Annotated in this window: 63 protein-coding genes (2 of these 63 running past the window's edge); 23 read left to right on the top strand and 40 right to left on the bottom strand. The window is 53.2% G+C overall.

Going from position 1 to position 56,084, the window contains the following annotated elements:
- Positions 1-1,042: the 5' portion of a tetratricopeptide repeat protein gene (locus GALF_RS02400; RefSeq protein WP_050752427.1), read on the bottom strand. The gene continues 686 nt to the left of window position 1, outside the view; only the first 1,042 of its 1,728 coding nucleotides appear in the window; it begins with the start codon at positions 1,040-1,042; the stop codon falls past the left edge of the window.
- Between GALF_RS02400 and GALF_RS02395 the strand changes: the two genes are divergently transcribed.
- The 7 genes from GALF_RS02395 to GALF_RS02365 all read left to right on the top strand — a co-directional run bounded on the left by GALF_RS02395 (position 1,041) and on the right by GALF_RS02365 (position 7,789).
- Entirely contained in the window at positions 1,041-2,111 is a 1,071-nt protein-coding gene (locus GALF_RS02395) for an ABC transporter ATP-binding protein (protein ID WP_223293721.1), read from the top strand. The genes GALF_RS02400 and GALF_RS02395 overlap by 2 nt on opposite strands.
- The gene (locus GALF_RS02390; RefSeq protein WP_013292459.1) at positions 2,108-2,851 is read left to right on the top strand and encodes an ABC transporter permease subunit; all 744 of its coding nucleotides are present in this window, start codon (positions 2,108-2,110) and stop codon (positions 2,849-2,851) included. Before GALF_RS02395 ends, GALF_RS02390 begins: the two co-directional genes overlap by 4 nt.
- Before the next feature lie 3 nt (positions 2,852-2,854).
- Positions 2,855-4,210 carry a GldG family protein gene (locus GALF_RS02385; RefSeq protein WP_013292458.1) on the top strand — a complete coding sequence of 452 codons (1,356 nt, stop codon included), beginning with the start codon at positions 2,855-2,857 and terminating at the stop codon, positions 4,208-4,210.
- Positions 4,203-5,033 carry a bifunctional DNA-formamidopyrimidine glycosylase/DNA-(apurinic or apyrimidinic site) lyase gene (gene mutM, locus GALF_RS02380; protein WP_013292457.1) on the top strand — a complete coding sequence of 277 codons (831 nt, stop codon included), beginning with the start codon at positions 4,203-4,205 and terminating at the stop codon, positions 5,031-5,033. Before GALF_RS02385 ends, mutM begins: the two co-directional genes overlap by 8 nt.
- A 70-nt stretch (positions 5,034-5,103) precedes the next feature.
- A complete protein-coding gene (locus GALF_RS14760; RefSeq protein ID WP_013292456.1) occupies positions 5,104-6,651 on the top strand; it encodes a bacteriohemerythrin in 1,548 nt (515 codons plus the stop codon).
- Entirely contained in the window at positions 6,648-7,475 is an 828-nt protein-coding gene (locus GALF_RS02370; protein WP_013292455.1) for an alkaline phosphatase family protein, read from the top strand. The genes GALF_RS14760 and GALF_RS02370 overlap by 4 nt, the downstream gene beginning before the upstream one ends.
- The gene (locus GALF_RS02365) at positions 7,475-7,789 is read left to right on the top strand and encodes a DUF167 domain-containing protein (protein ID WP_013292454.1); all 315 of its coding nucleotides are present in this window, start codon (positions 7,475-7,477) and stop codon (positions 7,787-7,789) included. Before GALF_RS02370 ends, GALF_RS02365 begins: the two co-directional genes overlap by 1 nt.
- Before the next feature lie 46 nt (positions 7,790-7,835).
- Here GALF_RS02365 and GALF_RS02360 read toward each other — a convergent pair whose 3' ends face one another.
- Genes GALF_RS02360 through GALF_RS02340 form a run of 5 tightly spaced genes read right to left on the bottom strand, consistent with a single transcriptional unit; the run spans position 7,836 to position 11,814 of the window.
- On the bottom strand, positions 7,836-8,090 hold the full coding sequence (locus GALF_RS02360; protein ID WP_013292453.1) for a YfhL family 4Fe-4S dicluster ferredoxin: 255 nt from the start codon (positions 8,088-8,090) through the stop codon (positions 7,836-7,838).
- Positions 8,091-8,135: 45 nt separating this feature from the next.
- On the bottom strand, positions 8,136-8,618 hold the full coding sequence (coaD, locus tag GALF_RS02355) for a pantetheine-phosphate adenylyltransferase (protein WP_013292452.1): 483 nt from the start codon (positions 8,616-8,618) through the stop codon (positions 8,136-8,138).
- Positions 8,615-9,178, bottom strand: a complete 564-nt coding sequence (gene rsmD / locus GALF_RS02350) for a 16S rRNA (guanine(966)-N(2))-methyltransferase RsmD (protein WP_013292451.1) — start codon at positions 9,176-9,178, stop codon at positions 8,615-8,617. The genes coaD and rsmD overlap by 4 nt, the downstream gene beginning before the upstream one ends.
- Entirely contained in the window at positions 9,144-10,466 is a 1,323-nt protein-coding gene (locus GALF_RS02345) for a M16 family metallopeptidase (protein WP_013292450.1), read from the bottom strand. Before GALF_RS02345 ends, rsmD begins: the two co-directional genes overlap by 35 nt.
- Positions 10,456-11,814 (bottom strand): M16 family metallopeptidase, encoded by a 1,359-nt coding sequence (locus GALF_RS02340; RefSeq protein ID WP_013292449.1) that lies wholly within the window; start codon positions 11,812-11,814, stop codon positions 10,456-10,458. Before GALF_RS02340 ends, GALF_RS02345 begins: the two co-directional genes overlap by 11 nt.
- 105 nt (positions 11,815-11,919) lie before the next feature.
- Between GALF_RS02340 and ftsY the strand changes: the two genes are divergently transcribed.
- The 5 genes from ftsY to rpoH all read left to right on the top strand — a co-directional run bounded on the left by ftsY (position 11,920) and on the right by rpoH (position 15,782).
- Positions 11,920-12,885: a signal recognition particle-docking protein FtsY gene (gene ftsY / locus GALF_RS02335; protein WP_013292448.1), complete on the top strand. Its 966-nt coding sequence runs from the start codon at positions 11,920-11,922 to the stop codon at positions 12,883-12,885.
- Complete coding sequence (ftsE, locus tag GALF_RS02330) at positions 12,882-13,583, top strand: cell division ATP-binding protein FtsE (protein WP_013292447.1); 702 nt, start codon at positions 12,882-12,884, stop codon at positions 13,581-13,583. Before ftsY ends, ftsE begins: the two co-directional genes overlap by 4 nt.
- Positions 13,580-14,485: a permease-like cell division protein FtsX gene (ftsX, locus tag GALF_RS02325; RefSeq protein ID WP_013292446.1), complete on the top strand. Its 906-nt coding sequence runs from the start codon at positions 13,580-13,582 to the stop codon at positions 14,483-14,485. Before ftsE ends, ftsX begins: the two co-directional genes overlap by 4 nt.
- A gap of 107 nt (positions 14,486-14,592) precedes the next feature.
- Positions 14,593-14,778: a hypothetical protein gene (locus tag GALF_RS02320; RefSeq protein ID WP_013292445.1), complete on the top strand. Its 186-nt coding sequence runs from the start codon at positions 14,593-14,595 to the stop codon at positions 14,776-14,778.
- Between the two features lie 149 nt (positions 14,779-14,927).
- The gene (rpoH, locus tag GALF_RS02315; RefSeq protein WP_013292444.1) at positions 14,928-15,782 is read left to right on the top strand and encodes an RNA polymerase sigma factor RpoH; all 855 of its coding nucleotides are present in this window, start codon (positions 14,928-14,930) and stop codon (positions 15,780-15,782) included.
- A 50-nt stretch (positions 15,783-15,832) separates the two neighbouring features.
- Here the strand turns inward: rpoH and GALF_RS02310 are convergent, their stop codons facing one another.
- Genes GALF_RS02310 through GALF_RS02270 form a run of 9 tightly spaced genes read right to left on the bottom strand, consistent with a single transcriptional unit; the run spans position 15,833 to position 24,143 of the window.
- Positions 15,833-16,219, bottom strand: coding sequence for a ClpXP protease specificity-enhancing factor (locus GALF_RS02310; protein ID WP_013292443.1), 387 nt, complete (start codon positions 16,217-16,219; stop codon positions 15,833-15,835).
- Positions 16,216-16,812, bottom strand: coding sequence for a glutathione S-transferase N-terminal domain-containing protein (locus tag GALF_RS02305; protein ID WP_041937936.1), 597 nt, complete (start codon positions 16,810-16,812; stop codon positions 16,216-16,218). Before GALF_RS02305 ends, GALF_RS02310 begins: the two co-directional genes overlap by 4 nt.
- Before the next feature lie 7 nt (positions 16,813-16,819).
- Complete coding sequence (locus tag GALF_RS02300) at positions 16,820-17,833, bottom strand: hypothetical protein (RefSeq protein WP_013292441.1); 1,014 nt, start codon at positions 17,831-17,833, stop codon at positions 16,820-16,822.
- Between the two features lie 11 nt (positions 17,834-17,844).
- The gene (locus GALF_RS02295; protein ID WP_013292440.1) at positions 17,845-18,399 is read right to left on the bottom strand and encodes a c-type cytochrome; all 555 of its coding nucleotides are present in this window, start codon (positions 18,397-18,399) and stop codon (positions 17,845-17,847) included.
- The gene (locus tag GALF_RS02290) at positions 18,396-18,926 is read right to left on the bottom strand and encodes a DUF3341 domain-containing protein (RefSeq protein ID WP_013292439.1); all 531 of its coding nucleotides are present in this window, start codon (positions 18,924-18,926) and stop codon (positions 18,396-18,398) included. Before GALF_RS02290 ends, GALF_RS02295 begins: the two co-directional genes overlap by 4 nt.
- A gap of 2 nt (positions 18,927-18,928) precedes the next feature.
- Positions 18,929-20,293, bottom strand: coding sequence for an NrfD/PsrC family molybdoenzyme membrane anchor subunit (gene nrfD, locus GALF_RS02285; RefSeq protein ID WP_013292438.1), 1,365 nt, complete (start codon positions 20,291-20,293; stop codon positions 18,929-18,931).
- A 37-nt stretch (positions 20,294-20,330) separates the two neighbouring features.
- Positions 20,331-21,185, bottom strand: a complete 855-nt coding sequence (locus GALF_RS02280; protein WP_013292437.1) for a 4Fe-4S dicluster domain-containing protein — start codon at positions 21,183-21,185, stop codon at positions 20,331-20,333.
- Between the two features lie 3 nt (positions 21,186-21,188).
- On the bottom strand, positions 21,189-23,447 hold the full coding sequence (locus GALF_RS02275) for a molybdopterin-containing oxidoreductase family protein (RefSeq protein ID WP_223293720.1): 2,259 nt from the start codon (positions 23,445-23,447) through the stop codon (positions 21,189-21,191).
- A gap of 6 nt (positions 23,448-23,453) precedes the next feature.
- Positions 23,454-24,143 carry a cytochrome c3 family protein gene (locus GALF_RS02270; RefSeq protein WP_013292435.1) on the bottom strand — a complete coding sequence of 230 codons (690 nt, stop codon included), beginning with the start codon at positions 24,141-24,143 and terminating at the stop codon, positions 23,454-23,456.
- Positions 24,144-24,441: 298 nt separating this feature from the next.
- Between GALF_RS02270 and GALF_RS02265 the strand changes: the two genes are divergently transcribed.
- Complete coding sequence (locus GALF_RS02265) at positions 24,442-25,068, top strand: hypothetical protein (protein ID WP_013292434.1); 627 nt, start codon at positions 24,442-24,444, stop codon at positions 25,066-25,068.
- Here the strand turns inward: GALF_RS02265 and GALF_RS02260 are convergent.
- Entirely contained in the window at positions 25,065-25,811 is a 747-nt protein-coding gene (locus GALF_RS02260) for a Nif3-like dinuclear metal center hexameric protein (RefSeq protein WP_013292433.1), read from the bottom strand. The two genes, GALF_RS02265 and GALF_RS02260, sit on opposite strands and share 4 nt — an antisense overlap.
- A 43-nt stretch (positions 25,812-25,854) precedes the next feature.
- On the opposite strand from GALF_RS02260, the gene GALF_RS02255 reads away from it, so the two are divergent.
- Complete coding sequence (locus GALF_RS02255) at positions 25,855-27,006, top strand: trypsin-like peptidase domain-containing protein (RefSeq protein ID WP_013292432.1); 1,152 nt, start codon at positions 25,855-25,857, stop codon at positions 27,004-27,006.
- Between the two features lie 2 nt (positions 27,007-27,008).
- Here the strand turns inward: GALF_RS02255 and GALF_RS02250 are convergent, their stop codons facing one another.
- The 17 genes from GALF_RS02250 to trpC form a co-directional block, all read right to left on the bottom strand.
- Positions 27,009-28,265, bottom strand: coding sequence for a mechanosensitive ion channel family protein (locus GALF_RS02250; protein WP_013292431.1), 1,257 nt, complete (start codon positions 28,263-28,265; stop codon positions 27,009-27,011).
- Positions 28,266-28,269: 4 nt separating this feature from the next.
- Entirely contained in the window at positions 28,270-29,013 is a 744-nt protein-coding gene (tatC, locus tag GALF_RS02245) for a twin-arginine translocase subunit TatC (RefSeq protein ID WP_013292430.1), read from the bottom strand.
- Positions 29,013-29,345 (bottom strand): Sec-independent protein translocase protein TatB, encoded by a 333-nt coding sequence (tatB, locus tag GALF_RS02240; RefSeq protein WP_013292429.1) that lies wholly within the window; start codon positions 29,343-29,345, stop codon positions 29,013-29,015. The genes tatC and tatB overlap by 1 nt, the downstream gene beginning before the upstream one ends.
- 6 nt (positions 29,346-29,351) lie before the next feature.
- Positions 29,352-29,573, bottom strand: coding sequence for a Sec-independent protein translocase subunit TatA (tatA, locus tag GALF_RS02235; protein WP_013292428.1), 222 nt, complete (start codon positions 29,571-29,573; stop codon positions 29,352-29,354).
- 18 nt (positions 29,574-29,591) lie between these two features.
- Positions 29,592-29,939 (bottom strand): histidine triad nucleotide-binding protein, encoded by a 348-nt coding sequence (locus GALF_RS02230; RefSeq protein WP_013292427.1) that lies wholly within the window; start codon positions 29,937-29,939, stop codon positions 29,592-29,594.
- On the bottom strand, positions 29,936-30,253 hold the full coding sequence (locus GALF_RS02225) for a phosphoribosyl-ATP diphosphatase (RefSeq protein WP_013292426.1): 318 nt from the start codon (positions 30,251-30,253) through the stop codon (positions 29,936-29,938). The genes GALF_RS02230 and GALF_RS02225 overlap by 4 nt, the downstream gene beginning before the upstream one ends.
- On the bottom strand, positions 30,250-30,669 hold the full coding sequence (hisI, locus tag GALF_RS02220; protein ID WP_013292425.1) for a phosphoribosyl-AMP cyclohydrolase: 420 nt from the start codon (positions 30,667-30,669) through the stop codon (positions 30,250-30,252). The genes GALF_RS02225 and hisI overlap by 4 nt, the downstream gene beginning before the upstream one ends.
- Entirely contained in the window at positions 30,666-31,424 is a 759-nt protein-coding gene (gene hisF / locus GALF_RS02215) for an imidazole glycerol phosphate synthase subunit HisF (RefSeq protein ID WP_013292424.1), read from the bottom strand. Before hisF ends, hisI begins: the two co-directional genes overlap by 4 nt.
- A complete protein-coding gene (hisA, locus tag GALF_RS02210) occupies positions 31,424-32,170 on the bottom strand; it encodes a 1-(5-phosphoribosyl)-5-[(5-phosphoribosylamino)methylideneamino]imidazole-4-carboxamide isomerase (protein WP_013292423.1) in 747 nt (248 codons plus the stop codon). The genes hisF and hisA overlap by 1 nt, the downstream gene beginning before the upstream one ends.
- A gap of 18 nt (positions 32,171-32,188) precedes the next feature.
- Positions 32,189-32,824, bottom strand: a complete 636-nt coding sequence (hisH, locus tag GALF_RS02205) for an imidazole glycerol phosphate synthase subunit HisH (protein WP_013292422.1) — start codon at positions 32,822-32,824, stop codon at positions 32,189-32,191.
- A gap of 2 nt (positions 32,825-32,826) precedes the next feature.
- Positions 32,827-33,414: an imidazoleglycerol-phosphate dehydratase HisB gene (gene hisB / locus GALF_RS02200; RefSeq protein ID WP_013292421.1), complete on the bottom strand. Its 588-nt coding sequence runs from the start codon at positions 33,412-33,414 to the stop codon at positions 32,827-32,829.
- A gap of 71 nt (positions 33,415-33,485) precedes the next feature.
- Complete coding sequence (gene hisC, locus GALF_RS02195) at positions 33,486-34,577, bottom strand: histidinol-phosphate transaminase (RefSeq protein ID WP_013292420.1); 1,092 nt, start codon at positions 34,575-34,577, stop codon at positions 33,486-33,488.
- Between the two features lie 468 nt (positions 34,578-35,045).
- Positions 35,046-36,311, bottom strand: a complete 1,266-nt coding sequence (locus GALF_RS02190) for a hypothetical protein (protein ID WP_013292418.1) — start codon at positions 36,309-36,311, stop codon at positions 35,046-35,048.
- Between the two features lie 203 nt (positions 36,312-36,514).
- Entirely contained in the window at positions 36,515-36,874 is a 360-nt protein-coding gene (locus GALF_RS02185; protein WP_013292417.1) for a four helix bundle protein, read from the bottom strand.
- Positions 36,875-36,953: 79 nt separating this feature from the next.
- Positions 36,954-37,580 (bottom strand): 2-polyprenyl-3-methyl-6-methoxy-1,4-benzoquinone monooxygenase, encoded by a 627-nt coding sequence (coq7, locus tag GALF_RS02180; protein ID WP_013292416.1) that lies wholly within the window; start codon positions 37,578-37,580, stop codon positions 36,954-36,956.
- 125 nt (positions 37,581-37,705) lie between these two features.
- Positions 37,706-38,773, bottom strand: coding sequence for a porin (locus GALF_RS02175; RefSeq protein WP_013292415.1), 1,068 nt, complete (start codon positions 38,771-38,773; stop codon positions 37,706-37,708).
- A gap of 183 nt (positions 38,774-38,956) precedes the next feature.
- Complete coding sequence (gene trpC / locus GALF_RS02170; RefSeq protein ID WP_013292413.1) at positions 38,957-39,745, bottom strand: indole-3-glycerol phosphate synthase TrpC; 789 nt, start codon at positions 39,743-39,745, stop codon at positions 38,957-38,959.
- 82 nt (positions 39,746-39,827) lie between these two features.
- On the opposite strand from trpC, the gene GALF_RS02165 reads away from it, so the two are divergent.
- The 5 genes from GALF_RS02165 to GALF_RS02145 all read left to right on the top strand — a co-directional run bounded on the left by GALF_RS02165 (position 39,828) and on the right by GALF_RS02145 (position 45,768).
- On the top strand, positions 39,828-41,087 hold the full coding sequence (locus tag GALF_RS02165; RefSeq protein WP_150102645.1) for a glutamate-5-semialdehyde dehydrogenase: 1,260 nt from the start codon (positions 39,828-39,830) through the stop codon (positions 41,085-41,087).
- Between the two features lie 17 nt (positions 41,088-41,104).
- Positions 41,105-42,865, top strand: coding sequence for a dihydrolipoyl dehydrogenase (gene lpdA, locus GALF_RS02160; protein ID WP_013292411.1), 1,761 nt, complete (start codon positions 41,105-41,107; stop codon positions 42,863-42,865).
- A 2-nt stretch (positions 42,866-42,867) separates the two neighbouring features.
- Positions 42,868-43,632, top strand: coding sequence for a DUF4197 domain-containing protein (locus tag GALF_RS02155; protein ID WP_013292410.1), 765 nt, complete (start codon positions 42,868-42,870; stop codon positions 43,630-43,632).
- 75 nt (positions 43,633-43,707) lie between these two features.
- Positions 43,708-45,369 carry a sulfotransferase family protein gene (locus GALF_RS02150; RefSeq protein ID WP_013292409.1) on the top strand — a complete coding sequence of 554 codons (1,662 nt, stop codon included), beginning with the start codon at positions 43,708-43,710 and terminating at the stop codon, positions 45,367-45,369.
- A 9-nt stretch (positions 45,370-45,378) separates the two neighbouring features.
- On the top strand, positions 45,379-45,768 hold the full coding sequence (locus GALF_RS02145; protein WP_013292408.1) for a YqaA family protein: 390 nt from the start codon (positions 45,379-45,381) through the stop codon (positions 45,766-45,768).
- 23 nt (positions 45,769-45,791) lie between these two features.
- On the opposite strand, the gene GALF_RS02140 is transcribed toward GALF_RS02145, so the two are convergent.
- The gene (locus GALF_RS02140) at positions 45,792-47,225 is read right to left on the bottom strand and encodes a M17 family metallopeptidase (protein WP_013292407.1); all 1,434 of its coding nucleotides are present in this window, start codon (positions 47,223-47,225) and stop codon (positions 45,792-45,794) included.
- Between the two features lie 167 nt (positions 47,226-47,392).
- On the opposite strand from GALF_RS02140, the gene GALF_RS02135 reads away from it, so the two are divergent.
- The 4 genes from GALF_RS02135 to GALF_RS02120 are packed head-to-tail and all read left to right on the top strand — an operon-like array spanning position 47,393 to position 50,827.
- On the top strand, positions 47,393-48,187 hold the full coding sequence (locus tag GALF_RS02135) for a thymidylate synthase (RefSeq protein WP_013292406.1): 795 nt from the start codon (positions 47,393-47,395) through the stop codon (positions 48,185-48,187).
- On the top strand, positions 48,184-48,669 hold the full coding sequence (locus GALF_RS02130; RefSeq protein WP_013292405.1) for a dihydrofolate reductase: 486 nt from the start codon (positions 48,184-48,186) through the stop codon (positions 48,667-48,669). The genes GALF_RS02135 and GALF_RS02130 overlap by 4 nt, the downstream gene beginning before the upstream one ends.
- On the top strand, positions 48,666-50,588 hold the full coding sequence (locus GALF_RS02125) for a peptidase U32 family protein (RefSeq protein WP_013292404.1): 1,923 nt from the start codon (positions 48,666-48,668) through the stop codon (positions 50,586-50,588). The genes GALF_RS02130 and GALF_RS02125 overlap by 4 nt, the downstream gene beginning before the upstream one ends.
- Positions 50,588-50,827, top strand: coding sequence for a hypothetical protein (locus GALF_RS02120; RefSeq protein WP_013292403.1), 240 nt, complete (start codon positions 50,588-50,590; stop codon positions 50,825-50,827). Before GALF_RS02125 ends, GALF_RS02120 begins: the two co-directional genes overlap by 1 nt.
- 42 nt (positions 50,828-50,869) lie before the next feature.
- Here GALF_RS02120 and GALF_RS02115 read toward each other — a convergent pair whose 3' ends face one another.
- The 6 genes from GALF_RS02115 to apbC form a co-directional block, all read right to left on the bottom strand.
- A complete protein-coding gene (locus GALF_RS02115; protein WP_013292402.1) occupies positions 50,870-51,364 on the bottom strand; it encodes a YkgJ family cysteine cluster protein in 495 nt (164 codons plus the stop codon).
- A 69-nt stretch (positions 51,365-51,433) separates the two neighbouring features.
- Complete coding sequence (locus GALF_RS02110; RefSeq protein WP_013292401.1) at positions 51,434-51,637, bottom strand: cold-shock protein; 204 nt, start codon at positions 51,635-51,637, stop codon at positions 51,434-51,436.
- A gap of 177 nt (positions 51,638-51,814) precedes the next feature.
- A complete protein-coding gene (locus GALF_RS02105; RefSeq protein ID WP_013292400.1) occupies positions 51,815-54,061 on the bottom strand; it encodes an arginine/lysine/ornithine decarboxylase in 2,247 nt (748 codons plus the stop codon).
- 357 nt (positions 54,062-54,418) lie between these two features.
- Positions 54,419-54,646, bottom strand: a complete 228-nt coding sequence (locus GALF_RS02100; RefSeq protein ID WP_013292398.1) for a hypothetical protein — start codon at positions 54,644-54,646, stop codon at positions 54,419-54,421.
- Positions 54,646-55,212, bottom strand: coding sequence for a dCTP deaminase (dcd, locus tag GALF_RS02095; RefSeq protein WP_013292397.1), 567 nt, complete (start codon positions 55,210-55,212; stop codon positions 54,646-54,648). The genes GALF_RS02100 and dcd overlap by 1 nt, the downstream gene beginning before the upstream one ends.
- Positions 55,213-55,324: 112 nt before the next feature.
- A protein-coding gene (gene apbC, locus GALF_RS02090) for an iron-sulfur cluster carrier protein ApbC (RefSeq protein ID WP_013292396.1) crosses the window boundary here: on the bottom strand, positions 55,325-56,084 show its 3' portion. It continues 335 nt past the right edge of the window; the window shows 760 of its 1,095 coding nt (coding positions 336-1,095); the start codon falls outside the window, past its right edge — the gene reads right to left on this strand; it ends in the stop codon at positions 55,325-55,327.

The following is a 56,084-nucleotide window of genomic DNA, read 5'->3' as shown; positions in this document are numbered from 1 at the left end:
GCGTCAATGCTTCTGCCTCATCCTCCCGGGCTTCGCTCAACTGCCCCAGAAAATATTCGATGACGTCCTGAGTTTTGCCGCCCTTGAGCAGTGCAGCCTTAAACTGCAACTCGGCACCGGATAAATCGTTCAGTTGCAGGGAAATCAGCGCGATTGCAAAAGCCAGATCCACGTTGTCCGGGCTTGCCGTCGCCAGAAGCTGAAATTCTTCGCGTGCCGCCTGATACTGCTTTTGCGTAAGCAAAGCCCGTGCATATTGCAGGCGAATACCCCCTGCCGCCGGATGGACCGATAAATGACGTTGCAGCAGTGCCAGACTTTTCTGCGGTTCACTCTTGTTCAACAATTGTGCTTCAAGCGACACCGGCGCATCCCATTCAGGTTTTAATTCGCGCGCGCGCCGCACTTCACTGAGCGCCAACTTTTCCTCTAATGCGGCCGTCGCCAGTTGCGCCACCAGCCAATGCGCCTCGGCCACCTGCGGATAGGGCGCAGCCAGTTCGCGCATCAGTTGCAACACGGCCGCTTTATCGGGATAGCTCGCGGCCATCGTATAGAGTTGCATGAAAACGGCGCCCACCGCAGGCTCTTCTGATTTGAGCACCTTGACGAACTCGATACGCGCCTCGTCAAGACGGCCTCCGCGCAACAACAACGATGACAGAATACGCGTTGCCATCAAGGCCGACGGCTCGGTCTCCTGCCAGAATCGGAATGCTTCAACCGCCCGATTCATGTCGCCCGACTCCAAGGCCAGTTGCGCCGCGCGCTTAGCCAGACGCGGATCACGGGTAAGCCTAGCCAGCTCCTGACTGCCTTCGACGGCGAGTGCCTGATGACCGCGCTGACTGGCAAACTCCGCCAGCAAAAATTCATACAGCAACTCGCTGCTCAATTCTACATTAGGCAAAACCGGCTCAATGGCCGCCACCGCTTCAGGCGCTGCCGCGTCTGGCGCACTTGCCGCTACCGGCGCCACGGGGGTCTGCGCGCAGCCGGCCAGCACCAGACTTGCGAGAATTAAATGTTTGAATGGGCTCATGGCAAGACAGTTTTTGATACGGGTGCACATATTAGGTTATATTCAGGACTATTCACAACTACACATGCCACTTACTTTGCCCAACGCAATGCCACAAATTACGCTCCGCGCACGCAATCTGACCCGATGTTTCGGAAAACAGCAGATCATCCACGACCTGTCTTTGGAATTAAAGCGCGGCGAAGTACTGGGCCTGCTGGGTCACAACGGTGCCGGCAAGAGTACAACGCTGCAAATGCTGACCGGCTGCTTACTGCCCGGCAGCGGTGAAATCGACATCTGCGGATTCGATTTACGCAAAACGCCCGTACAAGCCAAAGCGCACATCGGCTATCTTCCGGAAACACCGCCGTTATATCGCGAGCTCTGCGTTGAAGATTTTCTGACCTTTGCGGCACGCCTGCGCGGCGTCAAAACGGCGGATCTGACACTTGCGCTGTCGCAGGCCTGCCTGCGCTGCGGTCTTGAATCGGTCAGAAAAAAAATCATCTCGACTTTATCAAAGGGATATCAGCAACGCGTTGGTATTGCACAAGCCATCATCCACAGCCCTGCTGTCATCGTACTGGACGAACCGACCGTAGGGCTAGACCCGTCGCAAATCCGCGATATCCGCAACCTGATCCGCGAACTGGGCAACACCAGCAGTGTCATTCTATCCACACACCTTCTCGGAGAAGTGGAAAGCGTCTGCGACCGCGTCGAAATCCTGCATCACGGCCGCCTGATCTACAGCGATTCCAGCCGTCAGATGCAGGAGTACGGACAGGCGACCGGTTTCATCATTACCCTGCGCCAGCCCCCTGTATTGAGCGAGTTGAGCGCAATCCCCGGCATCACCTCCGTTGAACCGCTCACGGATAACCAGTTCCGTATTTTGCATGCGCCGGAGGATAATCCGACCAGTCTGGTTCTGAGTCTGGCGGCCAGTCACGGCTGGCAACTCGAACAACTCACCCCACTACACGAGACACTGGAAGACGTTTTTGTCAAAATTACACGCAATGAAACTACCGATGCGACGCCTACTCCTTCGACAAGCACAGAAAGAACGGAGGCAATAATATGATCCGTCTGATCGCGATGCGCGAAATCCGCAGCCTGCTTTCTATGCCTTCGACCTGGTTCGTGCTGGCCGTCTTGCAATTCATCCTCGCGTGGTTTTTTCTGGCGCGTCTGGAGGCTTTTCTGGAAATTCAGCCGCAACTGGCTCAGCTTGCCAATCCACCGGGTGTGACACTGACCGTTGCCGCCCCCCTGTTCAACACCGCAGCACTGCTGCTGATGATGCTGGTGCCGATGCTCACGATGCGAATGATCGCCGAGGAGCGGCGCAACCAGACCCTGACCCTGCTGCTCTCCTCCCCGCTGTCCGGCCGCCACATCGTACTGGGAAAATTTCTCGGCCTGCTGACCTTTCTGCTAACGCTGCTCGCAACCCTGCCGCTAATGCTCTACACCTTAGCGCTCGGCACCCATCTCGATCACGGACTGCTATTGGCCAATTGCATGGGTCTTACGCTGCTGACCGCAAGCTTCATCGCACTGGGTTTATACCTGTCCGCGCTAACAGCCCAACCCATCATCGCAGCGGCCGGTGCGCTGATCATACTGATGGGTCTGTGGCTAGCAGACATTGGTTCGTCCGCTGCCGACTCGATCTGGCATCAGTTCTCGCCGATGTTCCACTTCCAGAATTTTAATGCCGGCCTGCTCGACAGCGCGGATGCCGCCTTCTTCGTGCTGTTTACCAGCGTCTTTTTGTTGCTCACGATGAAACGACTGCATAACAACCGGGTATATGGATAAGTCATGTTGAACAAAATTATGAACTCTATAGCCTTACGCAATCTGCTGTTTGTCCTTCTGCTGCTCGGTATCGCCGTCGGCCTAGGTTATGCCGCATCGCGTCATCCGCTGCAGCGCGACATCACCTTCAACGCCAGCAACAGCTTAGAGCCCGCCAGCATCAACGCGCTGAATCAACTTCAAGGCCCCGTCAACATCACCGTTTATGCAACTCTGCAGGATGCGCGCTTAGGCGACATCCGCAAAGTCATCAGAGATTTTTTATCGCTGTATCAGCGCTATAAGCCTGATATCAAACTGGTGTTCATCGATCCTGAAAAGGAGCCTGCAAGAACCCGCGCCGCACGCATCCAGCTTAACGGTGAAATGGTCATCGAATATGCAGGACGCAGCGAACACCTGACGCTGATCAACGAACAGACGCTGACCAGCACACTGATGCGGCTCGCCCACAGCCGCGATCAGACGGTGATGTATCTGGACGGGCACGGCGAGCGCAAACTGGACGGGCGTGCCAATCATGATCTGGGGTTGCTGTTTGGCGCTAAGTTAAAAGAAAATGGATTCAAGCTCAACAGCTTGAATCTCGCGATTGCGCAGGATGTCCCGTCCAACATTCGCGTACTGGTCATCACCCAGCCGCAAGTTGATTTGATGGCGGGCGAAATCGACAAACTGTTGCACTTTATCGACCGCGGCGGCAATCTGCTCTGGCTGGTAGATGCAGGCCCGTTGCATGGCCTCGAACGCCTGGCGGAAAAAATCGGCCTGCAACTGCCCGCCGGTATCGTGATCGATCCTGCCGCCGCTGACATGAATGCACCGGCCACCTGGTCGCTGGGCACAAGCTATGTACCCCACGCCATCACCAGCAACTTCAACCTGATCACAGCCTATCCGTCTGCCCGCCCCCTGACGTGGGCTGAAAACCCGGACTGGCAGCATCATATTCTGCTCGAAGTCGCCACGCGCGGCTGGATCAGTCAGCGCGACATCAATGCCCTGTCCGGCAGTCCGGCGTTTGACAAACAGCATGACAGCAAAGGGCCTGCCGTCATTGCGCTGGCGCTCAACCGCAATATCAACGATGTCGAACAGCGCATCGTGGCTGTTGGCAACGGCGCCTTCCTCTCCAACACCTTCGCCGGCAACGGGGGCAATGTCGATCTGGGCGTTAACATGATTAACTGGCTCGCCAATGATGACACCCTGATCAGCTTGCAGCCGCGCGCGGCCCGCGACAGCAGCATCATCCTGTCCCGAACTCAGCTCACCGCCATCAGCAGCGGACTGCTGCTGATTCTGCCCTTATTGCTAGCAGGCGTTGGTACCGCTATCTGGTGGCGTCGCCGTGCCTGAACTGCCAGAGGTTGAGACGACCCGGCGCGGATTAGCGCCTTACCTTGCAGATGCGACCGTCACAGGGGTCGTCACGCGCACCCCTAGCCTGCGCTGGCCGATACCGGAAAATCTTAACGAACTGCTAAACGGGCAGCCCGTCGTGTCATTATCGCGCCGCGCCAAATACCTGCTGCTCGAATTTCGCCACGGCACGCTGATTCTGCATCTGGGGATGTCAGGCAGTCTGCGCATCCTGCCGACCGGCACAGCACCTCAGCCGCACGACCATTTCGATCTGCTACTCGATAACGGATGCCTGATGCGATTGCGCGATCCGCGCCGCTTCGGTGCCGTGCTCTGGCATCAGGGGAATATCAATACGCACCCGCTGCTGGTAAAACTGGGCCCCGAACCGCTCGATGATCGCGATGGCAACTGCAGGTTTAATGCACACTATCTCTATCAGGCAACGCGCGGACGCCGCGTTGCAATCAAGCAATTCATCATGGACAGTGCCATCGTCGTCGGCGTAGGCAACATTTACGCCAGCGAAGCACTGTTTAGCGCCGGCATCAATCCGCTGAGCAAAGCGGGGGAATTAAGCTTTGCGCACTGCGAAAAACTGGCAGATGTCATACGCTCAACATTAAACGAAGCCATACTGGCCGGAGGCAGTACGCTGCGCGATTTCGTCAACGCTTCGGGCAATCCGGGTTATTTCCAGCAACAGCATTGGGTCTACAGCCGGGCAGGAGAACCTTGCCGCATCTGCAGCGCACCGATCATGCAGATTAAACAGGGACAGCGTTCAAGTTTTTATTGCACCCATTGCCAAAAATAAGTCACACTCATAATAAGGTCAATTTCCGTCAAAAATGCAACGAAAGCAACACAACGGGACTGGATAAGAAATGAACAAAGAAGAAGGCATGCTGGCCATCAGCAAACTAGTGTTCGAACTGACAATCACCAGCACCACCACGGCCGATCTGGATATCTTGCTGCAGCGGCTATTCTCCATTCTGGACAGTTACTACGACCTGCAACTCGAAGCGCGCGGTGCCATCCTGCTGCTCAATCCACGCGGACGTTATTTCCAGGTCGCACAATTCGGCATGGATCCGGCATGGACCAACAAGATGCGCTGGGATGCGCCTGCCTTCACCCGCCCGCACATTAGCGCTCACTGCCTGCTCCAAGACTCGCTCCCCTCACTTGAATTACCAACCCCAGCGCATATGTTGTTGCTGCCTTTGCATATCGAAGGCAAAGGACTCGGCTATACCGTGTTATTTGTGCCAGAAAATTACCTGATGAGCGAAACGCACTGCGAATTCATGGAAGATTTAGCGCGTGCCCTGTCGAGTCTGGTTAACCGTGCGCTGACCAATGAGATACTACGCATCCGCAAACTTGAACTTGAAGAGTCTCGCGCCGATGTCATCCGCAGTCTTGGGGTCGCATCCGAATATCGAGACAACGAAACCGGCTTGCATATCATGCGCATGACTAATTTCGCGCAGGCGATTGCCAAATCGCTCGGCATTCCTGATGCGCAGCGCGAATTACTGTATATCGCAGCGCCGATGCATGACGTGGGAAAAATCGGCATCGCGGATGCGGTTTTGCTCAAACCCGGCAAACTGACGCCGGAAGAATTCACGATCATGAAGACGCACACCGATATTGGCGTCACCATTTTAGAAGGCAAGGACGAATTGATCGCGGCTGCACGCGACATTGCCGGCTGCCATCACGAACGCTGGGATGGCAACGGCTACCCGAACGGACTGGTAGCTGAACAAATTCCGTTGCTCGCCCGCATCTGCGCGGTGGCCGATGTGTTTGACGCGCTGACTTCATCACGCCCGTACAAAACAGCCTGGACGGTCGAAGACGCCTACAACTGGGTCATCTCCGAGTCAGGCAAGCATTTTGATCCTGCCGTGGTCGCGGCCTTCGATGCGGCGATGCCCGATATTCTGCGTATCCGCGAACTCTACCGTGACGACATTATTGACCCGAAGCAGGTACTCACACTGCCGCCTATCCGGCGGCGTGAAAATGCCTGGATTCCCTGGGATGAGAAACTCAGCATCGGTATTGACGTCATCGACGAGCACCATCGCTATTTATTCGATTTAATCAATGACCTGTACGAAGTCGTCGCCAACAAACGCGGCGCACGGGAAGTCGCACGGCTCATCAAGTCGCTCGACGCCTATGCAAAAATCCACTTCCGCGCAGAAGAGCAGATGATGAATCACTATGCGTACACCCGCATCGATCGCCAGCTTAGCCAGCACCATGCCTTCGAGGAGAAAATAGCCGAATTTTACGAGGAGTTGCATGACAATCCCTTCGTTGCACAATTCGATGCACTCGCTTATCTGCGCGAGTGGCTGATACACCACATTCTCGTCGAAGATATCCAGTTAGTCGAACTAACCCGAAAATGAAACGGCGATCTCTGTTCGTCCTCCTGCTATTGACGGCCACTGCTACACAGGCTGAAAATCTGCCGCGTCCCGATCATGTCGTTGTGGTCATCGAAGAAAATCGCGGCTATTCGCAGATCATGGCCCCCCTCAAAGGCGACTCCTACATCCACGCCCTAGCCCGCCGCGGCATGCTGTTCACGCAGTCCTATGCGGTCGCACATCCCAGCCAGCCGAATTATCTGGCCTTGTTTTCAGGTTCTACGCAAGGCAGCCGTGATGATGCCTGCCCGATGAGTTACGCGGGGGAAAATATTGCCAGCTCATTGATTAACCATAAATTAAGCTTTTCCAGCTTTTCTGAATCACTCCCGTCGGCGGGTAGTACGGTGTGCTGGGCAGGCGGCTATCAGCGCAAACACAACCCCGCAGCAAACTGGCAGGACAACCGTTTGCCGCCTTCGGTCAACCTGACCTTTAATGATTTTCCGCAGGATTATTCCCAGCTTCCCACACTCTCCTTTGTCATCCCCGACCAGCGTAATGACATGCATGACGGCAGCTATTTCACCGCTGACGAATGGCTTAAAAAACACATCGATCCCTATGTGACTTGGGCTTTCAAACATAATAGTCTGCTGATTCTGACCTGGGATGAAGACAATGGCTCAGAGGGGAATCGGATTGTCACGCTCCTGGTCGGCCCGATGGTCAAGACGGGCACCAGCGCGCAGCGTATAAATCACTACAACGTACTGCGCACCCTGCTCGACTTTTATGACCTTCCCGCGTTCAATGCCAGCCTCGATGCGGAGCCGATCAAAGGCGTCTGGCTCAAACGCTGATGCCTTTATTTGATAAGCAAGTTCCTCCCTTTTATCGTTGGGAAGGCGACACACTGATCCTCAACGTGCTGGGTCGCCCGAATTCAAAACAGGATGCGATAGGCCGCGTAATCGGCCATCAGCTTGAGGTCTATGCGGCGGCGGTACCCAGACGCGGTGGTGCAACGGCCCATATGGTGCAGTATCTGGCGAGCATATTTTCCGTACCGGAACACGCCATCACCGTCGTGTTCGGCGAAAAAAATGTCAACAAACAGCTCAGAATCGAATCACCCGGCAAACTGCCTTCAGTCATTCAACGCGCCAAAAAATAAAAAAGACCGCTGTGAGCGGTCTTTTTAATCTACACATGCCTGATCCCTAGCGCTTGGCGGCCATCAGTTTTTCATACTTAGCCTGCAACTGTGCATTGTTTTCCACATGCGCAGGATCTTTAGGTATGCAATCGACAGGACACACTTCAACGCATTGCGGGGTGTCGTAATGCCCCACGCATTCAGTACATTTATTCGGGTCAATTTCGTAGATGGTATCACCTTGCGAGATAGCGTCATTCGGGCATTCAGGCTCGCATACGTCGCAGTTGATACATTCATCGGTAATTAACAGTGCCATACTTTTCTCCTCTTGATAATCAATCTAAATCGATATTAATAATTTTTACAGGACGATACCGTTCTTTTGCTGCAACCGGACGGCCACTGAGGGCGAGACAAACTTGCCAACATCACCGCCAAAACGCGCCACTTCACGCACCATGGTAGCGGAAATAAACGTGTATTGCTCGGCCGGCGTCAAAAATAACGTTTCCATTTCCGGATACAAATTGCGATTCATCCCCGCTAACTGAAACTCATATTCAAAATCTGATGCCGCCCGCAAACCGCGCAGCACCACGCGCGACTGCTGCGACTGTACGAAACTCATCAACAAGCCATCGAAACCCTCGACGCGCACATTGTCATAGTTTGAAAAAACCTCACGCGCCATCTCGACGCGCTCTTCCAGCGTAAACAGGGTATTCGCACGACTTTTAGCCACCGCAACGATGACCTCGCCAAACAAACCGGTGGCACGCCGCACCACATCCTCATGGCCGCTGGTGATCGGATCAAACGTACCCGGGTAGACAACCTTTATCATGTATTCAATCCTATCAATTGATACCAAACCTGTCCGGCTTTGCCGGACTTGATGACCTGCCAGGGCAATGGCACGTCGATCGCGCCGCCCGACTCGACATAAACCACCCCGCTCGCAGTCAGGCGCGGCGGTAAAACTTGTAACAAACGAGGCAGAAAATCGCTGGCAAAAGGTGGGTCAAGAAAAATGACGTCATAACAGGCCGTATCACGCCGGACGAATTCTAGCCCATCTTGATGGCGCAGGGATACATTAGCACAGGCTAACTTATCGGAATTATTCTGCAAGGCACGAAATACCGGCAGGCTTTTTTCCAGCATCAGCACATGTTCCGCACCGCGCGAGGCCGCTTCGAAACCCAGCGCACCGCTACCGGCAAATAGATCGAGGCAGCGCCTGCCATACAGTGTTTGTCCCAACCAGTTGAATAGCGTCTCGCGTACACGATCCGGTGTCGGCCGCAAACCGTCCGCATCCGGGAAAGTAATGACACGGCTGCGCAGTTCGCCGCCGCCTATTCTGACCTTATTGATGATCGACTCCTTCCGGCGCTCCGACAATGACCGTCGCCATCCGTTCAGGCTGAATATGTCGCGCAAAGGCCTCGTGTATCTGACGCGCCGTGACGCGCTCGACCCGGCCTGTAAAATCATCCAGATAGCTGAGCGGCAAATCGTAAAAGCCGATGACCGACAGATATTCCAGAATTTTTTTATTGCTGTCGATGCGCAACGGGAATCCGCCGACGATATTCTGTTTTGCAGCAAGCAGCTCCTTTTCGGTCGGGCCTTTAGCGACAAAATCACTTAGCGTTTTACGCACCAGTTTGAGCGCATCATCAGCCTGCGCCTTCTTGGTCTGCAAACCTATCTGGAAAGCGCCCTGCTGTTTGAGCGGCATAAAATAACTGTACACGCTGTACGCCAAGCCGCGCTTCTCGCGCACCTCGTTCATCAGGCGTGACACGAAACCGCCACCACCCAGAATATAGTTACCCACATACAGCGGGAAATAGTCCGGATCGCTGCGCGACATCCCTGGCGCCCCGATCAGAATATGGCTCTGAGTGGCAGGATGAGGAATACGCAGCTCCGATGCCTGAATCTGCATCTCAACTTGCGGCTGTGCGGACGGCTCAACGCCAGCCGGCAATTCACCCGTCAGCTGCTGTGCAATGGCATCGGCCTCTGCACGCGTGACATCCCCCATGATGGCCACCACCGCCTGACCTGCTGCATAATGGGCCCGGTAAAAATCCTGCAAATCCTGCACCGTGATTTTCTCGACGCTGGCGATTTCTCCCGACACTTGTAAGGCGTAAGGATGTGCGCCATAGATCGCCTTTTGAAAGGCACGGCCCGCAATAGACTCCGGCTTCGTTTCAGCTTCCTTGAGTGCTGCAATCAACCGCGCTTTTTCGCGCGCCAGTATCGCCTCCGGGAATACCGGGTGCTGCAACACGCGCGCCATAATTGACAACGCCCGTTCCCGCTCGAACGGCTGGCTCAAGGTGCGCAAGGTCACACTGGCCCTATCCTGATCCAGGCCGCCGGCCAGTTGCGCGCCAATATCGGCCATGCCGCTGGAAATCGCATCCTCAGTCATGCCTTCTGATCCCAAATCCAACAGGCCATGCACCAGCCCCGCCACACCGCCTTTCGCCACGGTGTCAAAGCGACTGCCAGCCGACAAACTCACGGCCACATCCAGCATCGGAATATCGTGATTTTCCACGAATAGAACCTTAGCGCCGCTTGCGCTCTGCCAGTACTGAATTACGGGCGTCGCCTGCACCATCGAAATGGCGCAACACAACGCGACCGCACAAATTAAATTTTTAATGAACATGAAGCGCTCCAGTTTGTTTCGGTTTGCCCGACAGCGGCTGAGGATCGAGCACGGCGACCGTCAAATTGTCGTCTTGCAAAAATTCGCGAGCCACTTCGCTCACTTGTTCGGCCGTGACCGCCTGCAATTTTTCCAGCATCACAGGAATTGAACGGTACCCAAGACCAATAGACTCCATCTGGCCGATCTGCATCGCCTGATAGAACACGGAATCGAGCTTGTAGACTTCACCTGCCAGCACCTGCGCTCTGACACGCTGCAATTCCTCCGCACTCACCCCGTCTTTGATCAGCTGTTCGATTTCGGCACGCAAGGCCGCTTCCATCTGCACGATGCTCCGCCCTTCACTCGGTGTCGCCTCCAGCGTAAACACCCCGGGGCCACGGGAGGCCGAGTCATACCCCGCCGCCACGCTGCTCGCAACCTGCTGCTCGCGCACCAGATGCTTATTCAGACGCGCCGAATCATTGCCGCTTAGCACGCCGGCTAGCATCTCAAGGGCATAGGGCTTCCAGTCCTGTTTTGGATCGATAATATTCGGCGCATGAAAGCTCATCACCAGCAGCGGCAACTCGGCGGGCGCCTTGACCACCATACGCTTGATACCCAGCTGCACAGGCTCCGTATACACGCGGCGGGGTGGCTGCAGCTGTTTAGGAATTGATCCGTAATAGCGCTCAGCCAGCGCAAATACCGCAGGCGCTGCCACGTCGCCTGCCACAACCAGCGTGGCATTGTTAGGTGCGTACCATTTTTTATACCAGTCACGGGCATCCGCCACCGTCATCTGCTCCAGATCGCTCATCCAGCCGATCACCGGATGCTGGTACGGATGTTCAACATACACCGCAGCCGTCATTTTTTCCTGCAGCAAAGCATGAGGCTCATCATCGGTACGCATACGGCGCTCTTCCATGACGACTTTAATCTCTTTAGCGAACTCAGCTGCCGACAAATCCAGGTTATGCATGCGGTCGGCTTCGAGCTTCATGGCCAGCGGCAGTTTAGATTTATGCAACTGCTGAAAATAGGCCGTATAGTCGTTGCTGGTAAAGGCATTTTCACGCCCGCCGGCCGCAGCAATGCGGCGCGAAAATTCACCGGCCGGCACGCTTTTGGTGCCTTTAAACATCAGGTGTTCCAGTACATGGGCCACGCCCGTTTTTCCGGTGAGCTCGTCCATGCTGCCGGCCTTGTACCAGATTTGCTGAACCAGCACCGGCGCGCGATGATCTTCTCTTACGATCACCTTCAAACCGTTAGCAAGCGTCTTCTCGAACACCTCTGCTCCGACCGCAGGTTGCAAGCCAGTCGCGAGCAGCGCAACGCCAAACAGAAAATTCCGCATAATCATTAACCTCAGAACGCCTAATCGGCTTAAAATAACGAAGACGGCCACGTTGTGTGGCCGTGCGTATTATGCCCCAACTATTGCCACCGGAACGAATCCATAATGTTTAGTTTTTTAAAAAAGAGCACACCGGCAAAAGCCGAAGAAACCGTCGCTGAAAAGCGCAGTTGGATTGATCGCTTAAAAGCGGGCTTATCGCGTACCGGCAACCAGCTCGCCGACCTGTTCAGCCGCGGCGGAAAAATCGACGATGACCTGTACGAAGAACTCGAAACTATTCTGATCACAGCGGATGTCGGCATGGATGCGACCAATACGCTGCTCGCCGATTTAAGACGCCACGTCAGGGAACACAAACTCGTTGAAGCCGAAGAACTCAAGGCCGGGCTGGCACACTGCCTGCTCAAACTGCTGGGACCGCTGGCTGTGCCACTGCACGCCGAAACGCACAAACCCTTCGTCATCATGATGGTCGGCGTCAATGGCGCGGGCAAAACCACCTCCATCGGCAAACTGGCGAAATATCTGCAGTCGCAAGGGCTGTCGGTCATGCTGGCAGCGGGCGATACCTTCCGCGCCGCCGCGCGTGAGCAACTGATGACCTGGGGCGAGCGCAACAATGTGACCGTGATTGCTCAACAAAGCGGCGACGCCGCTGCCGTAATTTATGATGCCGTACAAGCCGCTCAGGCTCGTAAAATTGACGTGGTGTTAGCCGATACGGCAGGACGTCTGACCACGCAGGCTCACCTGATGGAAGAAATTAAAAAGGTCAAACGCGTCATCGCAAAGGTGCTGCCCGATGCCCCGCATGAAGTGCTGCTGGTACTGGATGCGAATACGGGACAGAACGCATTAAGTCAGGTGAAAGCGTTCGATGCGGCCTTGGGCGTGACGGGTTTGATTTTGACCAAACTGGACGGTACAGCGAAGGGCGGCGTCATCGCAGCGATCGCCAAAGCACACCCGATCCCCGTGCGCTTCATCGGCGTAGGCGAAGGGTTGGATGATCTTCGCCCGTTCGACGCACAGGAGTTTATCGACGCACTGCTGGGGTTGTCTGCATGATTACATTCGACCAAGTCAGTAAGCGCTATCCCGGCGGCATTGATGTCTTAAAAAATGTTTCATTTGAACTGGCCAAGGGCGAAATGGCTTATCTGTCGGGACATTCGGGTGCCGGTAAAAGCACGCTGCTCAAGCTGATCGCAGCGATAGAACGACCCAACAGCGGCACGGTGCTGGTCAACAACCAGAATGTCAGTAAGCTCAAATCCGATGCACTACCCTACCTGCGCCGCAACTTCGGACTCATTTTTCAGGATCACAAACTGCTTTTTGACCGCAACGTATTCGACAATGTGCTGCTCCCGCTGCAAATTTGCGGTTTTGAGCACAAAGAAAGCGCAAAACGTGTCCGCGCTGCGCTCGACAAGGTCGGCCTGCTCAATCGCGAAAAATCCAACCCGATTGCGCTGTCCGGCGGCGAGCAACAGCGTCTCTGTATCGCGCGCGCCATCGTCAATCGCCCCAGCATATTGCTCGCCGACGAACCAACCGGTAATCTGGATGCAGAATATGCCGAAGAAATCATGAATATTTTCAATTCTTTTCATCAAGTCGGCGTCACCTTATTAATTTCGACTCACGATGCAGCCTTACTGCGCGAAACAAATCTGCGCATCATCGAACTCAAGCAAGGTGCGATCCAACCCCACTCGAGATACGCTGCCGATCTGCACGAGACCCAAGGCGTAAGCGCATGAACACACTTTCGACACAACGGGGCGTCATTCGTACCGCCTTTGGCCGCATGTTTGTTTCGCCACTGGCGGGGATCGTCAACATACTTGTAATCGGTATCGCACTGAGCCTGCCGACTGGCATGTATGTGCTTTTGAAAAATGCACAGGGACTTGTCGCCCAACTGTCAGGCTCACCGCAGATCAGCCTTTTTTTGACTATGGACGCGACACCTTACAGTGAAGAGCAAATTCGCAGGCAGCTGAACGATCACCCGAACATCAAGGCTGTTGAGTTTATCTCCCAAACCGATGCGCTCAATGCATTGGGCGAGGAGACAGGCTTGACTGACGTCATCGCAGGACTGGATAAAAACCCGCTGCCTGACGCTTTTGTCGTATCACCCCGCTCCAGCAATGCAAAGCTGCTCGATGAACTGCGTAATGAGCTGCAAAAAATTCAGGGGGTCGATCTCGCACAGCTCGATTCAGCCTGGGCGTACAAACTGGAGGCTTTCCTTGAATTCGCCCATATCGCAGTACTCGTACTCGCAAGCTTGCTAAGCTTAGGTTTAATTGCAATCACCTTCAATACGATACGGCTGCAAATTGTCACGCAACGCGATGAAATCCAGGTTGCAAAACTCATAGGCGCGACCGATGCCTTTATCAGACGTCCCTTCCTCTACTTTGGCGCCATACAGGGTTTACTTGGCGGAATTGCTGCGTGGCTGATTGTCTTGTCTAGCCTGCACCTGCTAAAACAACCGCTGGCAAATTTATCCCTGCTCTACGGCAGCAATTTCGCACTCGAACCGCTCTCGGCAGCTGACAGCGCCTCTTTGCTGCTGTTTTCACTCTATTTGGGCTGGCTGGGGGCATGGCTGTCTGTGGCAAGACACCTGTCGCTGATTGAATCTCGCTAGGTTCAGTTGGCAGCCATGCGAATAAGGTTGACATGACAGGAAATTTTCAGAACAATGACGAGTTCCTGCATCATATATGCAATAAAACAAATAACAGGGAGAGCTTAATGGAAAATTCGAAGTGCAAAGTACTGATACTGCCGTTCATGATCGCTGCTGCACTGTGGTTGATCGGTGGTTTTTTCCTGAGCAAGGAACTGGGTATGATTTGCGTTATTTTCGGTATCGCGATCGCAGGATGGGCCGCTGGCAACATCATGAATTCAGATTGCGAATTATCTGAAGAGAAATAAGCACCTTAAATCTGCTCTACACAACTTGCTGACTGATGCAGTTAGCAAGTTCTAAGTTTTATCCGGCAATACCTAATGCGATACCCAGAGTGAACCTTTACCCATTCAGAAGCTCACAGGCTGCAAATGTTAACTAGGAGGAAATCCCTATGAATATTGCCAACAGCTTACCCATGCCCTCTGCCCTAGGCAGTCTGGACAGTTACATACACCTTGTCAGACGTTACGCAGTCTTGAGCCAGGAAGAGGAATTCGACCTCGCCACCCGCTTTCGCAACGACAATGATCTGGATGCTGCCCGTCAGCTGGTCTTATCCCACTTAAGAGTGGTGGTCAGCGTCGCGCGCGGTTACGCGGGATATGGCCTACCTCAGGCTGACTTGATACAGGAAGGCAATATCGGCCTGATGAAGGCCGTTAAGCATTACGATCCTGAGTTCGGTGTTCGCCTCGTCTCCTTCGCGCTGCACTGGATACGCGCCGAGATCAACGAATTCGTAGTTCGCAACTGGCGGATGGTTAAAATCGCTACCACCAAGGCGCAACGCAAGCTATTTTTTAATCTGCGAAGTTTGAAGCAAGGGCTGGAGTCCCTCAAGCCTAAGCAGATCAGTGAAATTGCCGAACAACTCAATGTCAGCGAGCACGACGTAATTGAGATGGAAGCCCGTTTTGCAGGTCATGAGGTTGCACTCGACCCCGCAGGCTCCGATGACGACGATACCTATGCGCCGATACAATATCTGGCTGACAGCGAAGAGCACGAGCCTTCCAATATTCTGGAGTCATCAGAAGGACTTAGTCTGCGCACCCAAGGGCTGGCACGCGCCTTAGCAAGCCTCGACGATCGCAGTCGACGCATCGTTGAAGCCCGCTGGCTATCAGAAGATCAGAATGCCACACTGCACGATCTCGCCGCTGAATTTAAAGTCTCCGCGGAACGCATCCGTCAGATCGAACAAAAGGCGATGAGTAAAATGCACACTTTCTTATCTGCTAACTAATTTGATGGAAGTTAAGTAATAAAAAAACCGCACAGTGTGCGGTTTTTTTATTACTTAACAATAGACAACTGAGGTTTGCGCGGCAGCGATTTGATTTCCGCTTCTCCTGGGGGAGGCGAATCAGAACCACTCCCCTGAAACACCAGACCCTGCCCCGTCTCTTTGGCAAAAATACCAATTACCGCATCCACCGGCACGATGAGATCAAAAGAACTGCCGCCAAAACGACCGCTGCAAGTAATCCAGTCATTGCCCAGTTCCATATTGCGCACAGCACCCGCGCTCAAGTTCAGGACAATTTCTCCATCCTTCACATAAGCTACCGGTACTTCGGTCCTGCCATTGACCCGTACAGCAAGATAAGGTGTCAAACCGCTGTCAACACACCACTCATGAATGGCGCGTATCAAATACGGACGGGTCGACAAATCACTCACTTGCGCATCGCCCTTTCTGCAGGCGTCAATGAATCGATGAAGCCCTGACGCGAAAACAGACGCTCAGCATATTTGAGCATCGGCGCTGCATCTTTGCCGAGCACAATGCCATAATGATCAAGGCGCCACAACAAAGGCGCGACAGACACATCCAACATCGAAAAATCATTACCCAGCAAGTACTTCTGCTTAGTTAGGATTTGCGATAATTGAGTCAGATTATCGCGTATGCTGGCACGTGCTTTATCCGCGGTCTTGCCGCCCTGCATGATGATATTGACGTTGCTGTACAGTTCCTGCTCGAAACGGAACAGGAACAATCGCGCACGACCTCGCATGACAGGGTCAGCCGGCATCAACTGCGGATGCGGAAAACGCTCGTCGATGTATTCATTGATGATATTAGCTTCAGTCAATACCAGATCTCGCTCAACCAGCACGGGCACTTTTCCGCCCGGACTGATGGCTGCAAGATCTTCGGACTTATCCATCAAGTCAACATCGATTACTTCAAAATCCATACCTTTTTCAAATAAAACGATTCGGCATCGATGGCTGTAGGGGCAAACTGTCCCCGAATACAATCTCATCATTACTCAATTACCCCTTAATTAAACTTCTGGACTGCATATAGCTGCGAACCAGGAAATAGCCGATCAACGCAACCGTACCACCAATCACGATACTGGCTACAATCGGGTAGTTACCCGTGCCAGTTACGCCACCAATCCAAACATAACGTTCGAAAAGCGTGCCGATGATAATACAGATTGCCACTGCATTGATAGCAGTAACATTGTGACGAGGGCCAGGGAAACAAAAAGTAACGAAAGGAACCACAAATTTCAGCACGATCATCGACCACCAGATGAAGGCGTAATCACCATCCTGCATTGCAAAAACACGATCCGTTTCATCCGCGAGATTGCCATACCAAATCGTCAGGTATTGCGCATCAAAGGTGTAAATCCACAGCAAGGTGAACGACAACATCATCTGTGCCATGTAGTTATAAATCTTGTCAGGAACAGGAGTAACCAGCTTACCCTTGGTGTTCATGAAATAGATCCAAACCGTCATAAATGCGAGGAACATACCGAAATTGCTGATGAACTGCTGCAAGCCGTAAATCGCACTGTGCCAGTGAGGTACCAGCGTCATTTCAAAATCCCACGCAACCATCGTGCTGTACAACACGAAGAAGAACGGAATCCATGTGGCGACGGTATGGAAACGCTTAGCATCTTCCGGACTGTTTTCACTGACGGCCTGACGCTGGATGAATACCCAGTACAAAGCCGCCATAAAGATCATACCGACGACTTCGCGAGACATCAGCCAGTGAGGCTGATACCAACCCGGCATGTGCGCCTCATGACCGACAGGCACATCCCACCAAGGGAAGGTGTGAGACCCGCCAACCAGTAGCACGACCAACAATACAAATGCCAAAGGAAACAGTGCGTACAACGACACCGCCAAATGACGGACATTGAAGCGCCACTGTGCGCCGACGAGGTGCAATACAGAACACAATGCCACGCCGCTCAATGCCAGCGACAGCACCACCACGAAACATACCGTCAAAACAGCCCAATTACTATATGCCAACATTTTATAGCCTCCTATTTCGACTGAGCCGCAGCTGTAACCGCAGGACCTTTTTGCATCACTTTACGGATGTAGTTGACTACGTGCCAGCGCTCGGTCGCCGTAAGGTCATTCGCGTAACTTGGCATCACGGCAAGCCCTAAAGACATCACACCAAAAATATACCCATCCGGATAGTCTTTGCTATCCCATGGATGCACATCGTTAGATGAAGTCAGATTCCACGGCTTGTAAGGCAACTTGGTACCCACCAGACCATCACCAGCACCGGACTTGCCATGACAGGGCGTGCAATAGATTTCATACAAACGACGCCCCTTGGCAACCGATGCTTCATCGGCTGCAATAGGATTTGCCATTTTCTTAGCCGCATCAAGATCTTTAACATTCACTGTGGTACCTGCAACCGGCTGCGAACGTTTAGGAAACTGCGCCATACCGGGATTAGCGGCATCGACGCTTTCCTGAGGTTTGATACTGACTTGATTTACCATGTCCTGCGACCAAGGCCATGCCTGGGCGAAGGTTGGCGCCAACAACAATGTAATTGCTAAGGATAATTTTTTCATTTCCCTGCCTCTTCCTGAATTTCCAATGCCTTGTGCTTGGTGAAAATTGCCTTCAGCTCGCTGATCGCAGATTCATCCGCCTCTACCAGAATCGCGATGTTATCGACTGAGACTTTGGTGCTGTACAGCGGAGAGCGTTTTGCTGGCAAACCGGCACAAATCAAAAAGCCAAGAATCGTGATAAATACACCGCCCAGAATGAACATCTCGTAAGTCAATACGAAGTTAGGCGGGAACGGCACGATCGGCTTGCCGCCCTTCAATTGCATATAGAAATTGGCCTGCGCCCCTGAGATCAGGAAAAAACCAAAAATCCCGCCCAGCAATGCACCGATCAGCGTGAACCATTGCACATACACCGGCTTATCACCCAGAAAACGCTCCACTTCCGGGTGCTCAATCGGTGACTTCACGATCATGTCATCATTGACATCAAAGCCCTTGATCGTCGCATTGCGCAATTCCTGAACGACCGCTTCGGCCTCTTCAAAGTTGCCATACAAGGCAAGTAAATGACGTTTACTCATGATTAGTGTGCTCCCTGTTCAGCATTTTCACTCTTTTTCAGATGCAGAGTACGGTGGTAAACCATTTCTTTCACTTCATACATGGATACGGACGGGAACACCTTGCAGAACAAGAGGAACAGCAAAGTAAACCAGCCAAAGCTACCAAATACCATACCCCATTGAACCATCGAAGGCCATTGCTCGTGATCCCAAGTCCATGGATAGTAACCATGAGAGAACGTAGGCGCGACGATCATCCAGCGTTCCAGCCACATCCCCAGATTCAGCAGCAAGGATGTTGCAAACAAAACTGGAATATTGGTCTGGAAGCGCTTGAATGCGAACACCAAAGGTACAACCGAACCGCAGAAAATCATACCCCACCAGAATGGTGCGTAGTTACCGGTCATTTTCTGAATCAGCACGTCTTTCGATACGCCATCGTGGCTGTACCAAACGGACGCAAATTCAACTGCATTCAGATAGGTCCACACCATTGCAATCGCAAAAGTCAGACGCACAATCTTCTTCAGGATAGGCTTGGTCATGTACTCTTCAAACTTGAATACGTAGCGCAGGATGATGAACAGCGTGATGATCGCAGCACAACCTGAGTACAGCGCCCCTGCCACAAAGTACGGCGGGAAGGACGTTACATGCCAGCCCGGCTGTTGCGACATCGCAAAGTCAGACGCCACGATCGAGTGCACCGATACTGCCAGTGGAATCAGGAAACAGGCGATCGTCAGATAAGTAACGCGGAAATTGCGCCATTGACGATCTGTACCTTCCCAACCCAGCGCGAGCAACGTGTACAACTTCTGACGCCAGCCCGGTTGCATATTGTCGCGTGCAATCGCCAGATCCGGAATCATCCCGACGAACAGGAACAATACGGATGAGCTCAAGTAGGTAAAGATTGCCATCGCATCCCACAACAGAGGCGACTGGAAGTTAGGCCAGATACCACGATCATTAGGATACGGCAGTGCATAGTAAAACATCCATAAACGGCCGATGTGAACCATAACGAACAGACCCGCTGTCATCAAGGAAAACGTCGTCATCGCTTCAGCGAAACGATAAATCGGCTTACGCCAGTCAGCGTGCATCAGATGCAAAATGGCGGACAGTAACGTACCGGAGTGACTCATACCGATCCAGAAAATGAAGGTAGCGATGTACAGCCCCCACACTTGCGGATTATTCAGGTTAGCCACGCCCATACCGGTCTGATACTGATAAATTTCACAGCCCACACCGAAACCAAACGCCATTAACGCCAAAAACAGGATCACCCAGTACATTTTTCGCGGGTTTTCCAAACTTTTCATCACGTCCTGGTTAATCTTCGCCCAAGCAATGTCTTCGCGGATATCTCTCATTGTCTTTCCTTAAAGTAATTCTGTTAGCTTAAGCCGACTAAACAGCGCTTTCGCGCACACGTTCCAGATACATCACAGAAGGGTAAGCGCGCAGCTCTTCCAAAATGCGATAACCACGCAATTCGGACGGTGCTTCCCCCTCGTTCTTATCCTGCTTATCCTTAGCCAGCTCAACCTGCTGTGCTGCCCACTGCTTGTGCACACGCGATTCAGGATTAACAATATTGCCAAAGGAAATCGCGCTGGTCGGACAAGCTTGCTGACAAGCCGTCTGCACTTCACCTTCCGCCACGATACGGCCTTCGCCCTTAGCCTTGACCTTAGCCGCTGACAGACGCTGCACGCAGAACGTACATTTTTCCATCACGCCCTTACCGCGAACCGATACGTCCGGGTTGAGCTGCTGCTGCATCTCAGCAGGCCAGACATTGTCGGTGGTTGGATAATCGTACCAGTTGAAATAACGCACCTTGAACGGGCAGTTAGCCGAACAGTAGCGCGAACCGATACAACGGTTATAAATCTGTGAATTCAAGCCGTCTGCAGTATGGTTAGTCGCAGCAACAGGGCATACCGTTTCGCACGGTGCCGCTTCGCACTGCTGACACATCATCGGCAGGAACTGAAAACCCTGATCAGGGAACTCACGGCCGTCTTCATCCCAGTAGCGCTCAACACGCAACCAGTGCATTTGCTGACCATGCTGGAATTTTTCACGCCCAACTACCGGCAGATTGTTTTCTGCATAGCACGCAACGCTACATGCGTTGCAACCGGTACAGGCATCCAGATCAATCGCCATCGCCCATTTATAGGGATCATGCGGCTTGTCATTATTGGGATGCTCGTGCCTGACTTGCGCCCAATTTTCTAATAAATTGCTGACCGACATAACTCAGACCTCCTTCGACAAATCAACTTGATCGGTGGACACACGCGCGGCGATTTTTCTGCCCATTTGCAGAGCACCCGCAGCACCCTCATCCTTGACCACCAGTACGCGCTGACCAGTCTTGCTGATCTTGACGCGCGTTTCGTGCATCGCCAACTCACCCGTTGCAGCCTCGAACACCGCATCCATGATCTGGAATGGATTCACGCCGTAACCCTTGGCATAACGACCCATCGCATCGTGACCGCGACCGACCGGAATCGAAATCGCCTCAGGATGAATTCCCGGGAACAGATAGACCTGCGCCTTAACCGAACCTGTCTTGGAAGTCACCTCAACGATATCACCTTCGACGATACCCAATTCAGCGGCCTTCTTCGGATGAATCTCGACCCATGAATCCCACACGATGGTGGTCAATGGATCAGGGGACTCCTGCAACCAGGGCTGATTGGTATGGCGACCGTCGCGCAAACTCGCCGTGACCCCTGGAATCAGATGCAGCGGGAAATGCTCGTCCGCTTCCGCTTCTGCCGGCAACAGCAAACCCGCAGCGCTGGCATGAGCAGCAAGACTCGTCGTCGTCCCCGCCAGTTTCACGATACCGTTCGTCAGCGTATCGTTCCAGAACGTGTCGTCCTCAACACCGCCGCCACCCAGAGCGCCCTTGTTCTGCAACACAGCGCCACGCAGGTAAGCATAGTAATCTTCAAAGCCCTTGTACTCATCCGCCTTCTTCTGCTTGATCAGACTCAGCAGAATATCGCCCATACCGCGCGTATCGGCATGCAAACGCTCCATCAGCGGTTGCTGAATGTTGATTTGCGCGCCTTCTGTCAGGTATTCAGGTACTTGTGTACCCCAGTCTTCCAATGCGGAATCGAGTGGCAACACCAGATCAGCCTGCAAGGCGGTTTCATCGAGATAATGTGCAAATGCGACCTTGAAGCCGGCCTTTGCAAAGTTATCCTTGAACTTAAACGCGCCGGGTGCGGTAAATACCGGATTAGCTGCGAAGTTAAACACAACCTTGTATTTACCTGCGGCCAGACCATCGTTGAGATTTTTCAGTGCAACGGTATTGCCTTTGGATGGCGCCATCTGCGGGAACGGCACGGAGACAGGCGCTTCGATCGTCTTACCGACATTGCCCAACACCTGATTGAGCAGGTTGATTGCTGCGGCGTTTTGCGAACCGTGCGCATAGCCTTCAGCCGCCGACCCTGCCAATACTAGACTCGGGCTGCGCAGTTTGAGCAGCGCAGCGATCTTATCGATCTGACCTGTCGAAACCCCGGTTTCACGGCTGACACGCGCCTTATCGTACCCCTTAACCAGTTCGGCTACGTCGCCTGTCGCCATACCGAGCGCATTGATGATACCCAACGCCAGTACGCCTTCAGTGCCCGGCTTCACAGCCAGCCAGCGATCCGCATTCGCGCCGGTCAAAGTCATTTTCGACTCGACCTGAATCAGCACGCCGCGCTGACCATTCACGCCCTTGCGGAATTGCGCATATTGCTGCGAGAAGTGCACAGGAGAGACCCAGCTACCCAAAAAGTCCGCACCGAAAGACAACACGACCTGCGCTTTGTCAAAACGGTAGCGCGGCATCTCAACACCGAACGCCTTGACGTTTGCCGCGCGCACCACCGAAGGGGCAATCGCTTCGTAAACGAAATGATTTTTCGTACCGAGACTATCCAGATAATTACCCAGCAGCACTTTAAGATGACCGCTCACACCACCGGACAAGAAGGCGATTTCTTCACCCTGAACCCCGGCAAGCTTTTCAGCGATCAAAGCATAGGCTTTATCCCAGCTAATCGCTTCACCCTTGTTGCCATTGCGCAGCAGAGGCTCACGCACGCGGTCAGGGTTGTAGTGGTGTTGCACACCCGCTTGACCTAAGCCGCACAACTTGCCCTTGTTGATTGCCGAATCCGGATTACCTTCCAGCTTTAACACACGTCCTTCGCGAACGCGGCCGTTAACACTGCAACCTGCGTCACACTGAGCGCAGGTCGAATTGAAATACACGCCGATACCCGGAACCATGTAGTCATTCGCTTCAACGTAGGAAACCACCGTCTCCCGACCGTCTTCAACTGACGTATTACCGCAGCCTGAGAGCGCGACCGCAGCGCCACTCCAGCCCAATACTTTCAGAAAATCACGCCGATCAAACGGGTGCCCGGCCATTTGCTTTACGGAACCACTGTCTATCATCACAGCCTCTCTGGTAAATTCTTTAATTTTCATGGCAGCTTACTTGTGGCACTGCCAGCAATCATTAGGACCACGCGCCTTGGTGTTCGCATCCATAGCCGCTGCCGGCTTCTGGAAACTGTACCAATAGGCCTGACCCGCAATCGGCGTACCGCCTTCAGCCACGACAGGATGATCCTTCTCGTGACAGCTTGCACACCACCCCATCGCCAGCGTTTTTTGACGACGCGCAACGGTCATTTCCTTCACGTCGCCATGGCAATATCCACACGCTTCCTGAACAGGACGATCCTGCTGCTCAACAAAACGCTTGATGTGACGCTCGTGATTGAAACGCACGAAATCAGGCAGATCATGGACTTTCTTCCATGGCACGGCCTTTTTAGCATCCCAATACTTGAACAACTCGACGATACGCGGCTTGTTGCGCACGGATTCGATGTTCTGATGACAGCCGATACATTTTTGCAGCGGCGGAATTCCCGCTACCGCACTGCGACGCGCATAGGTATGGCAATACTGGCAGTTGATCTCCATACCACCCTTGGCAGGATCGCTGGCATCTTTAAGACCGGCATGACGATTATGAGGAAACTCGATAGGCTGCTCAACTTGCGGACCTAAACTGTCCTCGGTTGTAAGCACAGGTTGTGAATTATTGGCCGCGAAACTGCTTGCACCCAAAAACAAACCTACCAGCAAGATAGGAAAACGTAAGAAACGATACATCGTGAGAACTCCCCAAGCAAACAAATGATCCCACGCCTGCTGCTGCAGACATGAACGAACAGTCAAATCGGATTATTTTTGGTGCGATGCGTCGCGATACTTATTATTATCTGCTTTAGTTTTTTAAATCTGCAAAATTAAGGCATCCCGAGCACGGACGAATGATGTCTGGTTTAAAAAATAAAGTCAACACTGATAGTTGCCTACCATTATAGTTCCCCAAAAACCTATATATATTTCTTGGAATTACAGTATTCGCTTATATTCATTACCTGCACAACTTACTAGGATTTATTAAATGAACGAAGAGCAAGCCGTCCTCGATTTTTTTGCAAAACCGGAAAATTTACCCCTTGGCCTGTCCGTTGCCGAGCAAATGGATGAAATCCGCACCCGAATGAATACCTCATTCTGGGATCAACTCTGCCTGCGTCTTGAAAACCGTCTCGCCGCCACCCCATGGCAGGCCCTCACTACTGAAGACCGCAATGCAGCAGGGGTACTGGTCGGCTTGCAATGCAAGCTGCGCATCGAACAGACTCAGAGCCTGTTCCCCATGATGGAGCAGCAATTTTTAGGCGGTATCTGGCGAGTTTTTTTCGGCCTGATGTGGCAGTCCACGCCCACCGTCGAGCAGCTCGCATTACCCGCCGTGGCTGCATTGAAGCAACAGTTACTGGATGCCGGATTCAAACAGAACGAGGCTTTTATGGCATGGCAATGGACGCCTCACTACCCCTTGCGACGTGATTTTTTACAGCGCTTTTCGCTACAACCTGAAGTACTTTTAGACGAAACAGAGGCGATACTCGCCCCGTTACTGATAAGTTACAGCAGTGCCATTGCAGCGGCCAATGCAAGCCTGCAAAACCTCCCGCGCAGCATGACCATTTCGCTCGATCAATTGCGTAGAAAGCGCGATTAAACCGGATTGGCCTGATCGAAGAAGCGGTGTTCTAGATCAAAGCGGCTTGCCAGATGTTCGCCTAATGCCTGTATACCGAGCCGCTCGCTTGCGTGATGCCCTGCAGAGATAAAGGCGACACCTGTTTCGCGGGACAGATGATAACTTTGCTCGGAGATTTCTCCTGTCACAAATACATCGACGCCTTGCGCTATCGCCGCCTCGAAATACCCTTGTCCGCCGCCACTGCACCATGCCGCCCGGTGCAGCATTTTCCCGGCATGCCCTATCACAAGCGGTGCACGCTGCAAGGCGGATTCAATACCAAGCGCAAAATCCGCCAGTGACTGCGACACGTCTAGCGCACCATAACAGGCGATATTCTGTTCACCAAAACGCCCCTGTTCCCGCAACCCTAATGCCGCCGCCAGCCGGGCGTTATTACCCAGTTCCGCGTGTGCATCAAGCGGAAGATGATAGGCCAGCAGACTCACATCATGCTTCAGCAGCTCAGCTATGCGCTGCTTTTTGACTCCCACAATACAAGGGGCTTCATTGCGCCAGAAATAGCCGTGATGTACCAGTATTGCATCTGCGCCCCATGCGATGGACTCATCGATTACCTGTTTTGAAGCCGTCACCGCCGTGGCAATTCGCCTAACTTCACCGCGCCCTTCAACTTGCAATCCGTTCGGGCTGTAGTCCTTGAATTGAGCGGTTTGCAACACGCTTGCGTTATAATCGACCAGTTGATACAGATTCATAACTATTTCCCGAAAATATATATAAGCACTAAGTTATCTTACCATGCGTAAACACTGGCTGTTATTCACCCAAACTGTCACCATCGCTCTGGCGCTGCTGTTCATCGTTCATACGCTGAAACCTGAATTGCTGCCGAGCGCCGCGCGTAACGGCGTAGTCACATTGTATGAAAGTGGCAGCCCTGCTGCAGACGGATCCGCCCCCCTAAAAGGAATGAGCATAGCGGCCAAAAAAGCCATGCCTTCTGTCGTCAATATCTTTACCAGTACGACGATCAAAACGCCCGTCAATCCGTTTCTGGATGATCCCCGTTTCCGCTTCTTTTTCGGCGATCAAGACAGCACGCCCCAGCAAAGTTCCAGCTTAGGTTCCGGCGTTATCGTAAGCTCGGATGGTTTTATCCTGACCAATCACCACGTCGTGGAAGCGGCCGATCAAATTGAAGTCGCCTTAGCCGATGGTCGCAAAGCGCGTGCCCACGTCATCGGATCAGACCCCGAAACAGATCTGGCCGTGATCAAGGTCGAACTTCCCGGCGGCCTCCCCGCCGTCACTTTCGGACACCCTGAAACGGTCCATATAGGCGATATGGTGCTCGCAATCGGCAACCCGTTCGGCGTCGGTCAAACCGTGACGATGGGTATCATCAGCGCGCTCAAGCGCGACCATTTGGGCCTGAATACCTTCGAGAATTTCATCCAGACGGATGCGGCGATCAACCCAGGCAATTCGGGCGGCGCGTTAGTTGACAGCAACGGCAACCTGATCGGTATCAACAGCGCCATTTATTCCCCGAATGGCGGCTCGCTCGGCATCGGTTTCGCCATACCCGCGACTACTGCGAAAAAAACCATGGAGCAAATCATCCAGAATGGGTCAGTCACGCGCGGATGGATAGGTGCGGGCATACAGGAACTCACACCCGCGCTGGTCGAATCCTTCAAGCTGCCTGATGCAAACGGTGTATTGATCACCGAAGTGATACGCAACAGCCCGGCAGAACAGTCCGGCATCAAAACAGCTGACATTCTGCTGTCTATCGACAACCATGCAATTGATAACTGGTCTGCCATGCTCGACACCGTCGCCAATCTGCCGCCCGGGACGATTGCTACGATACAACTATTGCGCGACGGTCATCCCGTGACGACAAAAGTTAAAATCGGCAAACGCCCGAAACCCCGGCCTCAATAGTCTTAAGGCTTGATGCGAACTTCGCGCTGAGGGAATGGAATTTCGATGCCCGACTTTTGGAATTCCCGCCAGATCTCCATATTGATCTTCGAGCGCAGCATCGCCTGAGAAACTTCAGGAGCATCCAGCCATACCAGCAATTCCAGCAAAATTCCGTTGTCTGCGAAGTCAATTAGATTCACGGTCGGCGCCGGATCGCTCATCACGTGTTCTTGCTGCCGGGCCGCTTCCACCATGATATCCATCGCCCGTTCCAGCGGAGTGTTGTATGCCACTTGCAGACTGATCTTGATGCGAATTTTTCGGTCGGTATAGGAGTGATTGCCGAGCGCCTGCGTGATCGCCATCTCATTTGGAATCAAAAACTCGGCCCCGTCCTGACCGCTTAATACCATATAGCGACCCGTCAGACGTGCGACCGTCCCGGTGCGATTATCCAGCGTAATCACATCCCCCAGTCGTATCGATTTATCGAGCAGAATGATAAAGCCGCAGATGTAGTTGCTTGCGATACGCTGCAAACCGAATCCCAAGCCCACGCCCAGCGCGCCGCCGAACACAGACAGCACACGGATATCAATGCCAACCAGTGAGAGTGCAACCAGTACTGACAAGATCAGCAAGGCGCCGCGCACCACCTTGGCCAGCAGCACGCGAGAACTGGACTCCATCTCTTGCATGTCCATGATGCGCGTTTCAAGGAATCGTCCAAGCCACAGGGCTACCAGTACCGTTGCAGCAATCGAAATCAGGCCTTGCAGGATGATCAGCAGCGAAATATGCTGATGACCCGCATTAAAACTCAAACTGTCCATCCCCGCCAACACGGCATCGAGCAAGCCTGTAACATGCAACGCAACACCCAGCCAAGCGAGCATCGCGATAGTGCGCTCCCAAGACCTAAGCTTGGATGAGTTTGAAAAAACCTTGTGCAGTACGTAGACGAGCAAGCGGATAAAAGCCAGCGACAAAAATAGCGGAATTGCCAGCTTGAGCAGTACAAAGGGCGCGTCCAGATATCTGAACACTTCACGCGCAATCAACACCCCAAACAAGTTCAGCAACGGAAATACGATGCGTTTGACACCCCGGATCGCGACGGTCTGTACGGTTTTTGCGGCCAGTAAATTTTTCAGGAACAGCGCATCAAACCACCATGCCAGCAACATAATGGCGGCAATAACACCTAGCTGCCACACAAGATTCACTGATTCGCTGTGCGCGATCAGTTCGATCAGCAAATTAGGCGTGACGGTCATCGCACTAAAAACGACTGCCGAGTTGCACGGGCTTTTCCACCGGACGAGTCCAACTGGCGACGACGATGCCGGCCTCGTACAGCAGCCAAAGCGGCAAGGCTAGCATCAACTGCGAGACGACATCGGGCGGCGTAAAAATTGCACCGATCACGAACGCACCCACGATGATATACGGCCTGATTTCGCGCAATTTTGCGACAGACACGACACCCATGCGCACCAGCAACACGACCGCTACCGGCACCTGAAAAGTAATGCCGAACGCCATAAACATGGACAAGACAAAGCTCAGATACTTATCGATATCGGTCATCACCGCAACGCCGATCGGTGCCGCTGCCGTGACGAAACCGAACACGACCGGAAACACCACGAAGTAGGCAAAACTCATACCGCAAAAAAACAGCACGGTGCTGGCGAAGATCAGCGGCACAATCATACGCTTTTCGTGCTCGTACAGACCGGGGGCAACGAAGCGCCAGACCTGATACAAAATATAGGGCAACGCGATTAAAAATGACGCCATCAACGCGACTTTGAGCGGCACGAAAAACGGCGTCGTGACATCGGTTGCAATCATCTGTCCGCCTTTGGGCAATTTAGCCAGCAGCGGCTGGGCCAGCAGGGCGTAGAGATCAGAGGCCCACGGGAACAGACAGATAAACACCAACAGCAGTGCGATACCAGCGTTCATCAAACGCTTACGCAATTCGATAAGATGGGAGATAAAACTCTCGCTGCTGCTCATCAGGATTCGGGTAACGCCTTAGTTGATTTGACAGGAAGCGGGCTGGCAACGGACTGATTGATCTCTTGCACACCGGCATCAACCGCCTGCCCCGCCTGCTGCATCGATTGCTGCAAGGCGGCGGCTTCCGCCTGAACTTTTTGCTGTAACTGGCGATATTCATCCATCGCCATGTCGCGGGAAATATCGGCTTTAACGCCGTTCACATAACGCTGCGCGCGCCCATACAGATGCCCCAGAGTTCGGGCGACTTTCGGCAGGCGCTCAGGGCCGATGACGACTAGGGCGACCACCATCACGACCATCAACTCGGCGAAACTAAAGTCGAACATGCCGGTTTAGAGGTTGCTATGGGTCTTGCTTTTAACTTCACCTTCGATGGTTTGTCCATCTTCCTTGATCTGTTTGGCAGGTTCTTCAGCAGGGGTGCCCATGCCTTCCTTGAAACCCTTCACCGCCCCGCCCAGATCGCTGCCGATGTTGCGCAGCTTCTTGGTGCCAAATACCAGCATGACGACCACCAGAACAATCAACCAATGCCAAAGACTCATCGAACCCATACCGAACTCCTTAGATATTTAACTACGTTTAACCATAGGCGGAATGTTGCCGCCACCGATGACATGCACATGCAGATGAAAGACTTCCTGACCACCGCCGCGCCCCGTATTGATCACCGTGCGAAAACCGTCATCCAAGCCCTGCTCTTTGGCAAGTTTCGGCGCCAGCAAGAGCAGTTTACCCAGCATCGCCGCGTGACGCGGTTCTGCCTCCGCCAGTGAGTTAAGATGCGGCTTGGGGATTAGCAAAAAGTGGACCGGCGCTGCGGGATTAATATCGTGAAACGCCAGCACGTCGTCGTCTTCAAAGACTTTCCGGCAGGGAATCTCGCCGCGGGCTATCTTGCAAAACAGGCAATCGCTCACGCTCCACCTCGGCTGTTTTTTTCTGTAATCCCGGACAAGCCCTCCCGGCGCGCCAGCTCGGTCAATACATCGTCCGCCGACAAGCCGTGATGGGACAGCATCACCATGCAGTGAAACCACAAATCCGCCGTTTCATAAACGATGTGAGCCTTGTCGCCTTCTTTGCTGGCTAATATCGTTTCCGTCGCTTCTTCGCCAATTTTTTTCAAAATGGCATCTTCACCCTTACTGAACAGTTTGGCGACATAGGAGCTATCTGGAGACGCCAGTTTGCGCGACTCGATGGTTTGCGTAAGCGTTTGTAATATTGTCATTTTTTGTAAATCTCATCAGGGGATTTGAGCACTTCGTCCACCTCGCACCACTCACCCTGCTCCAGACGGGTAAAGAAGCAACTCTCGCGACCGGTGTGACAGGCAATGCCGCCCTGCTGCTCGATTTGCAGCAGAATCACATCCGAATCGCAATCGAGACGAATTTCTTTCACCTTCTGGATATGGCCGGATTCCTCACCCTTATGCCACAGTTTGCGACGCGAACGCGACCAGTAAACCGCCTCGGATTTTTGCCAGGTGAGCAACAGCGCCTCGCGATTCATCCATGCCACCATCAGTACGCGACCGGTGAGCGCATCCTGCGCAATAGCGGGAATCAGACCGTCATCCGACCAGTTGATCCGTTTGAGCCAGGGCTCATTTTTTTGCTCAGTATCCTGCATGCCGGGTTTCATAGCCTGACCTCGATGCCTTGCGTCGCCATAAATTGCTTAGCCTGCTGGACAGTGTATTCACCGAAATGGAAGATGCTCGCCGCCAGCACCGCATCCGCGCCACCTTGCGTCACGCCGTCCGCCAAATGCTGCAGGTTGCCCACGCCGCCGCTCGCGATGACCGGGATTTCCAGCGCGTTCGTCACAAGACGCGTTAATGCCAGATCAAAACCCTTTTTTTGCCCGTCGCGATCCATACTGGTCAGCAAGATTTCCCCCGCACCCAGCTGCTGCATTTTAGCAGCCCACTCGACGACATCAAGCCCGGTGGCTTTTCGCCCGCCATGGGTAAAGACTTCCCAGCGACCGGGTTCCACCTGCTTGGCATCGATCGCGACCACGATGCATTGAGAACCGTAACGGCTGGCCGCATCTGCCACCAACTGCGGATTGAGTACGGCCGAGGTATTGATGCTGACCTTGTCCGCACCCGCATTGAGCAGATTGCGCACATCGGACACCTCGCGCACGCCGCCGCCGACGGTCAGAGGAATAAATACCTGAGAGGCAACCTGTTCGATGATGCGAAAAATAATGCCTCTATCGTCCGAACTGGCGGTGATATCGAGAAAGGTCAACTCGTCTGCGCCCTGCTCGTCGTAGCGTTTAGCGATCTCGACCGGATCCCCTGCATCGCGCAACTCGACAAAGCTCACGCCTTTCACGACGCGCCCGCGCGTCACATCCAGACAGGGAATAATGCGTTTAGCCAGCATTACAGTCGAGGTGTCAGTTCGTCGGCCAAAGCCTGCGCCGCACGAAAATCCAGTGTGCCTTCGTAAATCGCGCGGCCTGTGATGGCACCCGTGATGCCTTCACCCTGCACGGCGCACAATTTTCGCACGTCATCCAGATTGGTGATACCGCCGCTGGCGATGACAGGCACATGCAATGGACGCGCCAGTTCAACCGTTGCTTCGATGTTGACGCCCGAGAGCATGCCATCGCGGCCGATATCGGTGTAAATAATCGCCTCAACACCGTAATCTTCAAAGCGCTTGGCAAGATCCGCTACGTCGTGGCCTGTGAGTTTTGACCAGCCGTTCACCGCAACTTTGCCGCCCTTGGCATCCAACCCCACCATGATGTGACCCGGAAACGCATCGCACGCCTCGTGCAGAAAACCCGGCACCTTGACAGCAGCGGTACCGACGATGATGTAGGTCACCCCCAGATCCAGATAACGTTCAATCGTTTCCAGATCGCGGATACCGCCGCCCAGTTGCACCGGCACATCGCTGCCGACCGAGGCGATAATGCTGCGCACCGCCGCTTCGTTTTTAGGTTTGCCGGCAAATGCACCGTTCAGATCGACCAGATGCAGGCGACGCGCGCCCTGATCAAGCCAATGCTGTGCCGTCGCGGCGGGGTCTTCGGAAAACACCGTGGATTCTTCCATCAAGCCTTGCTTGAGGCGTACACAATGACCGTCTTTTAAATCAATCGCAGGAATTATTAGCATGGCGAATAAATAGTGAGGTTAAGGATTCCAGTGTATAAAATTTTGCAGCAGTTTGAGCCCTGCCGCCTGGCTTTTTTCAGGGTGGAACTGCACCCCGAACAGATTGCTACGCGCAACCGCACACACGAACGGCTCCGGATAGTCGCTCGTGGCCTGAATCAGACTCTGATCTTGAGGTTTCACGTAGTAACTATGTACATAATAAAAACGCGCATCCTGAGCGATACCGTTCCACAGCGGATGATCGGTATGATGGCGAACCTGATTCCAGCCCATGTGCGGCACTTTAAGTTTATTGCCCTCGGCATCCTGCATACCGCCTGCGAAACGCAACACGTCGCCCGTCAAAACACCTAAGCCCGGCACATCGCCTTCTGCACTGTGTTCGAACAGCATTTGCAAGCCAATACAGATACCAAGAAACGGCTTGGTTTGCGCCGCATCAACCACCGCATTGCGCAAGCCACGCGCATCCAGTTCACGCATACAGTCGGGCATCGCACCCTGTCCGGGAAACACCACGCGCCCTGCCTGCGCAATCACGGCCGCATCATCGGTGACGACGATATCCCCAGTCGGCGCAACATGGCGCAAGGCCTGTTCGACCGAGCGCAAATTACCCATGCCATAATCAACTATTGCGACATCGACCATTTTCAGAGACACCCTTTGGTCGAGGGCATCATGCCTGCCATGCGCGGATCGACTTCGATCGCCATGCGTAGCGCACGACCGAACGCCTTAAAGATCGTCTCGGCCTGATGGTGCGCGTTAGCACCTGTCAGATTGTCGATATGCAAAGTCACCAGCGCGTGATTGACGAAGCCTTGAAAAAACTCATGAAACAGATCCACGTCGAATTCGCCGATCGTACCGCGCACGAACTCGCAGTTGAATACAAGCCCGGGCCGACCCGACAGATCGAGCACCACGCGCGAGAGTGCTTCATCGAGCGGCACATAAGCGTGACCGTAACGCGTCAGCCCCTTCTTGTCGCCCACCGCACGGGAAAATGCCTGGCCCAGCGTGATCCCCAGATCTTCTACGGTATGATGCGCATCAATATGCAGATCGCCACGTGCCACGACAGTGATATCGAGCAAGCCGTGACGCGCGATTTGATCAAGCATGTGATCTAAGAACGGCAAGCCCGTCTCAAAACTCGACTGCCCCGTTCCATCCAGATTGAGTTCGACGCTGATCTGCGTTTCCAGCGTGTTGCGTGTAACTTTTGCACTGCGCATGTTTGACCTCAAACAGTGTGGTAAATAGTGTAATGCTGCAAAAACTGCCGATTAATTGCGTCGAAACTCGCCTAATCGACTGTGCTTTGCAAACAATGTTGCAATGCCGCTATAAACAGCGCGTTTTGTTCGGGTGTACCGACTGTCACGCGCAAGCAATCCGTCAGCATCGGGTGTCCACCGTTCAGATTCTTGATCAGCACGCCGCGCTCTTTCAATCCGTTAAACACGCCGGTGGCATTTGCAATCCGGAACAGTAAAAAATTCGCTTCAGAATCAAAGACTGCAACGCCTTTGATTGCAGCGAGCGCCTGATGCAGCGCAACACGATCCTTTTTGATTTGTTCGGCCTGCCGCAACAGTACATCGTGGTTGTCCAGCAACTTTTGCGCGACCAGTTGCGGTAACACACCGACATTATACGGCAAACGCAGCTTTTCCAACTGAGCAAGCCACTGCGAACTACCGACCAGAAAGCCAAGCCGCAATCCTGCCATGCCGAGCTTAGAAAAAGTTCGCATCACCAATAGGTTCGGGTATTGCGCCAGCTGCGGCACAAAGCTGTCGCTGGCAAAAGCGTAATACGCCTCATCGATGACGACCAGCCCCGGGGATGCTTCGATAATCTCGCGCACCTGATCTTTGGCGAACAGGTTGCCGGTTGGATTATTCGGGTAGGCTAAAAACACCAGCGCAGGCTGTTCACGCCTGATCGCCGCCAGTGTCGCCGGAAAATCGAGCGAATAATCATCCGCTAACGGCACACCCACATAGCGCATGCCGACAAAGGTCGCGATCATCTTGTACATCACGAAAGACGGCTCGACCGAAAGCAGCACAGCCCCCGGCTTGTTGACCGCCATCGCCAGCAACTGAATCAGCTCGTCAGAACCGTTGCCCAGCAGTACGGACATCCCATCCGTCAATCCAAGTAGCTGTGCAATTTTTTCCTTGAGCTCGCGCGGGTCAGGATCAGGATAACGATTGATGTGCGCCGCCCCTACTAGTTGCGCGATTTCGTCTTGCAACGATTGCGGCACCAGATAAGGATTTTCCATCGCATCGAGCTTGATTAAGCCCGTACAGTCGGGCACATGATAGGCGGATAGCGCTTGAATTTCGGGACGAATCAGAGTTTGAACCAACTGGGATACGGATGACATAAAAGGCGATAGAACGTAATTGAAAATACGGTACGAAGCTTACCACAGCTCAATCTTTACTGCGCAAAAGACATGATGAAAAGCCGCCACGACCCTAGGCATTTTAAAAATTTTTAATCCATCACATGACAATCCGATTTTGCAAGTTTGTCATGCATTCGATTTACCCTCAACGCAGCTCAACTTGGCAATTTTCCTTACATAAACTCAATCGTTTGAATATTGATCACGGCCTCACTATATGCTGCGCGATAATGCAGCATCGCATACTCCTCCAACCTATCTTGATCAAAATTCCTTCTGATCATTGACATGTCTCGCCTCGCATATCAACACAGCGCCGCTTAGCAAACTTACTGATTAAAAAAAACAGGGGAGACTTTCGTCTCCCCTGTTTTAGTTTTCTGCCGGACGAGCTAACCGGTATTCTGGTTAACGAATCCTGTGCAAGCTTTGTTTAGCCTAAGCTTAGAACAATGCTTCCATCATCAGAGATGTAACGGTCTTGCCAACTGGCGCAGCCAATGTTGACCATGCTGTACCGGATTGAGCAGAATGTGTCAGGCTCAATTCGATGTTTTGTGCCAATTCGTAAGTTGCGCCAACCTGAATCGCGTTGTCAGTCAGCTTAGCACCAACCGCATCAACAGCACCGCTGTTAGCGTTACGGAATGCCAGTTGTACTGTTGCAATGCCTGGAATTACGCCCAGCTCAGCACCGATGTTGAAAGTAGAACGGGTAACTGCATTGTTTGCATTCAAAGCATTCAGACTGCCGATGATAGCTGGTGCTGTACCGTATGAAGCGTACACACCCAAGCCCAGACCTGAAACTTCGCCTTGAGCCTGGAAGTCGATAACAGTTGCCTTAACTTCGCCCAACAACTGAGAAGCGCCGCTGAATGACTGAATACCAGCACCCATGTCAAAACCGCCCGCTTCCATCAGACCTGCTACGCGAACGTAGGTCAATGGCAGAGAACCGGCTGTACTTGTACCTACACCAGCGATGTCGTACTTACCAACGTTGATGAAACCCAAGTTAGGGTTAGAAGCAACCAGAGACAAACCGGTAGCTGCTGTGTTTGTACGCAGATACTGTGATGCAGAATAAACGCCGGTGTGACCGCCGTTAGGGTTGCTAGATGCGCCAGCTGCGAAGTTACCGTTCAAGGCCGTCATCTTGTGCGTGTTAACTGCACCGGTGTTCAATGTTTCAAAGCTGTATGCAACGCCTTGGCCATTGCTGGTGTGTGCAACAACACCAACGCGTGCATCACCAACTGGGAACATCAATGCCAATTTAGCAGCGCCAGTACCAGCAGTCTTACCCAGACCCATTTCAGACAGGAAACCTGCGAATTCAGCGATGCGACCACCGTAAAACATTGACAGTTCGCCGCCTGAAGCAGGAACAAACCATGCACTGTTGCCACCCTTCAGGTTGCCAGTAGCGCCGCTTACTGATTCAGTACCGGTTGTAGTCAAAATACCGAAGTTCAGGTTAGCTGGGATGTCCAGATGTTCGCCTTCTACTTTACCTTGCGCGCCCATCATGGTGAAGCCGGCGCTCTTAAATGCGCGACCGAAACCATTCAACAATGGAAAATGCTGGAAGTGACATGCAGAGCAAGCCATGCCTGTTTGACGTGCAAAAACTGGAACAGCAGACGCTTCTGGAGCGAATGCAGCTGCGGCCATAACGGCTGCGATCGAAAGTACGATTTTCTTCATGATTTATCCTTAGTTAAATTTTTGAAGTGATTGCAAGACCTCCCTGCTTTCACTGAGGACGGACTTTATAGAAACACGACCTCAACTGCAAAATTTTATTTTCACACTGTTGTTTTTTTGCAACAAAGACAAAAAGGCAGGATTGAGGATTGAGGATTGCAAGGTGAGGATTGAGGATTGAGGATTGCAAGGTGAGGATTGAGCTATTTAATTTTTTCAGCAAGCGATCTTTTTAACCCCGAAAGCATCTTGCCAATTTCGTCCGTGTTCGACAGTAGTACAACAGCAGCATCCTCTCGAATAAAATCCAACCTGACTGCAATTTGAATCTGCGTTTCGAGCTCCATCAGTGAACCGAATGCAATTGATAAAAAATTCAGGTACGACGCCGTCGATTTTCGACCATGCCCTTCAGCGATATTAGAAGGAACAGAAACCGCAGCTCGCCTAATTTGTGAAGAAAGCCCGAAGCGCTCTTCAACTGGAAAGGTAGCGGTAACTTTGTAAATCTCCGTCACCAAGTCCATCGCCTTTTGCCAGACAATTAGTTCGCTATATTTCATCCTCAATCCTTCACGCAACAACTTAGGGTCTAGCCCTCTAGTTGTGCGGGGAATGCCCTTGCGGCATCAATCCTCAATCCTATATATGGTATGCCGCGCCGGTCATAACCTTACCATTCAGCTTCATCAGCATTTGCACGGGTTTAGGTAAGGGCGCGCCGCCCAACTCAACCGCCATCTCCGCGTGACCGATTTCATCCGTATACATCTGCGCCACAATTGCACGACTTTTTTCGTCCTGCACCGGTAATTTAGCCAGATGGCTCTGTAAATGACTGCCCACCTGCTGCTCGGTTTCTGATAAGAATCCCAGATTCCATTTATCCCCCAGCAAGCCGGCAAAGGCGCCAATCGATAAGGATGCCGTGTACCAGAACGGATTAAGCACACTCAAATGCCCGCCCAACTCATGCACCCGATGTGCCGTCCAGGCCAGATGCTCCGTCTCCTCTTCTGCCGCATGCTGCAATTTTTGCTGCACCAGCGGGTCACGCGCAGTCATCGCCTGCCCCTGATATAAAGCCTGCGCGCAAATCTCGCCACTGTGATTGACGCGCATCAAGGCGGCTGCCTGACTTTTTTCTGAGTCCGACATCGACGCCTCCATGACGTCGGCATCAGGATAGGGCCTTGCGCTGTGCGCCCGACTAAACAAGGTGCGTAACCCCTTGTCGAACTCAACGATAAAACGATCCAGATTTAACATGCCGCCCCCAAACTTTTCACGATCATGCAATGTAGAGAATTAAAAACGTCGCGTCAAATAAAAACGGCCACCCGAAGGTGACCGTTAAGTTTCTTTTTGCTAAACCCCGACTAGCGGGGAGGCAATTAGAATGAGTGAACCATACCTACACCAAAGCCAGACAATTTAGCGCCAGCAACTGAACCGACAACGGCTGTACCGCCGCTCAGGTTGTAGTTAGCGTTTGCGTCATTCTTCAGAGCAGAGTACATACCGTACAGTTCTGTGCGCTTGGAGAAGTTGTAACCGTAACGCAGGGACAACTGATTTGAACCAGAGTTAACAGTTGCACCCAGGTTACCAGCATTAACATAAGACAAACCAATGTTGCTAGCACCCATGGTGTACTTACCAGCCAATTCCCATGCATTGCGTGATGCAGATACACCAGCAGTAGTGCCAGTCAAGTTTTCATAAGTCAGACCAACCAGACCATTGTCAAACTTGTAAGCACCAACCAGACGGTTACCACTGCTCTTGTTGCCAGCAGTAGCGGCATTGGTAGCCAGCGTTGCATCCTTGAATGTTTCGTAGCCGTAAGCTGCGTAGAACATGTCATTTTCGTAAGTAGCTGACAAAGAAGCGACAGACTGGTTCAAAGTCGTGGTCTGAACGTTATCTGTACCGTATGCAACCTTAGCTTGGAAACCACTCAAATTTGGAGTCCAGTATTGAACAGAATTCTTCAAACGATTGTTAAAGTTGACACCGGCACTACCGGTACGACCCAGCACATTGATTGCAGAAGCGAAAGTTGTATTGTCAAACAGCTCAACCTTGTTGTGGCTAACCTTGTAAGGCGTATCCCAGATACCGATGAAAGCAGTACCGAAGTCGCCAGTCAGACCCACGTTGCTGTTGCGAGTACCGTTACCAAAACCGTTGCCGGCATTACCATTCAGATCAGCTTGAATTTCCAGCTGCCAAATGCTTTTCAGGTTACCGCCCAGATTTTCAGAACCCTTCAAACCCAAACGTGTTGCGTTTGAAGATACACGATTCAGACTATTAGATACGCCAGCGCCAACATTATTACTTGTAACGCCTTCAAAATCCGCATTCAACAAACCGTATACAGTTACGTTGCTGGTGTCAGCAAATGCTGGCGCTGAGATTGCTGCGGCGATAGCCAGAGCGATAATTTTCTTTTGCATAAAAACTCCTTAAATAGTGCGTTTTAACCGGCAGCACATGCTCCCGGCTGAATAGAAAGTCCGAACTCGCAAACTTCTGGAACGGATTATGCCCAAAGAAAAAATGCCCGCAACCCCATTCACGCATTTGTAACAAAAGTTTCACAAAGTGTTGTTTTTTTACAACAAGCACTTACAAACCCCTTACAAAAATACTTTTTCGAGCTCCTCACCCGGATTGTCGGCGCGCATAAACGCCTCGCCGACCAGATAACAGTCCACTTTATTCGCGCGCATCAGCGCGACATCGGTGGAATTTAAAATCCCGCTTTCGGTGACCACAATGCGATCACTGCCGATACGGGGCAAAAGATCCAGCGTATTTTGCAGACTCACCTCAAAGGTGCGCAGATTGCGGTTATTCACCCCGATCAAAGGCGTCGTCAATTGGAGTGCTGCGTCGAGCTCAATCGAATTGTGCACTTCGACCAACACCGCCATACCGAGACGATGCGCCAGCGCCTCGAATGCCTGCATCGTTGCAAGATCGAGCGCGGCGGCAATCAGCAATATCGCATCCGCTCCCATCGCGCGCGCCTGATAAATCTGGTATTCATCGACGATAAAATCCTTGCGCAATACAGGCAGATGACAGGCGGCACGCGCCAGCTTTAGATACTCGGGACATCCCTGAAAAAACTGCGCATCAGTCAACACCGACAGGCAAGCGGCCCCGTGTGCCTCATAGCTGACCGCAATCGCAGCGGGATTAAAATCCGCCCTTAAAACACCTTTGCTGGGACTGGCCTTCTTGATCTCGGCGATCACGGCCGACTTTCCCGCTGCAATTTTTGCGCGTACAGCCGCCACGAAATCTCGCGCAGGTGCGACGTGTTCCGCCTCGCTACGCAGCAGCTCTAATGGCTTGATGGCGCGTGCCGCGGCGACTTCCTGAGCTTTCACAGCCAGAATTTTATTCAATATGTCAGACATTTTGCATTCCTATTAACATTCCGCGCATTTTAACATCAAGCTGAATGCTAAAATGCGCCACCCTTCCGGCATGAAAGACATTATGGAAAATATTCAAGCATACATGCAGCAAGTGGGCATTGCAGCCCGAACCGCATCCCGCACCCTAGCGCAGGCCGACACGTCGGCCAAAAACCGTGCGCTGGGGGAAATTGCCACGACCTTGCTGGAACAATCCGCACTCATTCTGACCGCCAATTCACGCGATGTCGCTACCGCGCGTGCAGCGGGTCTGGATGAAGCCTCTATCGATCGCCTGACGCTGACGGAAAAAACGATCCGTGCTATGAGCGAGGGCTTGCTGCAAATCGCGCAACTACCCGATCTGATCGGCGCGATTACCGATCTTAATTTCCGCCCCTCGGGCATTCAGGTCGGCAAAATGCGCGTTCCGCTGGGCGTCATCGGCATCATTTACGAGTCACGCCCGAATGTCACGGCAGATGCGGCAGGCCTTTGCATCAAATCCGGCAACGCGGCGATTTTACGGGGCGGCTCGGAAGCCATTCATTCGAATCAGGCCATCGCAGCCTGCGTCCATGCGGGACTCAAAGCCGCAGGCCTGCCCGAGAGCGCAGTCCAGGTCGTTGCGACCACCGATCGCGCTGCTGTCGGCGAACTCATCACGATGAAGGAATACGTCGATGTGATCGTACCGCGCGGCGGCAAGAGCCTGATCGCGCGCATTTCAGCCGATGCGAAAGTGCCGGTCATCAAACATCTGGATGGCATCTGTCACGTGTATATCGACGATGAAGCTGATTTAGACAAGGCGATCCGTATTGCCGACAACGCCAAGACGCACCGCTACGGCGTATGCAATGCGATGGAAACCCTGCTGGTCGCCGAGGGAGTGGCCGCTCAAGTGTTGCCGCCGCTATGCAAGCTCTATCTCGAGAAAGGCGTAGAATTGCGCGGCGATGCTGCATGCTGCGCGCTGGTGCCGCACATGACGTTAGCGGTCGAAGAGGACTGGCACACCGAGTATCTCGCGCCTATCCTGAGTGTGAAGATCGTGACCGGCATGGATGAAGCAATCAATCACATCGCAACTTACAGCTCGCAGCACACCGACACCATCGTCACGGAAAATTACTCGCGCGCGATGCGATTTTTGCGCGAGGTCGATTCAAGTTCAGTCATGGTAAATGCGTCCACGCGTTTTGCCGACGGATTTGAGTATGGGCTGGGTGCTGAAATCGGCATCTCAACTGACAAGATACACGCACGCGGCCCGGTCGGCTTAGAAGGACTGACGTCGCAAAAATACATCGTATTAGGTAGCGGACAGATCCGCGTTTAACGACTAGAGAGAACAATATGAGCCAAACCATTGAAGTAAAAGTACCGGACATCGGCGATTTCAAGGATATCGCCATCATCGAAGTATCCGTTAAGACCGGGGATACCGTGACGGCGGAACAGTCGCTGATCACGCTGGAAACCGACAAGGCCGCCATGGAAGTGCCGAGCCCTGCCGCTGGCGTCGTCAAGGAACTGAAAGTCAAAGTGGGCGATAAGGTATCAAAAGGCTCGATGGTGCTGGTGCTCGAAGTTCCCGATTCCGGCATCAAAATTCAATACGACGCAGATCCGAAACCGGATGCGGGAGCCCGGAGTCAGGATGCAGCGACTTCTGAACCCCGAATCCCGAATCCTCAATCTTCTGATATTCACGCCGAAGTCGTTGTCCTAGGTGCCGGCCCCGGCGGCTACACTGCTGCGTTCCGCGCCGCCGATTTGGGCAAGCAGGTTGTGATGATTGAGAAGCACAGCAGTCTGGGCGGTGTGTGTCTCAACGTCGGCTGCATCCCGTCCAAGGCGCTGCTGCATGTCGCAAAAGTCATCTCTGAGGCCGAAGAAGTCAGCCATCACGGCGTCACTTTCGGCAAACCCGCCATCGACATCGACGCGATCCGCAGCTGGAAAGAGAGCGTCGTCAACAAGCTGACCGGCGGCTTAAAGCAACTGGCTAAGCAACGTAAGGTTCAGGTCGTACAAGGCGTGGCGAAATTCGTGTCCGCCAATTCGATTTCAGTTGCAACACCAGAGGGCGAAAAGCTCATCACCTTCGATCACGCGATCATCGCCGCAGGGTCTAGTGTCGCGCGCATTCCGGGCTTTCCTTACGACGATCCGCGCATCATCGATTCGACCGGCGCACTGGCGCTGCAGGATGTACCGAAACGCCTGCTGATTTTGGGCGGCGGCATTATCGGCCTTGAAATGGCGACCGTGTATGACGCACTGGGCTCTAAAATTTCTGTCGTCGAACTGATGGATCAGCTGATCCCAGGCGCCGATAAGGATATGGTAAAACCGCTGCACACCCGCATCGCCAAACGCTACGAGGCGATTTATCTCAAGACTAAAGTCACCAAAATAGAATCCCTGCCCGAAGGCCTGCGCGTCACATTTGAAGGCGAGCAAGCGCCCGAACCACAACTGTACGACCGCGTACTGATGGCGGTCGGTCGCCGCCCCAATGGCCGTGAAATCAATGCGGAAGCTGCAGGACTCACGGTCAACGATCGCGGCTTTATCCCGGTTGATAAACAGCAGCGCACCAATGTACCGCACATCTTTGCGATCGGCGATATCGTCGGCGACCCGATGCTGGCGCACAAGGCGGTACACGAAGGCAAAGTGGCGGCTGAGAATATCGCCGGACACAAGGCATATTTTGAACCGCTGACCATTCCATCGGTCGCCTACACCGACCCTGAAATTGCTTGGATGGGTCTAACCGAAACACAGGCAAAAGCACAGGGGATCGCCTACGAAAAGGGCGCATTCCCGTGGGCCGCTTCCGGTCGCGCACTGTCAGTCGGACGTGAAGAAGGCATGACCAAGGTGCTGCTCGATCCTGTGAGTCGCCGTATTCTGGGCGCTGGCATTGTCGGCGTGAACGCGGGCGAACTGATTGCGGAGGCCGTACTCGCGCTGGAAATGGGCGCAGATATGGAAGACATCGGTCTGACCATCCACCCGCACCCGACCTTGTCTGAGACACTCTGTTTTGCCGCAGAAATGGCCGAGGGCACCATCACCGATCTGCTGCCACCGCGCAAAAGGGGCTAAACGTGAAATTACGTTACCTGCCGTTTATCACCTTTGCACTGCTGTGCTCTTCCGCTCAGGCGTTTGATCTGGGCGGGCTGAAGGACCAGCTTAAAGCGGCTACTGCTCAACCGGCACCTGCGACGCCTGCCGCTAACCCGGCGGGCTTGACCGGCATCAGCAAAACCGATCAGGTAGGCAGTTTAAAACAGGCGCTGACGCAGGGCGCCGAAACCGCTGTAGCGAGTCTTGCCAAAGAGAACGGTTTTCTGGGCAACGACAAAGTGCGTATCCCGTTGCCGGCCAGCCTGCAAAAGGCCGACAGCCTGATGCGTACGCTCGGCATGGGTAAATATGCGGATGAGTTGACCACTTCAATGAACCGCGCAGCGGAAGCGGCCGTCCCCGAAGCCAAAACCCTGCTGGTCGGCGCCGTAAAAAACATGTCGGTCGCTGATGCCAAAGGCATTTTGATGGGTGGCAACGACTCAGCTACGCAATATTTCCGCAAAAACACCGAGGCGGCGTTAACAGGAAAATTCAAACCGATCGTCAACAAGTCGATGCAGAAAGTGAAGTTCGCTGAAAAATACGACCAGTTCGCAGGACAGGGCGCAAAGCTGGGTGTAGTCGACCCGCAGGATGCAAAACTTGACGACTACATCACCCGTAAAGCCATGGACGGTCTGTTCCTGATGATGGCTGAACAGGAAAAAGCCATCCGCGCCAACCCGATGCAGGCCGCGGGTTCTCTGGCACAGAAAGTCTTTTCGGCAATCAAGTTCTAAGTACCCGAACCTGATCGCCGGCTAAATCATGCAGAGCGGGGTCAACTCGGCTGCCCTAAACGAAAAACAAGCTTAATGACTCCAAAATTCGGACGGAACGACCCTTGCCCATGCGCTAGCGGCAAAAAATACAAGCGATGCTGTCAGTCGAGCGAGCAGACCGCGCCAGCACCTCGGCCACCAAGCGAAACGGATGTTTCAGCCTCCATTCAAACAGCACTTGCGCATCATCAGGCCGGGCATCTTGCGCATGCTGAAGCTATTTATACGCAGATCATTCAGAACAGCCCCCGGCATCCTGACGCACTACATTATCTGGGCATGCTCGCCAGCCAGACAGACCGTGGTGAGATGGCAGTGACGCTGATCCGCAAGGCGATCCATATCGCGCCGTCCCATTTGATGCATTTCAATCTGGCGACTGAACTCCGCCGCCAGACCAGATTTGAGGAAGCGGCAGAAAGTTTTCGCAATGCGCTCGCACTTAAGGCGGATTTTTTCGAAGCTTATTACAGCCTAGGGCAGCTTCTCCAGGATATGGGCGAACATGCAGAAGCAGAAGCCTGTATCCGCAAAGCAGCAGACCTCAGCCCTGAATACGCAGATGTGTACGTCGCGTTGGCGAGCATATACAACGACCTCGGGAATTTTGATGCCTCGCGATCGGCGCTAACCAGCGCATTGAGCATCCAGCCACAACACCCTGCCGCCTGGGCCATGCTATCCCAGACACGGAAAATGACTCTGGAAGATCAGGCCTGGTTGAACACCGCCCTCAGCCTGATCGAAACGCAAACGATGTCGCTTGACCAGCAAACCGAATTATTGTTTGCCGTCGGAAAATACTATGACGACACGCGTCAATTTGACTTGGCATTCCCCGCCTATCAACAGGCGAATGAGCTCAAGAAAAAAATTGACGGCTCCTTTGATCGTGCCCGATTCACTCAATTCATAGACGCTATCATCAACGCTTATGGTGCACCTGAACAGATGCAGGATAGGGAAGGTGCCAGCCAGTCTGAACGGCCTGTGTTCATCGTAGGCATGCCGCGTTCAGGCACCTCGCTCATCGAACAGATAATAGCTTCACACCCCGCCGCCTATGGTGCAGGAGAACTGGAGTTCTGGTCCCAATACGGCCTGAGCAATGAATATGCGACACTCAAAAATTTGAATAAGACGCAAATCGCCAAGCTCGCACAGGCATACGAACAGTTAATCCGGCAGTGCGACCCGCTAGCCGCCAGAGTCATTGACAAGATGCCCAGCAATTTTTGCTGGGTCGGATTAATAAAAACTGTCTTCCCACATGCAAAATTCATCCACGCGCAGCGTAATCCGGCAGACATATGCCTATCCATCTATTTTCAGAATTTCAAGTTCAGGCATCCTTATGCAGCCGATCTAAATGATCTAGCCTATTACTATGATGAATATTCAAGACTGATGGCTCACTGGACATCGGCACTGCCAACAGATAGCCTACTTGCTGTGTCTTACGAGGAACTGGTCAGCGCCCCTGATACTTGGATACCAAAAATAATTGAATTCATCGGACTGGACTGGGATGAACGATGCCTGAACTTCCATCGCACCGAACGCAAAGTGGCAACCCTCAGCAACTGGAGCGTAAGACAAAAGCTCTACCTGAGTTCAAAACAACGTTGGCGCAATTACCAGTCACACATAGCGCCACTACTTGGCTTGCTAGATTCCGATCCATCCGGCAAGTGATCGCCCCCCTTGACCGAAACCGCCAGCCTGATCTCACTCTTTGCCAGCAGCTTTCTGGGCGCCACGCTGCTGCCCGGCGGCTCGGAAGCCGTGCTGTTCGCCGTCCTCAAAGCCTATCCGGATTCATTGTGGACAGCGCTTTTAATCGCGACATTCGGCAACACGCTGGGCGGCATGGTGAGTTTTTATATGGGCTGGCTGCTGCCACAGACCCAGCAACTCAAACACGTCGAAAAGGTACGCCGCTTTGGCACGCCGGTTTTACTGCTGGCGTGGTTACCCCTGTTAGGCGATGCATTGTGCCTTGCGGCCGGCTGGTTGCGCCTGTGCTGGTGGCAGGCTGCGCTGTTCATGGCCATCGGCAAATTCGCAAGATACTGGATAATTGCACAAATCTAGAGAGTGGAAAAAACACTCACCACTCACCACTCACCACTCACCATTTTCAATCCCCAACTCACACCGAACCCGGTGACATCCGTCCCCACCGCGCCCAGCCCCTCTTCGCAGCGAACGGCGGACAAATCGACGTGCAGCCAGGGCGTATTTTTTTCGACGAAGCGGTTTAAAAAACGCATCGCCAGAATATGATCCGCCCCGCCTTCCAGCGTGCACTGTTTGATGTCGGCAAACTTGGATTCAAGCTCTGCCTCATAGTCTTCATCCATCGGAAACGCACACAGCCGCTCGCCGGTCTCGCGCCCGACCGACACCGCACGCGCAAGCAGCGCATCGGAATTCCCCAGCACGCCCGAATAGCGGTTGCCGACCGCCTCCACCATGCTGCCGGTAAGCGTCGCAAAATCGATCATCAGATCGGGTTTTTCACGCGAGGCTAGCGTCAGGGTATCGGCCAGCACCATGCGCCCTTCGGCATCGGTATGGATCACTTCGATGGTCGTGCCATTGAGCGCGACCACGATATCGTTCTGCTTGTAGGCTTTCGCGCTGATGTGGTTTTGCGCAATCGCAAGATAACAGTCGATATTGACCGGTAGTTTTTGCTGCGTGGCGCCCAGTAAAATACCCAGAGCGACCGCCGAACCGTTCATGTCTTCATGCATGTTGTGCATATAGCGTGAAGGCTTCAGATTGTGACCGCCGGTATCAAAACAGATGCCCTTGCCGACCAGCGCCACGGTTTTTTTTGCTTTCGAATGTCGGTACGACAGATGCACGATCGCCGCATCTTCCACCTCGCTGCCCTGCGCCACGGCGACAAAGGCGCCGGCACCCATCTTGCGCAGCGCCTTCATGTCGTATTCTTCGCACTTCCAGCCATGCTCCACGGCAAGCTTTGCAATGTGGCGGCGATAGATCGCGGGAGTCAGCTCATTGGGCGGGGTCACGGTCAGCGTGCGGCACAGCAGATTCCCCTCAGCCTGTGCGCGGATCGCATCGAAACTGCCCGTAAAGCCGTGCAATACGATTTGTTTCAGCGGCTTGCTGTCATCTTTCTTTTTGTGCACAGGCAACGGCGCACCGTTGGTCCAGGCTACGTACAGGGCAAGCTCTGCCGAGCGACGGCACTCAGACTCCTCGCCTGTCACCACAATCGCGATCTGTTTCGGATGTTCTTCCAGCAGAAGCTGAAGCGCTTTTCTCACCTGCACCTGCAGCGCGAAAGTGTCTTTTTCGAAATCCAGCATCACCCAGACGATCAGCGTGCCATCGGGCAAACTGGCCGCAACCGGCGATTTCGCAAGTTCAGCAACCTTCATGTCGCGCCGCGCTAAAACGGCCTTGAGCTGTTCAGCGTGCGGCAGACCATCAGGAATTTTTTTGGATTTTGGAGCAAGTACCAGCAGATGACTGGCAGCGGGTAAGGTGGGGGAAACGTTGAGCTGTGCTAACATTGCATCCTCGATAAATGACAGATACTGTCATTATCCCTGAAAAAATCCTTTTTCCGCAGATTGCACAGATTACCGCAGATTCCAGGATGAATCACACGCTGTAACCATCTGTAAAATATGCGGATTTAATCTGTGTAAATCTGCGTAATCTGCGGATGGAAGTTTTTATGCGCACCTACCTCAATCTCATGCAACACGTGCTGGATAACGGCACCAAAAAATCCGACCGCACCGGCACCGGCACGGTCAGCGTATTCGGCTACCAGATGCGCTTCGATCTGGCACAGGGTTTTCCGCTGGTGACCACCAAGAAGTGCCACATGAAGTCCATCATCCATGAACTGCTGTGGTTTTTACAGGGCTACACCAACATCGGCTACCTGAAAGAACACGGCGTCAAAATCTGGGACGAATGGGCGGATGAGCACGGCGATCTGGGACCCGTTTACGGCCATCAATGGCGCTCGTGGGAAGCGGTAGATGGTCGCGTAATCGACCAGATCAAGATCGCGGTGGATCAGCTCAAAAACAATCCCGATTCGCGCCGCATCATCGTCTCGGCCTGGAATGTCGGGGAACTCGATAAGATGGCGCTCGCGCCCTGCCATGCCTTCTTCCAGTTCTACGTATCAGAGGGCAAGCTTTCCTGCCAGCTCTACCAGAGGAGCGCCGACATATTCTTAGGCGTGCCGTTCAATATCGCAAGCTACGCGCTGCTCACCCTGATGATGGCGCAGGTCTGCAATCTTGAACCGGGTGATTTCGTACACACCTTCGGCGATGCGCATTTGTATCTGAATCACCTTGAACAAACACAATTGCAACTGTCGCGCGAACCGCACCCGCTGCCTATGATGCACATCAATCCCGATGTGAAAGACATCTTCAGCTTCAAATACGAGGACTTCACACTGACAGGTTACGACCCGCATCCGGCCATTAAAGGGAAAGTAGCGGTATGAGCCCCTGCATTGTGGTTGCCATGGCGAAAAACCGCACCATAGGCGTGAACAACACGCTGCCCTGGCGCTGCCCCGAGGATCTAAAGCATTTTAAGACGCTCACCATGGGCCATCACATGATCATGGGCCGCAAGACCTTCGATTCGATCGGCAAACCCTTGCCCGGGCGTACCACGGTGGTTGTCACCCGCGACAGAAACCTCAAGATCGACGGCTGTTTGATCGCACACTCGCTGCCCGAAGCACTCGCTGCCTGTTCTGATGAACCTGTATTCATCGTGGGCGGGGCCGAGATTTACGCGCAAGCCTTACCGCTGGCCGACACGCTATACATCACCGAGATTCAGCAGGATGTTGCGGGGGATGCGCATTTCCCAAATTTTGATCCGTCCGCATGGCAGGAAGTCGCACGCGAAATTCGCACTCAGGAATTGCCTCAGCCGCTGGAATATCATTTCGTTACTTATCGCAGGGCAACATGAATACACTCGAACTGCTCGCTCCGGCGAAAAATGCCGACATCGGCCGCGAAGCGATTTTGCACGGCGCCGATGCGGTGTATATCGGCGGACCTTCTTTTGGAGCACGCCACAATGCCGGCAATTCGATGGCAGACATTGCAAAACTGGTCGGCCATGCGCACAAATACAACGCGCAGATTTTCGTCACGCTCAACACTATGCTGCACGATGCGGAACTGGAAGAGGCCCGACAACTGGTCGTTAATTGCTACGAGGCGGGCGTCGATGCGCTGATTGTGCAGGACATGGGATTGCTGGAACTGGACCTGCCGCCGATCGCGCTGCACGCCTCGACCCAGTGCGACATCCGCACGCCGCAAAAGGCAAAATTTTTATCGGATGCAGGTTTCTCCCAGATCGTGCTGGCGCGGGAGTTGAATCTCAAAGAGATCGCTGCCATACGCGCGGCAGTCCCTACTGACACGCTCATCGAACACTTCATCCACGGCGCGCTGTGCGTCGCCTATTCAGGCCAGTGCTACATCAGCCATGCGCATACGGGGCGCTCAGCCAATCGCGGCGACTGCTCGCAGGCGTGCCGCCTGCCCTATACGCTCGAAGACGATAAGGGGCGCATCGTGGCGTTCGACAAGCACCTGCTCTCCGTGAAAGACAACAACCAGAGCGATAATTTGCGCGCCCTGATCGACGCCGGCGTGCGCAGCTTCAAAATCGAAGGGCGCTACAAGGATATGTCGTATGTGAAGAACATCACAGGCCATTATCGCCGGCTGTTTGACGAAATACTCAATGAAAGCCCAGAACTTGTCGCATCCTCCAGCGGAAAAACAAAATTGCTGTTTACGCCCGATCCTGACAAAACTTTCCATCGCGGCGCGACAGATTACTTTACCAACGGCCGCCGTGACGACATAGGGGCATTTGACGCACCCTCTTTCGTCGGAACGCAGTTAGGCACCATCACCGCCGTCGGTGCCGACTGGTTCGATCTGGAAACAGATGAGACGCTCGCCAACAGCGATGGCCTCAATTATCTGAACAATCGCGACATCGTCGGCCTGCAGGCGAATATCGTCAAGCCACAGACCGAAGGGGTATGGCGCATCTGGCCCAATGAGCCGATAAGCCAGCTTGCAGGCTTGCGCAAAGGCATTGCTGTTAACCGCAACCGCGATCACAGCTGGGAGCAGGTGCTCACTAAAAAATCTGCCGAGCGCCGCATCGAAATCCGCGCTCATTTTTCCGACAGCAAGGATGGATTCAGCCTGACCTTGCAGGACGAGGACGGCGTAAAAGCGACCGCTACGATCCCGTGTGACAAACAGGCCGCCCTGCACCGTGATGAGGCAGAAAACGCATTGCGCGAGCAGCTCGCGCGTTTCGGCAGCAGCGATTTTGTTTTGAAAGAACTCGATGTCAACTGGTCAAAACCCTGGTTTGTGCCAAGCTCGCTGGCTAACCGGCTGCGCCGCGATGCGGTCGAAAAACTAGAAGCCGCGCGCCATCTGGCCTATGCTCGCCCTGCCCGCAAAACTGCCCGTGACGCAATTTATCCGGATGAAGCGCTCACCTATCTGGCCAACGTCAACAATCATTCAGCCCATGCCTTCTATACCCGGCATGGCGTGAAACTGATCGAATCAGCTTACGAGGCACATGAAGAAAAAGATGAAGTCTCTTTAATGATTACGCGCCACTGCCTGCGCTTTTCATTGAGTCTGTGCCCAAAACAGGCAAAAGGGGTCATCGGCGTTCAGGGCAAGGTACGCGCAGATCCAATGACACTGGTCAATGGCAGTGAACGATTGACGCTGAAATTCGACTGTCGCGCCTGCGAAATGCATGTGATGGGCAAAATCAAGAAACACATCTTAAAATCCGTACCGGTGACCTTTCACCCGCGCGGAGTAAAACGCTGATGTTCGCGCTGCCCTCGATCGCGAATCTGATCATTTCAACGTTGGTGTTTTTTATCGCAGCCTGGTATATCAACCGCTATCTGGATGAACAGGGCATCCCCACAGGCATGACACGCAGCCTGCTGGTCTTTACGCTCGCCTCCCTTGTATCGTGGGGCTCAGGTGAGGTCGTGGACTGGCTGAACGGCACGCCCCCCGCACCAACCGACTTGTCGAATCTGCTAAAACGCACGAACTAACACCGGCTGCCCACGCATTTCAAGCGGACAATCTCTGCTGCGTTAAATCGCATCCATCTCAAACCAATCGCTCAATGAGCGACTTTCTCCCAGCCCTGCAAGGCGCTGATCAATGGCATCGTGATTGCCCCACACCACGCTGGGCAAGCGCCCCTCATCCACCTGTAATTCAATATCATGACAATACAGCCCCTTGTCGCGCTGCACGTAAAAGCCGTAGGTGCGGCACGCGACCGGCCGCTGGTGATAGACCGGACAGGTGCCATTTGAGCGATCCAGCAGCGGGCAAGTGAGGGGACGATCCTGCTGGCAGCGGATGGCAAGCATATTGCCGCGAATCTCTTGAAGTCGTTCCGCTGACAACGCTGCCAAGCCCTCACGGAGTAACGCCCACTCTGCGCATGTCAATTGAGGTATCTCGGCCAGGCGACGGCAGCAACCATCGCACCCTTTGCCGCACAGCCAGTCGGCATGCCCCTCCAAAATGGTGTGTACGCGTACGTCGATGTCGGAATGGAGTTGGGCTAGGCCTGTCATATGATAATTTAAAATATACAAAACAAAAAAGCCCGGAACTTTCGTTCCGGGCTTTTTAACAAGCGCTAATTAAGCAGCTTGGATGTTTGAAGCTTGCTTGCCCTTAGGACCTTGCGTAACTTCAAAACTTACTTTTTGACCTTCTTGAAGGGTCTTGAAACCGTTCATGTTGATCGCTGAGAAGTGTGCGAACAGATCTTCGCTACCATCATCAGGAGTTACGAAACCGAAACCTTTTGCATCATTGAACCACTTAACTGTACCAGTTGCCATGTGACTACTTCCTTTTTTAAAAACACGGGAAAAACTCCCGCAAAACCATTTGATCGAAGATTGCACATGGTAAAACCAGTACTGCAGTGACTTTGAATCAAACACGAAGGTGACTTTATACGCTATTTTTTAAACCTGATCAAGAAAATTTTAAAAACTCGCGCCAGACAACAAATATTACCTCACACAATCCACAAAATAGCGCTTCACGCCATCCACTTCCTCGGCAACCAGACCGTGTATATCAGTCTCGAAACCGGGTAATTTCTGGCTGAAATCGCGTGCGAACTTCAGATAATCGATAATCGTTTTGTTAAACATTTCACCCGGAATCAGCAACGGGATACCCGGCGGATAAGGCGTGAGCAGCACCGCGGTAATGCGACCTTCCAGATCGTCGATTTCCACACGATCGAGCTCTTCATGCGCCATTCTGGCAAAGGCATCGGACGGCTTCATCGCCGGCTGCATATCGGACAGATACATCTCGGTCGTCATGCGCGCGACATTATGCAGCTTATAGGCATCGTGTATCTGCTGGCAAAGATCGCGCAATCCCGTGCGCTCGTAGCGCGGATATTTAGCGGCAAACTCGGGCAAAATACGCCACAGCGGCTGATTCTTATCGTAATCATCCTTGAACTGCTGGAGCGCGGTCAGCAGCGTATTCCAGCGTCCCTTAGTGATGCCGATGGTAAACATGATGAAGAATGAGTACAGACCGCATTTTTCGACGATCACGCCGTGTTCGGCCAGATACTTGGTGACCATCGAAGCTGGAATCCCGTTATCGGAAAAATCACCATCCACGTCCAACCCCGGCGTGATGATCGTTGCCTTAATCGGATCGAGCATATTGAAGCCTTCGGCCAGATCGCCGAATCCGTGCCACTTGTCGGACGCTTTCAACACCCAGTCTTCGCGCGAACCGACACCCTCTTCGGCGATCACATCCGGCCCCCAGACCTGAAACCACCAGTCCAGCCCGAATTCCTCGTCCACCTTGCGCATCGCACGACGAAAATCCAGCGCTTCGGCAATGGACTCATCGACCAGCGCAGGCCCGCCCGGCGCCTCCATCATCGCTGCCGCCACATCGCAGGACGCGATAATCGCGTACTGTGGACTGGTGGACGTGTGCATCAGATAGGCTTCGTTGAAAATGTATTTGTTCAGCTTGCGGTTTTGCGGCTCACGTATCAAAATTTGCGAGGCCTGAGAGAGGCCTGCGAGCAATTTATGCGTGGACTGCGTCGCGAAAATCATCGATTCCCGCGCCTGAGGACGATCTTTTCCAATCGCGTGCATGTCCTTATAAAAATCGTGGAACGCCGCGTGCGGCAGCCACGCCTCATCGAAATGCAGCGTGTCGATGCGACCGTCCAGCATTTCTTTCAACATTTCGACGTTATAGACGATGCCGTCGTAGGTACTCTGCGTGATAGTCAGAATGCGCGGCTTCTTGGTCTTGTCTTTGATAAACGGATTCGCGTCGATCTTACGCTGGATGCTCTCAGGCTCGAACTCGGACTTTGGTATCGGCCCGATGATGCCGTAATGATTGCGGGTCGGCGTCAAAAATACCGGCACAGCGCCCGTCATCATGATTGAATGCAGAATGGACTTGTGGCAGTTGCGATCCACGACGACGATATCGTCGGGTGCGACCGTCGAGTGCCAGACGATTTTGTTCGACGTCGAGGTACCATTGGTGACAAAGAACAGGTGATCCGAGTTAAAGATACGCGCGGCATTGCGTTCTGACGCGGCAACCGGCCCTGTGTGATCGAGCAACTGACCCAGTTCATCCACCGCATTGCACACGTCAGCGCGCAACATGTTCTCGCCAAAAAACTGATGGAACATCTGGCCCACAGGTGACTTCAGAAAAGCCACGCCACCCGAGTGCCCGGGGCAATGCCACGAATAGGAACCGTCCTGCGCGTAATGGAGCAAGGCACGGAAAAACGGCGGCGCCAAAGAATCCAGATAGGAGCGCGCTTCACGGATAATGTGGCGCGCCACGAACTCCGGCGTATCCTCATGCATGTGAATAAAGCCGTGCAGCTCGCGCAACACATCATTCGGAATGTGGCGCGAGGTCCGCGTCTCACCATACAGATAGATCGGAATATCTTCGTTCTTGAAACGGATCTCTTCGACAAAGGCGCGCAGACTCTTGAGCGCAACTTCCGTTTCTTCAGCACTGCCGCCGCCAAACTCCTCGTCATCGATGGACAGCAAAAATGCCGACGCCCGGCTTTGCTGCTGCGCGAAAGAGGTCAGGTCACCGTAACTGGTTACACCCAGTACTTCCATACCCTCTTTGACCAGCGCATCGGCCAGCGCACGTATGCCTAATCCGCTGGCATTTTCGGAACGAAAATCTTCATCGATGATAATTATGGGAAAACGAAATTTCATGAACGGCTCCTTGCAAGCGAACTGTAAAAATAAAATTGACTATAGTTCGTCAAACGGGGTAAAGACAGAGTTTCAGTGAAGGCATTGCCTTCGGCGACGCCGGAACTAAAACGAAATTTCATTTGCTGCTCCTTGAACGCGAGGAATAAGACGCGAATATACTAGGGCTGATTAAACGTGGGAGAAACAGAGTTTGCGAGCTTTTGCCATTTGGCAAAATGCCTGCGTACATCATTTCATTGAGGACCTTGCCTTTGGCAAGGCCGAAACTAAAGCGTTGTTCATAGTCTGACTCTCAGTGAGTATAACGAATTGGCGCGGATTGTCGCAGATTTACGGAGCAGCGCAAGTGTGTTATTAATCTTGGGGCGAATAAGAATCCACAAGCTCTGCGATCAAGCCGGTTAACACCTGCCTGACCTGCTTTGAATCAACGCCCATCAGCACGGCATCATCCAGTGCATCCTGACAAATCTGGCGGATTTCTTGTAAATTCTCGCTCATCACCTTGTTCTTTTCCACGCAGGCGACGACCTCACCTTTGGGCGATCGCCAAATTATCGGTTTGATCTGTGACAAAGGCATTACATTTTCGGCAAAGTAACGCCAACCTGCCCCTGATACTTGCCGCCGCGATCCTTGTAGGACGTCTCGCATTCCTCATCGCTCTCGAAAAACAGCACCTGTGCGATGCCTTCGTTGGCGTAAATTTTGGCTGGCAGCGGCGTGGTATTGGAGAACTCCAGCGTCACATAACCTTCCCATTCAGGCTCGAACGGCGTGACGTTAACGATGATGCCGCAACGCGCATAGGTCGATTTACCCAGACAAACCGTCAACACCGAACGGGGAATGCGGAAGTATTCCACCGTGCGCGCAAGCGCAAACGAATTGGGCGGGATAATGCAGTAATCTGCGGTCACTTCCACAAAGGAATTCGGATCGAAATTTTTAGGGTCGACGATGGTGCTGTTGATATTGGTAAACAGCTTGAATTCGTTCGAGCAACGGATATCGTAGCCATAGCTCGACGTGCCGTAAGACACGATGCGTTTGCCATCCACCTCTTTGACCTGATTGGGTTCGAACGGCTCTATCATGCCGTGCTGCTCCGCCATCCGGCGTATCCATTTGTCTGATTTAATGCTCATAGTTTTTAAGTGCAATGAATAAAGGAGAATTGAAAATTGAAAATATTAAATCCATATTTAGATTTTAGTTATCAACTATCAATTGCCAATTGTCCATTATCACTGGCCTTTCTTAAGTATTTTGTACGACAATTTTCGGGAAAGCTGCGCTGTGATCCTGCGCCATTTCCGCAACCTTCACAGCCACGCGGCGCGCAATCTGCTTGTACACTTTAGCAATCGAACCATCTGGATCAGCCACTACAGTAGGCACTCCCGAATCGGCCTGTTCGCGTATCGAAATATCCAACGGCAACCCGCCCAAAAATTCGGTATCGTAATCGGCACACATTTTTTCTCCGCCGCCCGCGCCAAAGATATGCTCTTCATGGCCGCACTTTGAACAGATGTGCGTGCTCATATTCTCGACGATGCCGATAATCTTGATACCGACTTTTTCGAACATTTTCAGCCCCTTACGCGCATCCAGCAGTGCGATATCCTGCGGCGTCGTGACGATGACGGCACCTGTGACCGGCACTTTTTGCGACAGCGTCAACTGAATGTCGCCCGTCCCTGGCGGCAGATCCACCACCAGATAGTCGAGATTGTCCCAGCGCGTCTGACGCAGCAACTGGTCGAGCGCCTGCGTCACCATCGGGCCGCGCCAAATCATCGGCGCATCATCCCCTGCAATCATATAGCCGATCGACATCGACTGAATGTCGTGATTAATCATCGGCTCCATCGACTGACCGTCGCGTGACACCGGTTGCCCCGAGATGCCCAGCATCATCGGTTGCGACGGGCCGTAAATATCCGCGTCCAGCATCCCGACCCGCGCACCTTCAGCGGCGAGCGCCAGCGCCAGATTCACGGCTGTCGTGGATTTA

It is taken from the genome of Gallionella capsiferriformans ES-2 (assembly GCF_000145255.1).
In the GTDB taxonomy this organism is placed as follows: Bacteria; Pseudomonadota; Gammaproteobacteria; order Burkholderiales; family Gallionellaceae; genus Gallionella; species Gallionella capsiferriformans.
The sequence above is the reverse complement of the archived record's forward strand: the minus strand, read 5'-3'. Positions and strand labels throughout refer to the sequence as shown.

What these genes read in the sequence shown, in the direction of transcription:
- GALF_RS02255 (WP_013292432.1), top strand. Translation starts at nt 25,855, where the DNA reads ATGCGTAAACACTGGCTGTTATTCACCCAAACTGTCACCATCGCTCTG.
- GALF_RS02225 (WP_013292426.1), bottom strand. Translation starts at nt 30,253, where the DNA reads ATGACAATATTACAAACGCTTACGCAAACCATCGAGTCGCGCAAACTG.
- GALF_RS02370 (WP_013292455.1), top strand. Translation starts at nt 6,648, where the DNA reads ATGAAACGGCGATCTCTGTTCGTCCTCCTGCTATTGACGGCCACTGCT.
- trpC (WP_013292413.1), bottom strand. Translation starts at nt 39,745, where the DNA reads ATGTCTGACATATTGAATAAAATTCTGGCTGTGAAAGCTCAGGAAGTC.
- GALF_RS02265 (WP_013292434.1), top strand. Translation starts at nt 24,442, where the DNA reads ATGAACGAAGAGCAAGCCGTCCTCGATTTTTTTGCAAAACCGGAAAAT.
- hisB (WP_013292421.1), bottom strand. Translation starts at nt 33,414, where the DNA reads ATGCGCAGTGCAAAAGTTACACGCAACACGCTGGAAACGCAGATCAGC.
- GALF_RS02345 (WP_013292450.1), bottom strand. Translation starts at nt 10,466, where the DNA reads ATGTTCATTAAAAATTTAATTTGTGCGGTCGCGTTGTGTTGCGCCATT.
- GALF_RS02385 (WP_013292458.1), top strand. Translation starts at nt 2,855, where the DNA reads ATGTTGAACAAAATTATGAACTCTATAGCCTTACGCAATCTGCTGTTT.
- ftsE (WP_013292447.1), top strand. Translation starts at nt 12,882, where the DNA reads ATGATTACATTCGACCAAGTCAGTAAGCGCTATCCCGGCGGCATTGAT.
- GALF_RS02105 (WP_013292400.1), bottom strand. Translation starts at nt 54,061, where the DNA reads ATGAAATTTCGTTTTCCCATAATTATCATCGATGAAGATTTTCGTTCC.
- GALF_RS02270 (WP_013292435.1), bottom strand. Translation starts at nt 24,143, where the DNA reads ATGTATCGTTTCTTACGTTTTCCTATCTTGCTGGTAGGTTTGTTTTTG.
- GALF_RS02185 (WP_013292417.1), bottom strand. Translation starts at nt 36,874, where the DNA reads ATGAAATATAGCGAACTAATTGTCTGGCAAAAGGCGATGGACTTGGTG.
- coaD (WP_013292452.1), bottom strand. Translation starts at nt 8,618, where the DNA reads ATGATAAAGGTTGTCTACCCGGGTACGTTTGATCCGATCACCAGCGGC.
- GALF_RS02340 (WP_013292449.1), bottom strand. Translation starts at nt 11,814, where the DNA reads ATGCGGAATTTTCTGTTTGGCGTTGCGCTGCTCGCGACTGGCTTGCAA.
- GALF_RS02250 (WP_013292431.1), bottom strand. Translation starts at nt 28,265, where the DNA reads ATGACCGTCACGCCTAATTTGCTGATCGAACTGATCGCGCACAGCGAA.
- GALF_RS02280 (WP_013292437.1), bottom strand. Translation starts at nt 21,185, where the DNA reads ATGTCGGTCAGCAATTTATTAGAAAATTGGGCGCAAGTCAGGCACGAG.
- dcd (WP_013292397.1), bottom strand. Translation starts at nt 55,212, where the DNA reads ATGAGCATTAAATCAGACAAATGGATACGCCGGATGGCGGAGCAGCAC.
- tatB (WP_013292429.1), bottom strand. Translation starts at nt 29,345, where the DNA reads ATGTTCGACTTTAGTTTCGCCGAGTTGATGGTCGTGATGGTGGTCGCC.
- GALF_RS02150 (WP_013292409.1), top strand. Translation starts at nt 43,708, where the DNA reads ATGACTCCAAAATTCGGACGGAACGACCCTTGCCCATGCGCTAGCGGC.
- GALF_RS02140 (WP_013292407.1), bottom strand. Translation starts at nt 47,225, where the DNA reads ATGTTAGCACAGCTCAACGTTTCCCCCACCTTACCCGCTGCCAGTCAT.
- GALF_RS02275 (WP_223293720.1), bottom strand. Translation starts at nt 23,447, where the DNA reads ATGAAAATTAAAGAATTTACCAGAGAGGCTGTGATGATAGACAGTGGT.
- lpdA (WP_013292411.1), top strand. Translation starts at nt 41,105, where the DNA reads ATGAGCCAAACCATTGAAGTAAAAGTACCGGACATCGGCGATTTCAAG.
- GALF_RS02165 (WP_150102645.1), top strand. Translation starts at nt 39,828, where the DNA reads ATGGAAAATATTCAAGCATACATGCAGCAAGTGGGCATTGCAGCCCGA.
- tatC (WP_013292430.1), bottom strand. Translation starts at nt 29,013, where the DNA reads ATGAGCAGCAGCGAGAGTTTTATCTCCCATCTTATCGAATTGCGTAAG.
- GALF_RS02395 (WP_223293721.1), top strand. Translation starts at nt 1,041, where the DNA reads ATGGCAAGACAGTTTTTGATACGGGTGCACATATTAGGTTATATTCAG.
- GALF_RS02390 (WP_013292459.1), top strand. Translation starts at nt 2,108, where the DNA reads ATGATCCGTCTGATCGCGATGCGCGAAATCCGCAGCCTGCTTTCTATG.
- hisH (WP_013292422.1), bottom strand. Translation starts at nt 32,824, where the DNA reads ATGGTCGATGTCGCAATAGTTGATTATGGCATGGGTAATTTGCGCTCG.
- hisA (WP_013292423.1), bottom strand. Translation starts at nt 32,170, where the DNA reads ATGCTAATAATTCCTGCGATTGATTTAAAAGACGGTCATTGTGTACGC.
- GALF_RS02125 (WP_013292404.1), top strand. Translation starts at nt 48,666, where the DNA reads ATGAATACACTCGAACTGCTCGCTCCGGCGAAAAATGCCGACATCGGC.
- GALF_RS02130 (WP_013292405.1), top strand. Translation starts at nt 48,184, where the DNA reads ATGAGCCCCTGCATTGTGGTTGCCATGGCGAAAAACCGCACCATAGGC.
- coq7 (WP_013292416.1), bottom strand. Translation starts at nt 37,580, where the DNA reads ATGTTAAATCTGGATCGTTTTATCGTTGAGTTCGACAAGGGGTTACGC.
- hisF (WP_013292424.1), bottom strand. Translation starts at nt 31,424, where the DNA reads ATGCTGGCTAAACGCATTATTCCCTGTCTGGATGTGACGCGCGGGCGC.
- hisC (WP_013292420.1), bottom strand. Translation starts at nt 34,577, where the DNA reads ATGTCATCCGTATCCCAGTTGGTTCAAACTCTGATTCGTCCCGAAATT.
- GALF_RS02190 (WP_013292418.1), bottom strand. Translation starts at nt 36,311, where the DNA reads ATGAAGAAAATCGTACTTTCGATCGCAGCCGTTATGGCCGCAGCTGCA.
- ftsX (WP_013292446.1), top strand. Translation starts at nt 13,580, where the DNA reads ATGAACACACTTTCGACACAACGGGGCGTCATTCGTACCGCCTTTGGC.
- GALF_RS02100 (WP_013292398.1), bottom strand. Translation starts at nt 54,646, where the DNA reads ATGCCTTTGTCACAGATCAAACCGATAATTTGGCGATCGCCCAAAGGT.
- GALF_RS02295 (WP_013292440.1), bottom strand. Translation starts at nt 18,399, where the DNA reads ATGAAAAAATTATCCTTAGCAATTACATTGTTGTTGGCGCCAACCTTC.
- hisI (WP_013292425.1), bottom strand. Translation starts at nt 30,669, where the DNA reads ATGAAACCCGGCATGCAGGATACTGAGCAAAAAAATGAGCCCTGGCTC.
- GALF_RS02260 (WP_013292433.1), bottom strand. Translation starts at nt 25,811, where the DNA reads ATGAATCTGTATCAACTGGTCGATTATAACGCAAGCGTGTTGCAAACC.
- GALF_RS14760 (WP_013292456.1), top strand. Translation starts at nt 5,104, where the DNA reads ATGAACAAAGAAGAAGGCATGCTGGCCATCAGCAAACTAGTGTTCGAA.
- GALF_RS02135 (WP_013292406.1), top strand. Translation starts at nt 47,393, where the DNA reads ATGCGCACCTACCTCAATCTCATGCAACACGTGCTGGATAACGGCACC.
- GALF_RS02365 (WP_013292454.1), top strand. Translation starts at nt 7,475, where the DNA reads ATGCCTTTATTTGATAAGCAAGTTCCTCCCTTTTATCGTTGGGAAGGC.
- GALF_RS02360 (WP_013292453.1), bottom strand. Translation starts at nt 8,090, where the DNA reads ATGGCACTGTTAATTACCGATGAATGTATCAACTGCGACGTATGCGAG.
- rpoH (WP_013292444.1), top strand. Translation starts at nt 14,928, where the DNA reads ATGAATATTGCCAACAGCTTACCCATGCCCTCTGCCCTAGGCAGTCTG.
- GALF_RS02120 (WP_013292403.1), top strand. Translation starts at nt 50,588, where the DNA reads ATGTTCGCGCTGCCCTCGATCGCGAATCTGATCATTTCAACGTTGGTG.
- GALF_RS02175 (WP_013292415.1), bottom strand. Translation starts at nt 38,773, where the DNA reads ATGCAAAAGAAAATTATCGCTCTGGCTATCGCCGCAGCAATCTCAGCG.
- nrfD (WP_013292438.1), bottom strand. Translation starts at nt 20,293, where the DNA reads ATGAGAGATATCCGCGAAGACATTGCTTGGGCGAAGATTAACCAGGAC.
- tatA (WP_013292428.1), bottom strand. Translation starts at nt 29,573, where the DNA reads ATGGGTTCGATGAGTCTTTGGCATTGGTTGATTGTTCTGGTGGTCGTC.
- GALF_RS02305 (WP_041937936.1), bottom strand. Translation starts at nt 16,812, where the DNA reads ATGATGAGATTGTATTCGGGGACAGTTTGCCCCTACAGCCATCGATGC.
- GALF_RS02290 (WP_013292439.1), bottom strand. Translation starts at nt 18,926, where the DNA reads ATGAGTAAACGTCATTTACTTGCCTTGTATGGCAACTTTGAAGAGGCC.
- ftsY (WP_013292448.1), top strand. Translation starts at nt 11,920, where the DNA reads ATGTTTAGTTTTTTAAAAAAGAGCACACCGGCAAAAGCCGAAGAAACC.
- GALF_RS02115 (WP_013292402.1), bottom strand. Translation starts at nt 51,364, where the DNA reads ATGACAGGCCTAGCCCAACTCCATTCCGACATCGACGTACGCGTACAC.
- GALF_RS02320 (WP_013292445.1), top strand. Translation starts at nt 14,593, where the DNA reads ATGGAAAATTCGAAGTGCAAAGTACTGATACTGCCGTTCATGATCGCT.
- GALF_RS02110 (WP_013292401.1), bottom strand. Translation starts at nt 51,637, where the DNA reads ATGGCAACTGGTACAGTTAAGTGGTTCAATGATGCAAAAGGTTTCGGT.
- GALF_RS02300 (WP_013292441.1), bottom strand. Translation starts at nt 17,833, where the DNA reads ATGTTGGCATATAGTAATTGGGCTGTTTTGACGGTATGTTTCGTGGTG.